Source organism: Gluconacetobacter entanii (genome assembly GCF_013155425.1).
Taxonomy (GTDB): Bacteria; Pseudomonadota; Alphaproteobacteria; order Acetobacterales; family Acetobacteraceae; genus Novacetimonas; species Novacetimonas entanii.
This window is the reverse complement of sequence record NZ_JABJWD010000003.1, coordinates 1-57,671: the sequence shown is the minus strand read 5'-3', so window position 1 is coordinate 57,671 and position 57,671 is coordinate 1. Positions and strand designations below refer to the sequence as shown.

Genomic DNA, 57,671 nt, shown 5'->3' with positions numbered 1-57,671 from the left:
CTGGACAGGGCCGGGTGGCCATCCTTACGCGCCTGCGCCATCTGTTCCGCCAGCAGGTCGGCGGCGCGGCGGTCGGCATTGTTGTGCATGATGGCCTGGACCACGCGCCGCAGGTTTTCAATCAGCACAATGCGCAGCGTAATGGGAACGGCCCATAATTCGCCGATCGTCAGCGCCTCCACCTCCTGATAGGCGAGGAGATAGCCACGCAGGACATCAGGCTGCAGGTTGCTGTCGGTATGGGCGACATAGGCCCACGCCACGGCGAAGATCCGTGGCAGTCCCGCAAATGGCCCGTTGGCAAGCTTGGGCAGGCGCGCATAATATCCCGGCGGCAGGTCCAGCGTGATTTCACGGATCTGCATGTCCACCAGGGCATAATTGTCCGCCAGCCATTGTGCCGCGGGGGTCAGTTGCTGTTCCTGCGTGATGGCCTTTGCGATCCGGCGCTCCGCATCGCGCAGGAAGGCGCTGTTGCGGGCAAGGCGATGTGACAGGGGTTGCAGGCCCCATCGATGCGTGCGCCGCGACAGGGGGACGACAGACTGCGCCCTGGCCAGGCTCCGCGCATGTTCCTCCAGCCGTTCGGCGCCAAAAATCTCGCTTCGGACCGGAAAGGAGTCCGCCTCCCACGCCTGCGATGGATCATGGCGGGAGATGCGTCGCAGGAAACCTGACCATACGGACGCCGCCGCAGGGGAGGGAGCCGACGTCGATGCCGGATGCGCGTCCATGGCCTGCCCCACTCTGAAAGGGATGGAATCGAAAAACCCTTTTATGGTCAGTCTATTTCCTGAAAAGAATTTTCCTTGGCGCTGGCCTGCCTTGCCCGGATATCTTCTGCAGGAGCACGGAGTCCTCCGCGGACAGCGCAGGGTTCAGGGGCGGTGGTGCCGGCCTGCGCGCCCTCTGTGGATTTTTTGCAGGCGGTTCAGGCGTTTTCGAAGATCCCATGGCTGGCCTCCCGTGGGCAGGGGATGTGTCAACGATGCAGGTCATGTGTTCGCATAATTGCCGGACATGGCATGATCGTTTGGAATGCGGGCAGACAACGCGCCATATCGCCGTCTGTTGCATGGGCATCTTTTCGCACACGGCCTGTCCCATGCGGATCCCATGTGGACAGGGCAGTTTCATGCATGGGTCCACGACACAAAAAACGCCGCCTTTTGAAAAAGGCGGCGTCCGGAAGCCTCCGTTCCCCTTGATGCGATCCCCGCCCATGACAGTTCCCGCCGCAGGGGACAGGCATTCACGCTGCCTGCACAGGCGGGGCAAGCCGGCCCGGATTGGCCCGCCAGTCGCGCAGGGCTTCCTCGCAATAGGGAAGGACCTCGAACACGGCCATCGCGGTCAGTGCGCCTGCGGCATATGGCAGGCCAAGCGGGTCACGTTTCAGGCGCGGCGGCACGGGCCGCATGACCCTGCGCCCCAGCAGCGCCTGCAACTGCGGCCAGTGCAGCACGGAAATCATCGCCACCGCCAGCAGCGGAATCATCTCCAGAAAGCTGTGCACATGCTGTTCGACAGGCTGCACCTCACGTCGTGTCACGGCATAACTGACGTCCCACATCGCGGTTGCTTCGTGCACGAAGAAGGAGGCGATCATCAGCGACAGCACCGGCACGTCAATTTCCATGAACAGTCCCGCCAGCACCGGGACCGCAGCCTCCCCAAGCATCAGCAGGTGAAGTCCCGTCTCCTTCAGGCCGGTCGTATGTTCGATGTCCGTCCGGCGATGGCACCACCAGTCCGTAAGTCCGGATACCAGCCATAACGGGATGACGAAATACTGCAGCACCTTGCGCACGACACGGCGCGTCTCATCCGTTTCGGGGGGCGTTTCCTCCGCCACGGACTGACTGGCCGTGGCCGCCTCCGTGCCGTCGGGTGGCGCCCGGCGCCCGCGCCACCATGCCACGACACCCGCGCCAAGCGTAACGCCCGCCGCCGCCAGCATGCCAAGTGCGTAATATCCGAGGAATGTGCGATTGTCCTTCATGCGACACGCCCCTGCTGCACAGAAGCAGGGGCAGAGGCATACAGCGCCACGATGGCGGGACAGAAAACCTTGAGATCACCCGGATTGCGTGACGTGACCAGCATGCCATCGGTGACGACAGGGCGATCCACCCAGTGCCCGCCCGCATTCGTCAGGTCCGCGCGCAGGGACGGCCAGGAGGTCAGGGTATGGCCACTTACGCCCTGCGCATCAATCAGGGTCCATGGCCCATGGCAGATGGCGGCGATCGGCTTTCCGGCCTGCACGAATTCCCCCACGAACCGCACGGCCTCGCGATCCATGCGCAGGTGGTCGGGACTGGTGGTGCCACCGGGCAGGAGCAGTCCGTCGAATTCCGCGGCATGCGCGGCGCTGACCTGCATATCGACGTGATAGCGGTTGGTGGGATGGACATCGGCTTCCATCGCCTGGATTTCCCCACGCACCGGGGAGACGAGGATCGTCCGTGCGCCCGCCTGGCGCAGGGCCGCGGCAGGATCGGTCAGTTCGACTTCCTCCACCCCGTCGGTCGCAAGGATCGCAATCGTCCGTCCGGCAAGGCTGCCGCCATTGCGCCGCATGGCCTGGTCGGGGGCAGGGGAGGGCACCTGTTCGGAATGGGCCTGCGAAGGAACATTTCGGGTTATCATGGTCGTTCTCCGTCTGCGATGAGCAGGGGATGCCGACAGGAATCTGGCCTGATGGACCGGCACCCTGTCAGGGGTCAACGGCCCCCGGCGGGTCAGGTTCCAAAATCATGTTGCCGCAAAGCCCGTTTGACGAAATCGAGGAAGAAGCGCATGCGCGGCGGCAGGTGCGTGCGCGAGGGATAGACCGCGCACAGCACGACATCCTCCCACGCATAGGCACTGAGACATTCGATCAGTCGCCCACATTTCAGGTCATCGGCGATATCCCACAGCACCTTCAGCGCAATGCCCTGTCCGTTGACGGCCCAGTCATGGACAACCTCGCTGCTTGACGCCGCAAGATGCGGGGTGACGTGGATTTCCTTGCGCGTCTTGCCGTCGTAATACGCCCATTCATTGAAGATGCGCTGCCGGCGCAGCAGGCAGATGCAGTCATGACGGAGGAGGTCGTGCGGCGTGGCGGGAAGGCCCTTGCGCGCGGAATAGGACGGCGCGGCGCAGACCACGCGGCGACTGCTGATCAATGTGGTGGTCATGACGCCCTGGTCGGGGGGCATGCCCGCGCGTATCGCGATGTCCAGTCCGTCGTCAATCACGTCAAGCCCCGCATCCGACAGCGTCAGGTGCACGGTGACATCAGGATATTTTTCCACGAACGCCGCCACGATACCCGCCAGCATCTTGCGCCCGAGTTCGGAGGGGACCCCGACCCGCAGCAGGCCGTGGGGAATCCCGGCCTTTGCCGTGACCTCGGCCTCGGCCTCCTCGATCTCATGCATGATGCGCGTGGCGCGTTCATGCAGCCTCTGCCCCTCCGCCGTCAGGGCGAAGTGACGCGAGGTGCGCGTGACAAGGCGGGTGCCAAGACGCGCCTCGAACCCGCTCAGCCTGCGGCTCATCGCGGCGGGGGACATGCCCATGACACGCGCACAGCCGGCGATGCTGCCTGCGGCGGCCAGGATGCAGAAGAATCTGAGGTCGCTGATTTCGTCGGGCACGCGCCCTCCATGATTGCGTGTGGCGTACGGTTGCCGTGCATGCACGTGCTCTACACGGGATTGTGCAGATGGGTATTGTGCGCACTGTTTCCCCTGATCGCAACATCGAGTTCCCATGCCTGCTTCCGCGCAACCGTCTCCCGTTCCACCTCGCAAGATTGGCCTGAATGGACGTGACCTTCTGGAATGTCCTGTCCTGAACAAGGATAATGCCTTCGATGCGCGGGAACGAGACCTGTTCGGGCTGCATGGCTTGCTGCCACATCATGTTGCGACACTGGAACAGCAGATCGCCCGCGCCACGCGGCGTCTGGCGGCCCTGCCGGACAATTTTTCGCGCCATGTTGCGCTGCGTGAAATCCAGGACCGCAACGAAACCCTTTTCCATGCCATCGTTGCGCAGTCGCTCGATGAGTACCTGCCCATCATCTATACCCCGTGCATCGGCCGGGCATGCCAGCAGTTCAGCCAGATATGGACCCGCCCGCGCGGACTGTTCCTGAGTTACGAAGACCGGGGACGGATTGCGGAAATCCTGTCCGACGCACGCTGGGATGATGTGCGCGTCATCGTGGCCAGCGACGGTGGCAGCATCCTGGGAATTGGCGATCAGGGTGCGAACGGGATGGGCATCCCGATTGGCAAGCTTGCGCTCTATACCGCCTGTGGGGGGCTGGACCCGGCCTGCGCGCTTCCGGTCCTGCTTGATGTCGGCACGGATAACGAAGCGCTGCTCCGTGACCCGGATTACATCGGGTGGCGCCATCGCCGCGTGCGCGGGGCGGAATATGATGCGTTCATCGCGGAATTCGTCACGGCGGTGGAGGCGCGCTGGCCGCGGATCGCCCTGCATTGGGAAGATCTGGCGGGGGAGGACGCGCTGCGTATCCTCGACCTCTATCGCGGGCGGATGTGCACCTATAACGACGATATCCAGGGAACGGCCGGGGTGACGGCGGGCGCACTGCTCGCCGCGATCCGGGCGGGGGCCGCGCCACTTGCGCAGCAGCGGATCGTCATCTTCGGTGCTGGCGGCGCGGGTTGCGGCATCGCCGACCTCCTGTCACGCATGATGGTGGCCGAAGGCATGGACATGCAGGAGGCGCGCAGCCGGTTTTTCATGATCGACGTGGGGGGACTGGTCCGCCATGGCATGGCCGGGATCACGCAGGGGCAGGAACCCTTTGCCCAGCCACACGACATCGCCGCGACATGGACCGTGCGTGACCCCGCGCATGTTTCACTGTCCGAGGTGATGGCACATGTCCAGCCAACGATGCTGATCGGCACATCGGGGCAGGGAGGGGCCTTCACCCGTGAAATCATCGCCCCCATGGCACAGCGGCCGCAGCGGCCCGTGATTTTTGCCCTGTCGAACCCGACCGCCAATATCGAAGCCACACCTGCGGACCTGCTGGAATGGACCGATGGCCGCGCCATCATCGGCACGGGCGGTCCGTTTGCGCCGGTGGTTTTTGATGGGCGCAAACGTCCTGTGGACCAGATCAACAATTCCTATGTTTTCCCCGGTGTGGGGCTTGCCGTGGTGGCGGGCGGCATCACCCGCATGACCGATGGCATGTTCCTTGCCGCGGCACGGGCGCTGGCGGAACTGTCGCCGGCGGCAGCAGCGCGGGACGTGGCATCCGCCGCGCTGCTGCCACCGGTCTCCGACCTGCCCCGGGCCGCGATTGCCGTGGCCCGTGCCGTCATCCGGCAGGGACAGGCGGAAGGTGTTGCCCCCCCGGCCACGCCGGAGGCGATCGAGGATGCGCTGGAACAGGCGATATGGACCGCACGCTATCGCCCCTATGCAAAGGCGGGCAACTGAAGGCGGCCAGCCTGACATGGCGGTATTGTGCCGTCGGTGCGTATAGCTGCTGATGCCATTTCCGAATTCTGTAACTGCGGTCCTGCCGGGCATTGCGTGGCGGAAATGCCGCGACATGCTGCGCTGGCTGTACTGCCCATCGTCGCAGGCCGTCGGTTTTGCCGCGCGCAATACGCTTGCATCGCTGATTGCGCTGGCTGCTGCGCTGTGGATGGAACTCGACAGTCCCCAGTGGGCGGTCGCCACCGTATGGTCCGTGGCACAGGTGCGTCGCGGCGAAAGCATGTCGAAGGCACGGTGGCGGATTGTCGGCACCATGGTCGGGGCGATTGCCGCCGTGGCGTTCATCGCCGCCTTCCCGCAGCAGGCATGGCTGTTCTTCCCGGCCGTTGCGGCCTGGATCGGGCTGTGCAGTTTCCTTGCGACATTCAGCGTGAACTTCCGGTCCTATGCCTTTGTGCTGGCCGGGTATACCTGCTCCATCATCGCCGTGGCCGCCGCGTCACAGCCGGACAACGTGTTCTTCATTGCGGTATCGCGGGCGACCTACATCGTGCTGGGCGTGGTGTGCGAAGCCGCCATGGCGTTGCTGTTCGCGCACAACCTGGCGTCGCGCGCACGGGCCACGATGCTGACCCGTGTCGAGGACGTCCTGCACCGCCTTGCCTCCCTTCTGCGTGAAATCGTCCTGCATGACCGCGACACACTGGCGCATGCGGGCGAGTTTTCGAACATGATGGTGTCCGTCCATCACGGCATCGAATTCCCGGCCATCGAAATGGGGCGACATTCGCATGCGGGCGACCATGCGCGTGCGGTGTTCGCCAATATCTCGATCATGGTCACGCGACTGGTGGGGCTGTCGGGCAGTACGGAGCGCGCGGAACTGAGCCGGGACCCGCTGCTCCTTGAAACGCGGGGCAGGCTGCTGCAACTGTGCGACCGACTGGTTTCGTGCCGCCTTCAGCGCGACATGCTGGAAACCCTGCATGGGCATGTGACGCACCTGCGCGCGGTGTTTCAGGACCGTGCCCGGCATGAAACGGACGAGACACGGCGGATCACGCATGGCGTGCTGGATGCCGCGATGACGGATCTTGCAACGGCAATCGGGCACTGCCAGGCCATTTTCACGCCACCGCCACATGACCGTTTCCGCTTTCGCCTGCCCGGACATCGCGACCTGCGGCTTGCTTTCCATAACGGCTTGCGCGGGGCCATCGCCATCCTGGGGGCTGGCCTGATCTACGAAGTGACGGCATGGCCGGGGGGAATGGGGTTCATTGCGATCACGACGCTGGTCTGCGGGCTGTTCGCCACCCGTGAAAACCCGGTTGTCGGAACCGTGCGGTTCCTGTCGGGCGCGGTGTGGTCCGCCGTTGCCGCAGGATGCCTCGACCTGTGGATCGTGCCTTACCTCAGTGATTATGAGGAACTTGCCTTTGTCCTTGGCATCTTCCTGTTCGTGGGCGGCCTGGCCAAATACAATCCCGGCACGGCGGGTGCGGCAGCGGCCTATGGATTGCTGATGCCAAACCTGCTGATGCCCGGAAACCAGTTGCGCGTTGACGAAGTTACCTTTCTGAACACGGCCCTGCATACCGTCCTTGCCGTCGGGTTGAGCGTGCTGGTGTTCCGTCTGGTGCTTCCCTTTGACGCCCGCGACGAACGCATGCGTTACGGGGCCCATATCCGCACCGAACTGCGCGGATTGTGCATCGTGCCCCTGCCGCCATCTCCCCAATGGTGGATCGGGAGCAGTGTGGACCGGATCGGACGTCTGGTGCGGCATGCGGCACAGGCAGGCGATCGCACTGCAACGGGGGATATCCGCCAGACATTGCTGCTGTCTGCGGTCGGGCTCAATATCCTGCTGCTGCGGCAACTGAAACGCCAGCAACGTCACGAGGCGTCGCGGACCCTGAGCCAGTTGATGCGGGCGCTGGCGCGATATCGACCGGTCAGTCGGCGGGGGATCGCGCTGGTTTCCGTGACGCGGCGGCGGGTGCTGCTCATGCTGCGGCAGGAACCGGAGAATATGTGGCTGCTACGTATCCTTGGCTGCCTTGACGGCATTGGCCGCACGGCGGCCACCTGCCTGGCGCAGAGCAGTGCTGTCCGGAAATGATGGGAAGTGCCCTGCAGGCTGCCGCCGGGAACTCTAGACATTTACCGCGCGTTAGCACGTCCTTTGCCATCAGTAATGACCGCGAAGGAGCATCGTCCCATAACAGGAATTACAAATATATCTTCCAATATGGGGCGTGTATGGGCAACAGGATGTAAAAATACCGATGAAATGTGCCCGTAACCGGATATTTTCTGTGCAGATATTCCATGCACGTCCAAATGGAAACCGGGCTTCTGGTCTTTTGCGATAAAATCGCGCCAAGGACATGAAGCATGTTTCATTTGCATATCTGATATATAAATATATAATAACGTCCGTGAAAATCAAAAACAAGAGAACGGCATGGATCAACTTCTTCATCTTTGTGCGGACGTCTTCCTGTTCGTTTTTATTCCTTCCGTCTTATGGCGCCTGTCGCGCAGAACCATACCGATTGTCGTCATTCCCATCTTGCTGGGAATCGCCATTGCGGTCACGAAATATCCCGTGGAGGCATGGGGCATTCCCTCCCAATATGGGGAGGATATTGGCTGGCTTGCCGTTCTGGTTCTGGCCTTTACCGCCGGACTGGACATGTGGCAGTTCTCTGACGGATCAGACCCGAACCAGAATTTTACGGGACCTTCCATGGGACGCCTGCTCGGCAGCGCACTGGTCGCATTGGGCGTGCCGTTCTGTATCGGATCCGCGCTGATCTATTTCTATTTCCTGCCGCTTCATGGCTGGGAAACCCCGCATGGCAGCCCGGTTATCGGGGCAATGTCCATCGGACTCTGCCTCGCCGTCAGTGCATTGCCGGTGCTGATCGGGGTGGTGCGGGAACTCACCCCCGCCGAACGTCCGATGGGGCAACTGGCGCTGCGACTGGCTGTTGTTGACGATGCCGCATTATGGATCGGGCTGGCCTGCCTGGAATTTGCCGCCGAAGGGCCTGCCGCATTCCATGGGTGGCACATCACGCAGTTCGTCGCCGTTGCCCTGCTGGGTGCGCTGGCCCTGCTCAGCAGCGCCGCCGCATACCGCATGCCGCATCCCCCGATGTGGGTCATATGGATGGCCGTTCCCCTGTGGCTTGCAGGGGGGGCGTGGGCAAGCATGCAGATCGGCCTGCATGAACTGATCGGGGCCTATTTCGCAGGGGCTGTGATGCCGCCGAAATGGGTGCGCCGCCTGCCGGTGGAACAGGTGGGAACATTCGCCCTGATCTGGCTTGCACCGCTGTTCTTCGGCCATAGCGGGATGCACATCAACGGGGAGGCGCTGACCTGGCCGTCGGTTATCGCATCGTTCCTGCTGGTGGTCATTTCCATCACGACCAAGATGGGAGCCGTCGTCCTTTATCCGCCATCCCCCGACATGTCACGCCGCCAGGCGCTGGGAATGGGGACATTGCTGCAGTGCAAGGGGCTGATGGAAATCGTCGCCGCCACAATCCTGCACAGCAAGGGAATGATCTCCGAATTCGCCTATGCGTCGCTGATGGTCCTTGCGGTCACGTCCACGACGCTGACGGGGCCGATGTTCCGGCTGGTGACGAAACGGAAGCCGGCGGCATAGGCACCTGTCCCCAGGCAGACCTGGCAAGGAGGTCTGCGCGCACCAGCACCCCTGCCGCCGCAGCCACGGCAGGGAAAGGCTTGCCAGACCGTTGCGCGATATCGAGCAGTGAATGATCGCCATCCGCAAGATTGAGGACCCATAACAGCGTCATCTGGTCAAAGGCGGAATGTGGGTCCTTTTCATCGCCGCCGCCAATGGTCTTGTAAAGTCCCCGGCGGCCCAGTTGCGGCTCTCCATAGGGGCAGAGGCTGCGGGGATGGAAATCCTGCTCCATCATCGTGACAAGGTCCATGATGAAGCCAAATGACGCATACAGTCCCGCAGGCGTGACGAAATCCAGATTGTCGGCGGAGGTATGATACTGCGCAAACTGCCCGTTGGGAGAACGCATCAGGCAACCGACAGGCAGGTTGAACCCCGGTGAGCAATATTGCCGCTCATCATACCCGTAAGGTTCGAACGGCACGACTTTCCCACCCCAGCGTGTCTGCACAAGGTATTCGGCATAGCGGTCTATCGCCGCATTTCCCCGGCGGGACTGCTTGTAAGTCGGCAGTCCGTCATCGCCAAGGCAACTCATGACCAGGCCATGGCGGATATGGCGTATCCTGTCACGGTTCCGCGCCAGCCATGTGATTGAGCCAATGGTGCCGGGGATAAAGACAAAACGATAGGACAGGCGACGATCCGGCCTTTTCTGCAGGGTCCGGATCACCTCGATCGCAATTGCGATCGAGGACGCATTGTCATTGGCCAGCGCGGGATGGCAGCAGTGAATGGAAAACAGGACTTCGCCCGCCTCATTTCCTGATTCCATGGTCGCCGGGACCAGAACTTCGCCATAACTCAGTCGGCCGGGCCCAAGTTCGGTCCTGATTTCCACATCATATTCATCATCCGTCAGTTGTGAATATTGATGGGCGGACAGGCAGAATCCCCAATCCTTCCTGTAATAGGAGGTTCGATACGGGATAAGGTCCGGCTGATCCGGAAGCCAGTGCAGGTGCTTTTCCAGTTCTCCGCGCGATACGCGGGCACGTATGGGAATACTGTATTGCACCAGATGGAGATTACACCGCGCCCAGTCAATCATTACCTCGCCCGTCGTGCGGCGGATCGTGGCACCATAGGCGTTCCATTCATCCGGCACGGTCCAGTCCAGAACCTCGGTGCCGGAATCCACATGGGAGATGGAGAAGCCTTCCGTCCTTTGCGAGATGTATTCAAGTGTCTGCCGTATCCCTTTTCCCGTTATGCTGCGGAAAATAGGGAATATATTCTTGACATGCTCATGAAGTATCTCAGGGCTTGTCATCATCTTGATGATATACCTTTCCCTGCGGAATATTGCATCAGTGAGGGGTAAAAGCCCCACTGACGGGACCGATCACTTTCCCGGGGCCCTGCATGACACCGGTTTTTCCTGTCACACCCCATGTATTGAATGGAAACTGCACCACATTATACGCGCTGTTGGACGAAATCCATGCGTCCGATGTCGGTTTTCCATTGTAACCATTAACCATCACGAATGATCCGGGCGTCATGAACAACTGGGCCGCCACCATATTGGGCAGGGCGCGCAATTCAATGATCGGCTGGTCAGACGGACCCGTTTCGATATGGCCATCGAATTGAACCAGAGCGGACAGGATCGCTGTCCTGTGGTTATAATCCCAATGCCCGCCCAGCCAGTCCATTTCAAACCCGCCTTCATCATCAATTCCCAACTGATTATTGAAGACGCCAACATCAACAAAAGTCATGCGTTCGCCCGCATCTTCCGCACCGCTTATGGTATAGATCCCAACCTTGTTGTTGAATATCTGTACGTGGGAAAGCCCGAAACCGTAGGAATGGTTACCAAAGGTGATACCGCGCCGGAAACCTGAAATCGACATGCTTTCCAACGTCATTGCCGCAGCAAGGACATTGTTGTGATGCGTACTGTTGAAGACGATACCATCCACGTTCCCATTTCCGTTCAGGCCTATCCCCTTTATGTAATGAACGAAGGTTGCATAATCAGGTGTCGTCTCGCTATCCGTACTGACCGTGATCGCGGCTTCTCCTGCCGGCAGCGCCGAGGCGTCGATGTATCCGTCCTGAAGCGTGACACGCAGGGGATTGATCATGATGCCATGGCTAAGATGCGCGGTACGGCCGCCAAGGTTCAGGATGCATGTCCCATGCCCGACATAGCAGGATTTCAATGCGGCCGGCAGGTCTCTGGAAATATCTGTTGCGGCAGGGGAGGCTGCCATACTTTCCGGAAGGGCGCACATTCCGGCCAGGAACAGCATCATGATATTTCCACGGACATACCGCATTCCAAAATCCTTTTTATATGTTCAGAATTCTTCTCTGGTTTTGCTCAGACTGAAAAAGGACACTTTCCCCAGCAGGCCGGCGGCCAACGTCCGGGAGCGACACCACAGGGCCTTGATGAGCGGGAGAAAGTAATCCCGGACCGGCAGCCGCCGCAGCCGTTTCCCAAAGGAACTGCCGGGAAGAAAAAACTTCTCGGGTCGCCCTTCATAGCGGATCGTGCTCAGGATATAGCGTTTCCGGTCGAGGACGGGATGGACGACTTCGTTTTCTTCCAGATTTTCCGTATCTTCTTCAAGATAGGCAGGTTCGTGACTGTACCGTCGCACATTCAGGTAATTTGACAGTTCAGTAACACGATGCCCCGCCAGTTTCGTTTCTATGGGAATGAAGGCTTCACAGTGGGGCCAGTTTTTCAGGGTTCCCGCCCTGAACTGCTCTGATAAGGCAAGCCTGCGCCTGTGCAGAAGACCTACGTTCCGTCGGGAAAAAATGCCTATCTGTAGAAATGTTTTGGTCAGGTCCATTTCTTTGTAAAGACCCATGCATGATTTATAGAAATGCCATTTATCAAACATGCCACCAGACGTCAGGCCGACCAGGTCACTTCCATCGCGGTGGATGTCGTTCATAAGCCGATCAAAATCAATATTTCCACGAACGTCATATTCAAACAGTATATAATAATCATATTGATCGTATTTATCGGCAAAAAAATACAACGCATAATCCACGTTATACCACATCGGATTTCCACCGACCCCGAATTCAAGACCCTGCCTGCGGAAATCCGACTCATGAAACGCAACGCAGGGCAGGTCTTCTGGAATATGACATTCCCCGGATGTATTATTCGCCACAATAAACAGGTCGCCATTTCCGATCATCGACCGGAGGCGTAAAAACTGGCGTTCAACAAAGCTGTCCCAGACATGGGTACGGAACAGGACAGCATATCGAGGTTCACGAACCACCGTCGGATTTCCTGATATGGTCTGGATATAGATCATCCCCAGACACGGTTAGAATATTTCGATATCGGGTATCGGGACCACAAACTGTCCCCCCCATTCACGAATGCGCGCCATGGTGCCGACAATCTCGTTTTTCAGGTTCCATGGCAGTATCAGCACAAAGTCCGGTTTCCTTTCGAAAATCGCTTCTGGAGAAAGGACCGGGATCCGGGTGCCAGGCAGCAGCATATTCTGCTTGTATGGGCTGGCATCAACCGTAAAGGGGATAAGTTCCGGGCCGACGCCGCAATAATTCAGGAGTGTATTCCCCTTGGCGGGCGCGCCATAACCTGCGACGACTTTTCCATTACGATGCGCGTCGATCAGGAACTGCAGAAGGTTGCATTTGATATTGACAACGGATCTGGAAAATTTCTCGTATGTCTCGAGGTTTTCAAGCCCGAAGTCACTTTCCTCCCGGCAGATGTCACCGACTGATGGACTTTCCTCCAATCCGTCATTTTCCTTGTGCGTGGCATAGACCCGCAACGATCCCCCATGTGTCGGAAGCTGCTCGACATCAAAGACGCGCAGCCCATGATCCGACAGGGCACGACGGATCACCAGGAGAGAAATATAGGAAAAATGTTCATGATAGATGGTATCGAACTGATATTCCTTTATCAGTCTCAGGAGATGGGGAAATTCGAATGTCACGACCCCTGCGGGTGCAAGAAGAATTTTAAATCCCTCGAGGAAATCGTGAAGATCGGGAACATGTGCAACAACATTATTGGCGACCATCAGGTCGGCTGCATATCCTTCCGCTTTCAGGCGTGTTGCCGTCTGCGCGCCGAAAAAGGCGATTTCCGTCGGGATTCCTTTGGCAATCGCAATTTCCGCAACATTCGCAGCAGGTTCGATCCCCAGGCTCCTGATCCCGGCCTCCTGCACATATTGCAGGAGATATCCATCATTACTTGCGACTTCCACGACAAGGGAATTGTCATTCAGCGCAAAACGTCCCACCTGCGTGGCGACATATTTCTTCGCATGCTGGAGCCAACTGGCGGAATAGGATGAAAAATATATGTAGTCCCCGAAAATGGACTGTGGAGACTCAAACTCCGACAATTGCACCAGGAAACATTTCTCACAGATGAATGCATGAAGTGGATAGAAGGCCTCCATCGCATTCTGCAGTTCCGGTTTGATAAATGAATTCGCCAGCGGGGAAAGCCCCAGGTCAACGACGCTCCGTCGAAGGGGCGTATTGCACAGGCGGCATGACCCCGTGGATGAATAGGGGATTGCCGAATGTACCTGCATGTGCGCATGCGGCGAAGGCTGTGTCAAACTTTCCATGGCGACGATCCATTTTACCAAAGTGAGGTTGCTGTTTTTCACCAGACCATGTCTTCACTGCCTTTGTAGTACGGCCATTGCAGATCCTTGGCGGAAATATGGGCAACCGGGCGAGGCCACGAAATTCCAAGGGCAGGATCATCAAACCGCAGGCCGGAGGCATGATCTTGTGCGTATATGTTTGACATCGCGTAAAACACCTCGACATCATCATTGAGCGTCATGAACCCGTGGGCACAACCGGGAGGAATGTAAATCATCTCGTTATCTGAACAGTTCAGGTAAAAATACTGATGTTTCAGATATGTTGGGGAATCTGGACGCAGGTCACAGATGACGTCATATATTTCCCCACGCAGGCAATGGACAAGCTTGGCTTCGGCATAAGGGGCGCGTTGGAAATGCAGTCCCCTCAATGTGCCTGCGTATGATGTGCGCGAAATACTTGCCTGCACGAAATCGCAGGATATTCCATTTTCCGCAAAACGGTCACGATCAAATATACGCCCGAATGAACCCCGTTCATCATGGTGACGGGGAAGGGTAATTGTCTGGGCACCGGATATTTCTGCCTGTCTGAACAGCATTGTGTCCGATCATACCTCCGGTATCAACCGGAGCATTGGACAACACTCCGGGATGCCTGCTTAAGCACGCTTCATGCCAAAGGTTTCCTGTCTGGAAAAATATTATTCATGAAACATCAGTCCGATGCCATTCATGCCGGTGCTTTACTCCGCGGAATCATCAACATGTTCGGTGGGACGGATGACAATATCCGTGACCTCCGCACGTCGCGGGACGGAAAGGCAGTCCATGATGAGGGTGGCTATATCTTCTGGCTGGAGCAATGCAATGTCTGCGCCGGGGCGTCCTTCGTGCCGCAGGACCTCGGATTGCATGGGGGTTGCCGTCCGCCCGGGATAGACATTCAGGATACGGATGCCGCTTCCCCGGGTCCGTTCCCTGAAATATGCAATTTCCTGCGTGAGTTCATGCTTGCTGGCTGCATAGGCATCCTGTGTGACACGGGCGCCCAGGGATGCTGTCGAATTGATGAATACAATCTGTCCCCGTGCCGTACGGAGCGCAGGTAACAGCAGTTCCGAAAGGTGAATCGGCGCATGAACATTGACGGCATGAAGCAATCTTCTGATATCCGGCGTGATATCGGCAAGTTTTCCGGCGTCAAACATGCCAGCGGAATGAATCAGGATATCAAGGGACCCGAGACTGTCCATAAAAGCCGGTAATGCTGTCGCCTGCGTAATATCCACTGGCCAGACAGTCGTGCGTTCCTCTCCCAACTGACACGCCAGGGCGGACAGGGGCGCACGCCGTCGCCCCGCCAGGATGACGTGATGACCCGCATTACACAGTGCAACGGCAATCGCGCGGCCAATGCCACTTCCTGCCCCGGTTACCAGTGCCGTTTTATGCCTGCGGGGCAGGGGAGGTGTGAACTTCACTTCCTGGACCACGATATATGCTTTCTCTTTACGGCATCATGACCGCGTGGGCGACTGCCTCCTGAAACGTATTCGAAATGACAGGGTTTCGTTAATCCTGCATGCATCATCCGGACTTCGTGAAATACATCCGGTATGAAAATTTCGCGGAATTATTTGAAATTTGTTTTCCGGCACATAAAACCCGACAGGAAAAACAACGTTCCTGATCGCAGAAAAGCAGGCAAAGAAAACCTGCGTACAAACCGTCGATCAGGCGGTGACGCAGCCAGCATGCGGGGCAACGGGGATATCACCAAACCGGACCCGTTCTCCTGCGCATGAAATATTTATGGTCATACGACTGATATAATGAAGTTTTTATTATTTCTTCACCCTCGAAATCCAAGAAGAAGAATATGCGCATACTCGTGGTCGGAAATATGGGCTATCTCGGCCCGGTCGTCGTGCGGCACCTGCGGAAGCGTTTTCCTGCGGCGATACTGGTGGGATATGACAACTGCCTGTTCGGGCAATGCCTGACCACTGCGGGGCCGTTACCTGAAATTGCGCTCGACGCGCAGTATTTCGGGGACGTACGTGATATTCCGCCCCATGTCGTAAACGGCGCCGATGCGATCGTTCATCTGGCCGCCATTTCAAACGATCCCATGGGATCGCGTTTTGAAGAGGTGACCGACCAGATCAACCGTGGTGGCAGCCTGCATCTGGCCCGGATGGCGGCCGATGCGGGCGTAAGGCATTTCGCATTTGCATCCAGTTGCAGCGTATATGGCGTCTCCGACGGCCTGCCGCGCAGGGAAAGCGATCCGGTCGAACCCCTGACCGCCTATGCAAGATCCAAAATCGATACCGAACGTGCCCTGATGCAGATGGACCTTGGGGAAATGACCGTCACGTGCCTGCGTTTCGCAACGGCATGCGGGTTTTCGGATCGCCTGCGGCTGGACCTTGTCATCAACGATTTTGTCGCAAGCGCCCTGACATGCGGGAAAATCACGGTGCTGAGCGATGGCACACCATGGCGGCCACTGATTCATGTCCGGGACATGGCGCGTGCCATCGAATGGGCAATCACCCGGGGGGGAGAACGCCGCCTGGTGGTCAATGCAGGCAGTGATACATGGAATTACACCGTACGCGACCTTGCCGAGGCGGTTGCCCAGCATCTTCCCGGCACCACGGTCAGCATCAATACGGACGCCCCGCCCGACCGTCGGTCCTACAGGGTCGATTTCTCGCTGTTCCGGACACTTGCGGCCGATTTCGTGCCCCGGGTCAGCCTGTCCGAAGCCATCGCCGAACTGATCGCCGGCCTGCGAGAGGTCGGGTTTTCGGATGCGGATTTTCGCAATTCTTCCCTGATACGCCTGCATGCGCTCAGGCACATGATTGACGCGGAGTATCTGGGGCAGGACCTGCGATGGGTCAGGAATTCCTGACCTTCTTCGTTCCCACAGAGCAGCAGGATAGAATTCATGACTCTTTTCCAACCGACATTCGCCACTTTCTGGGGAGGGGCCACAATTTCGGCATATGAATCCGCCTGTATCAATTCATATGTGGCACACGGGTACATCTTCATCGTCTATAGCTATGAAGCGATCGAAAACCTTCCGCCGGGTGTTATCAACGGTGATGCACGCGAAATTACCGACCCATCCAACATGGCGCGTTTCCTGATCAGGGGAAAACCGAACCTCAGCCATTTTTCGGATCTGTTCCGTTACGAACTTTCCCGCCGGACGGACCATATATGGGTTGATGCGGACATGCTGCTGCTGCGCCCGCTGGACCTGCCGCGATGGGATCTGCTGCTGGCCAGGGAAGATCCCGTTTCGGTCTGTGGCGCGATCATGCGACTGGAGCGCGACAATCCGAAACTCGACAGCCTGGTTCAGGAAACGCTGGCCATGCGGGACCGGGACCTGGTCTGGGGGGCAACCGGGCCACGCCTGCTGACGTCCCTGTTTGGCAAGCAGGTGGTCATACAGGATTCCTATGCACCGCAGTATTTTTTCCCGATCCACCTGCGCGAGGCATGGAAATTCCTCCTGCCGCAATATCGGCAGGAATGCGAACGGCTATGTGCCAATGCCTATACGCTGCATCTGTGGAATGACCAGATGGTACGTATCGGCATATGGAAGCGCTTTGCCCCGCCGCGCGGATCGTTCCTTACCGAATGTTTCGCCGCAACGGACGGATTGCGGTTCTTTGAGGATTACTACCCCCTGCAGGTCATGGAAAACATGGTCTCCAACTGGAGATTCCGCTGCGAGGGAGGGGAAATCGGCATGGGGCAGTGGCTGCGCCGCGCCCTGCCGAGTGTCGGGGTCACCATGCGTCGCAGACTGAACCTGCCGACATGAACCCGCCCGTCACGATGGATGCGCGACGTCACGTGGCATCCAGCCTTGTCCCAATCATGAATGGAGAGCAGTGGTCATGAAAGCCGTTATCCTGTCTGGTGGTTATGGAACACGCCTGATGGAGGAAACCGACAGCAGGCCCAAGCCGATGGTCGAGATCGGGGGACGACCGATCCTGTGGCACATCATGAAGATCTATTCCCACGGAGGGATCAATGATTTCGTGATCCCCCTTGGCTACAAGGCGGAGATGATCAAGCAGTATTTTGCCAATTACCATCTGCTGTCATCGGACATCACGGTAGACATGTGCAATGACAGCATCGTCACCCTGAAACGCAGCGCCGAACCATGGCGCGTGACACTGGTGGATACCGGGCTGGACACCATGACCGGCGGACGCCTGCGTCGCCTGCAGCCGTACCTGCAGGGTGAAGATTTCTGCATGACATATGGTGACGGGGTGGCGGAAATAGATGTCCGCACGACCATCGATTACCACCACAGCCACGGTCGCATCGCCACGGTCACGGCGGTCAAGCCCCCGGCACGTTTCGGGACGCTGGAAATCGTCAATGGGTGCGTGGATGCCTTCCGTGAAAAACCCGTTGAGCCGGGTTACGTCAATGGCGGGTTCTTCGTGCTGTCGCCCTCCGTCTTTGATTATCTGGAGGATGACGAAACCGTCTTCGAACGTGGGCCGCTGGAACGGCTGGCCAATGACGGGCAACTGATGGCCCTGAAACATGACGGGTTCTGGCATTCCATGGATACCCTGCGTGACAAGCGCCACCTTGAACATCTGTGGGAAACGCGCAATGCGCCATGGCGCATGTGGTAACGGTGCGGGCATCACGGCGGCAATGGGGTGGACACGGATGCCGCCCCACATGCTATGATACCGTCCTCCGCATGGAGAATGGCTAAGCATTCCTGTGAATGGCAGGGAACGGGTGTGAACAGGATCGGCGTAAGAAAGTGGCGATACGTGCTGGCCTGCCTGATGTTTCAGGTGGGGCTGCTGCTGTCTGCCCTGCCGGTACATGCTTTCCCCACACTGGATGCCGGTTCCGCTGCCGCGCCGCCTGCGGCCAGCCATGACATGATGCCGGGCATGGCGTCCATGGCCGGGATGACCTCCACAATGGAGGCGCATGGACACACCCGCCAGTGCCATCACCAGCAACCCTGCGACACGCACCAGAACTGCGCGCATGGCAGCGAAAGCTGCTGCCTGTCGGGTGCGGCCTGCATGACCGGCTGGGCCATGACGCCGGGGGCTTCATCACTGGCCCATGCGGGTTTCGTCACGATTGTATTCGGCAGTCGCTATACCATCGATGACGGTGGCGTGGCGTCCGCTCCGGCACTTCCACCGCCCAGAAAAACGGCCTGATCCTTTCCTGACCGTTTCGGGACCGGCTGCCCTGTGGGACGCCGTGCCTGTTCCTGCTTTCTGGCGGATATCCATCCATGACACCCTTATTCCCTGCGAAAGGCGGCGTGCTGACGCGTCGCCGTTTCGTAACCGGTGCTGGCACATGGGGCGCGCTGCTGACCGCGGCCAGCCGCAGCACCCGTGCGCAGTCGCCCCTGACGGGGCAGCCCGCAGCCACGCCTTCCACCCGCTTTGACCTCAGCATTGATCGCCTGCATGCCAACATCACCGGCCATCGCGTCCGCGCGGTGGGGGTGAACGGCGCCACCCCGGCCCCGATCCTGCGCTGGCGTCAGGGGGACACCGTTGAACTCAATGTCACGAACCACCTGCATGAGGACAGTTCCATCCACTGGCATGGCATCCGCCTGCCGGCCCCCATGGATGGCGTACCGGGACTGAGCTTTGCGGGCATCGCCCCGGGCCAGACTTTCACCTACCGCTTTCGCCTGCACCAGAGCGGCACCTACTGGTATCACAGCCATTCCGGCTTTCAGGAGCAGAAGGGGCTGTACGGGGCGATCATCATCGACCCGAAGCACGGGGAGCGCCACCATTGCGACCGGGAATATGTCATGCTCCTGTCCGACTGGACCGACGTGGATCCGGCGGACATTGTCTCCAACCTCAAATTCGACAGTGACTATTACAATTTCCGCCAGCGTACGGTGGGAACACTGTTCCATGACATGCGCCACCGGGGCGTGGCGGCAACGCTGCGGGACCGCCTGCAATGGGGGGCGATGAACATGGCCCCGACCGATATCCTCGACGTGTCGGGCATCATCTATACCTACCTGCTGAACGGGCAGTCGCCGCAGGCCAACTGGACGGGACTGTTCCAGCCGGGGGAGCGCATCAGGCTGCGTTTCATCAATGCCTCGTCCATGACGCTGTTCGATGTGCGCATCCCGGGACTGGAGATGACGGTCATACAGGCCGACGGCAACGAGGTGGAACCCGTAACGGTCGATGAATTCCGCATCGGCACGGCGGAAACCTATGACGTGCTAGTCACCCCCGGTAGCCCCGGTCCCTATACCGTTTTCGCACAGGCCGAGGACCGGACCGGATATGCCCGGGGCACGCTGGCGACGCAGGCTGGCATTTCAGGACCAGTTCCCCCCATGGACCCGCGCCCGCTGCGCACCATGACGGATATGGGGATGGGGCATATGGACATGCACACCCGGCCGTCATCCCACCATACGGACATGGAGGGGATGGAAGGGATGGAGGGAATGGACATGGCGCATATGGGGCATATGCACATGCCGCCCCCGCAGCAGCATGACATGCCCGCAGCCACCCCCCGCCTGCGTCCCGGGGTGGAAGTGCAGAGTGTCGCCATGATGCCCATCAACCGCCTGGCCGAAGCCGGGGACGGGCTGGACCATAATGGCCGCCGGGTCCTGACCTATGCCGACCTGCGCGCGACCATCGCGGGCGCTGATCCCCGGCCGCCCTCACGCGAGATCACGCTGCATCTGACGGGCAACATGGAACGCTTCATCTGGGGCTTTGATGGCAAGAAGTTCTCCGAAGCGGAACCGATCCGACTTGCCCTTGGCGAACGGGTCCGGTTCATCGTGACCAATGACACGATGATGGAACACCCCGTCCACCTGCACGGGTTCTGGAGTGAACTGGAAAACGGGCAGGGGGAGTACCGCCCCTACAAGCACACGATCATCGTCAAGCCCGGGGAGCGGCTGAGTTATCTCGTCACCGTGGATGAACCGGGGCTGTGGGCCTATCACTGCCATCTGCTCTATCACATGGAACTGGGCATGTTCCGTACGGTGGTGGTGTCATGAGGCACACGCTCATCATCGCCATGGCGCTGCTTGCCGTCCCTGTTTCTTCCGTTCATGCGCAGATGACCACCCCGATAACACGGGGCAGCACCATGCAGGCCAATGGGTCGGCGGCTACGCCGGTCACCTATGTCAACGGCATGCCCCCGGTGATGGACCACAATATCTATGCGCATGCCCTGCTGGATGAATTCGAGGCCCGTTACAATACGGATGGCGGTCAGTTCCGCTATGACGGGCAGGCGTGGGTCGGGACGGATTACAACAAGCTGTGGCTGAAATCCGAAGGTACGGTTGGCACGAATGGCAGGTTTGGCGATGGCGACCACGAAGTCCTGTATGACCGCGCAATCTCGCGTTACTTCGATGTGCAGACCGGCGTCCGCATGGATATCGACAATGGCCCGACCCGCGCGTGGGGGGCAGTGGGGATACAGGGGCTGGCGCTCTATTTCTTCGATGTGGAGGCAACGGCCTATTTCAGTGACCGGGGTGCCGCAGGCCGCCTGCAGGGATCGTATGACCTGCTGCTGACCAACCGCCTGATCCTCCAGCCCCAGGTCGAACTGAATTTCTATTCCCAGTCGGATCCGGCGCGGGCGAACGGGCGCGGCCTGTCGAACATCGATACGGGATTGCGGCTCCGTTACGAATGGCACCGCAAATTCGCCCCGTATATCGGCGTGACCTACAGCGGCACATTCGATCAGGCCACGACGCTGGCGCGGGCACGTGGCGAACACGACCTGCATGACCTCAACTTCACCTTCGGGGTGCGGACATGGTTCTGAATACCGACCGTCCCCATTCATAAAAATATTGTTATATCAATGGAGTAGAAAAGAAATGAATCGCACAGGATTATGGCTGTCCGCCATGCCCGCCCTGATGGCGGCCGTCCTCATGCCGGTAACGAATACGCAGGCGGCCCCCGCCCCGGCGATGCAGATGCACGACATGCAGGGGATGGAAAATATGGACGGCATGGAAAACATGCCGGGCATGACGCCCCATCGCGCCACGACGCCAGCACCCCATCATGACGCCACGGCCCCGGTGACAGGTCGGCATGGACACCCACGCACCACCAGAGGGGAGGCGGTCACACCTCCACCTTCCACCGGGCCACTGGGAATGCCGGAAGCCGTGCGTGAACGCTGACACCTGATGGTATGAAAGTTTCTGGTGAAGCTTTTTTCAAAAAGCTTCGAAAGACGCCACCCTTTTGAAAAAAGCATCCCCGGAAACTTTTATTATTTCCATCAATGGGTTATTTCAAAACTCTCCCTGTATCACCAATAGGGGCGACGTCATGCCCCGTCAGTGAAGAAATACATGCCGCGCTCCATATTGCTCAAAAACGCCCTGATGCTTGTCACGATGGACGCGCAGCGACGCGAGATCGCCGGGGGCTGGGTCCTGATACAGGGACGGCAGATCCAGCAGGTCGGCACGCCCCATGACCCGTTGCCCGCAGCGGACGACGTCATGGACATGTCGGGCCATCTGGTCATGCCGGGGCTGGTCAATACCCACCACCATATGTACCAGACCCTGACCCGTGTCGTGCCAGCAGCACAGGATGTCTCCCTGTTCGGGTGGCTGCGCACGCTCTATCCCATCTGGGCGCGCCTGACGCCGGACATGATCCGTGTTTCCACACGCACCGCCATGGCCGAACTGATGCTTTCGGGCTGCACCACCAGCAGCGACCATCTCTACCTGTTTCCCAACGGCAGTCGCCTTGATGACCAGATCGAGGCCGCCGCAACGATGGGCATGCGCTTTCACGCTGCACGCGGTGCAATGAGCGTTGGTGAAAGCGCGGGGGGACTGCCGCCCGACAGCCTCGTTGAGGATGAACCCTCCATCCTGCGTGACATGCAGCGCGTGGTGGAGGCATACCATGACCCGTCCCGCCTTGCGATGCAGCGCATCGTCCTTGCCCCGTGTTCGCCATTTTCCGTCAGCCGTAACCTGATGCGTGAAACCGCACATCTTGCACGCGCAACCGGCACAAGGCTTCACACCCACCTTGCGGAAAATGCGAGCGATATCGAATACAGCCGCGATGCCTTTGGCATGACGCCTGCGGAATATGCCGAGGATACTGGCTGGATGGGGCCGGATGTGTGGCATGCGCACTGTGTCCGGCTGGACCATGCCGGTATCGAACGCTTCGGACGGACCGGGACGGGCGTTGCCCATTGCCCCTGTTCCAACATGCGTCTGGGGTCCGGCATCGCCCCCGTCCGCCGCATGATGGCCCATGGTGTCAATGTCGGACTGGGGGTGGACGGCTCAGCCTCCAATGACAGCAGCCACATGCTGGCCGAAGCCCGCCAGGCGATGCTTGTCTCACGCCTTATGCACGATCAGGAGGATGGCGCGGCGATGATGGGCGCGCGCACCGCACTGGAACTGGCGACGCGGGGTGGGGCTGCCGTACTGGGACGCGATGATATCGGCCACCTGTCGGCAGGCATGGCGGCGGATGTCGTCGCCTTCGACCTGCGTGGCATCGACCATGCCGGGGCGCTGGTGGATCCCGTTGCGGCCCTTGTTTTCTGCACCCCGCGCACCGTGGCGCTGTCCCTCGTCAATGGGCAGGTCGTCGTACGTGACGGACACCTGCTGACCTGTGATACTCGCCAGCTTGCCGAACGGCATAACCATCTGGCGCGGGCGCTGCTGGATGGTGACGATCCGGTGTGATCCAGGTGCCTGGAAACAGGTCTGTTCATAAACGTTTCCGGGTGTCGCCTTTTTTCAAAAAGGTAACATTCTTGCGAAGCTTTTTGATGATCCGAAGGGCATTTCGTGGGCTGATTTTTTATCCATCACCGCAAATGGGAACCTGTCATGATGGATGGACATGTGACGGGCGGACGCCTATTGAGGCGCCATGTCTTCCATCGGATCCCCCCAGAGCGTGAGGCTCGGCATAGATTTCGGCACGACCAACACCGTTGTGGTCCTGCTGGATGAAAACGGGCAGCCCCATCCGGCGCGCTTTTCCTTTCCCCATCACGAAGCCACGGAAACCTGCCGTTCCCTGCTGTGCCTGTGGCACGAGGAAATGCGGGCAGGGCGCGCCAGTCTGCACGAAGCCATTGGCGCCGCGGCCATCGACGCCTATCTGGAGGATCCGGCGGAAAGCCGTCTGATCATGTCCATGAAATCCTATCTGGCGCAGGCCTCCTTCCGCCAGACGCGCCTGCTCGGCCGTATCATGACGCTGGAGATGCTGATCGCGCGTTTCCTCGCCTGCCTGATGCACACGATCGGGATCGATCCCGCCCATGTCACCGCCACGGTCGGCCGCCCCGTGCATTTCGCGGGGGAGGGGGTGGATGACGCCTTTGGCGAACAGCGCCTGCGCGACAGTTTCCGCGCGGCGGGGTTCCACCATGTCAATGTCGCCCTTGAACCCGAAGCCGCCGGATGGCGTTTCGCCCATCGCCTGGGCACGCCGGCCACCGTGCTGGTGGGGGATTTCGGCGGCGGCACCAGTGACTTTTCCATCCTGCGTTTCGACCCCGATGCCCCACAGCGGGCAACGCCACTGGGATATGCCGGCGTCGGCATCGCGGGCGACCAGTTCGATTACCGCATCATCGACAATGTCGTGGCCCCGGAACTTGGCCGGCATGCCACCTATCGCGTGATGGGGGGCGCACCACTGCCTGTCCCGGCGGAATGGTATGCAAGCCTCGGGCGCTGGCACCGACTGGCGCTGATGCGCACACCACAGACCCTGCGCGATATCGCGGACGTGGCCCGCACGGCGTCCGAACCCGAAAAGCTGCACGCCCTTAAAAACCTGATCGACGATCAGCAGGGACAGGCGCTCTATCGTGCCGTGGGCGCGGCAAAGCGGGACCTGTCACGAACCGACCGCACGGTTTTGCGGTATGATCACCGCGACCTGCATATCCACCGCGAAATCACGCGCGCCGATTTTGAAAGCTGGATCGCCCCGGACCTGCACCGCTTTGATGAAGCCGTGCAGGCTGCCCTTGATCGCGCCAACCTGCCCGCCACCGCGATCGACCGCGTCTTCCTGACGGGTGGGACCTCTTTCGTGCCTGCGGTACGTGACCTGTTCACCCGGCGATTTGGCGCGGAACGGGTCGATATGGGCGGGGAGTTCGTCTCCGTCGCGGAAGGGCTGGCGCTAATGAATGAACAGGCGGCCAGCCCCACGCGTCAGTGAGCCATGTTATTATGGCACCTTATCATATTCATGTGCCCACGATCGGGCTGATATTCCCGTAATCAGCCCGCGTGCCCGTCATAGGTCAGGCGATAGACCGCCCCGGCAAGGTCATCACTGATCAGCACGCTCCCATCAGGCAGGGGCTGGACATCGGCGGGGCGTCCCCATGGGGTCTGGTCATGCTGGAACCCGTCCACCAGCGTGGAAACCGGGTCGGCGCTGCCATCCGTGCCGACATGGACGGCCACCACCCTGTAGCCAGACAGGCGGGAGCGGTTCCATGACCCGTGTTCCGCAATCAGCAGGTCGCCACGATATGTCGCGGGGAACATCGTCCCCTCATAAAACCGCAGCCCAAGGGCCGCCACATGCGCGCCGAGTTTCACGACAGGCGGCGTAAATCCGCTGCACGGATGCCCCTTGCCATAGACGGGATCCGCGATGTCGCCCTGATGGCAGTAGGGATAGCCGAACGACTGCCCGACCCGATCGACACGGTTCAGTTCATCCGAAGGAATGTCGTCGCCCATCATGTCACGGCCGTTATCGGTGAACCACAACGTCCCCGTGCCGGGCTGCCATGTGAAGCCCACGGTGTTGCGGATGCCGTACGCCACGTCCTCGCGCCCCGTGCCGTCGGGATTCATGCGGATCAGTCGCCCGAACTCATGCCCGACATCACAGATGTTGCAGGGTGCGCCAATCGGGACATACAGCTTCCCGTCAGGTCCGAACGCAATGAATTTCCACGAATGATCCCCCGCGCGATAGGGCAGGTTGTCCGCAACCGTTTCCAGCGCGGGCGGATGGTCCAGCCGGTCCTCGATCCCCCGCAGGACGACAATCCGGCGTGTGTCGGAAATATACAGGTCTCCCTGGTGAAAGGCGACGCCAACAGGCAGGTTCAGCCCATGCGCCACCACATGCACCTGCGGCGCATGTCCATCCTGCCCGCCCGTCAGGGCATAGACCTTGCCCGCCCCCATGGACCCGAGGAAAACCGTCCCCCTGTCGCCAAGTGCGATTTCGCGCGCGCCGGGAACATGATCGGCATAGGTGGCGATATGGAACCCTTCGGGGACCTGCAGGGTGGCAGGCTGCGGCGCGGCCTGCGCGGCCATGGACCAGCAGGACGCCCCCATGAGCAGGGTGAGCGCTGCGCCAGTACGGGCCAGGATGCGAAATGACATGATCGGGTCCTTGCATGAGGGGATCGGGAGGGAGAAACAAATGTAGGGGCGTGGCCTTCTGCAAGGCACCCGGAAAATGCATACTCTGCCGCAGACATGAACACCATGGAGCAAACGTGACATCCCTGTTCGAGCCCCTGGCGCCCCGCCCGCTTGCCGAAGCCCTGCGTCCGGAACAGATCGAGGACGTCATCGGCCAGAAGCACCTGCTGGCCCCCGACCGGCCAATCGGGCGCATGGTGGCGTCGGGACGCCTGTCCTCCATGATCTTCTGGGGGCCGCCGGGGACCGGGAAAACCACGCTGGCGCGGATCCTCGCTGCAAGTTCGGGCATGGCGTTCGAGCAGATTTCCGCCGTCATGTCCGGCCTGCCCGAACTGAAGAAGGTACTCGCCAGGGCACAGGCGAACCGGCAGCAGGGACAGTCAAGGGGCATGGTCCTGTTCGTCGATGAAATCCATCGCTGGAACAGGGCACAGCAGGATGCGCTCCTGCCCTATGTGGAGGACGGGAGCGTCGTCCTGATCGGTGCGACCACCGAAAATCCTTCCTTTGAACTGAACCGTGCCCTTGCCAGCAGGGCGCAGGTCATGGTGCTGGAACGGCTGGATACGCACGACCTGTCGGTCCTGCTCGAACGTGCACAGGCGCATCTGGGCCGGGTGCTTCCACTCGATGCGCAGGCACGCACCGAACTGCTGAACATGGCGGATGGGGACGGGCGCTACCTGCTGGTGATGGTCGAGGCGCTGTCGGACCTTGGCACCGATACGCCCGTCACGCCGGCGCAACTCCATACCCTTGTCCAGCGCAAGGTGCATGCGGGGGACAAGGGATCGGACATCCATCACGCCCTGCTGTCCGCATTCCAGAAATCAATCCGCGGGTCGGATGTGCAGGCCGCGCTCTACTGGCTGGCGCGACTGCTCAAAAGCGGCGAGCCACCGCGCGCGATCCTGCGCCGCCTGATGGTCATGGCGACGGAGGAAGTCGGTCTTGCCGATCCACGCGCCATCGAACAGGCCGCCGCCTGTGCCGCAGTGTTTGAACGGGTCGGGGAGCCGGAAGGTCTGCCGGCACTGGCGCAGTGCGTGGGCTACCTCGCAACAGCGATCAAGTCGAACGCGATCTACAAGGCGTTCTATGCCGCCATGGACCTTGCGGAGACGCAGGGGTCGCTCATGCCGCCCAAGCACCTGATCAATGCGCCAACGGCGCTGATGAAGGCGCAGGGGTTCAAGGATGGATACCGCTACGACCATGATTTTCCGCATGCGTTCAGCGGCCAGCAGTTCTTCCCCGATGCGCTGAGCGGTCCAGACAGGCCGGAACTCTACCGCCCCAACGAAAGGGGATATGAACGCGACCTCCTCAAGCGTCTGGCATGGTGGGACCAGCGTCGGGAGACGTAGGGGCACAGGCTCCATTCATAAAAATCAAAAGTTTCTTGGGTGCCGCCTTTTTTTAAAGGCGGCGTTCTTCTGGTTTCCGTGCCATCCCGTCAGTCCGCATCCTGCGCAGGAAACCGTCCGGCAAACGCCACGTCGGCAAGGGGGCGACGCGATGAGGGGACGTTCCGCCCGCGCAATTTTTCAGGCAGGACGTCCGCATCGCCGGGCCGACCGATGATGATGGCGGCATCAAGGGCATAATCTTCGGGGAGTTCAAGCCCGGCGCGGGCAAGGTCGTGGTCAAAGCCACTGATGGGATGGGCCGCCCATCCCGCCCTGTTCAGTTGTAACTGCACCAGCACGGCCGCAGCACCGGTATCGAAGGCATGGGTGGGGGCAGGGACAGGCTCCGCCTGACCGATATCCATGACCGTATGGGAGGCGACATACACCACGGCAGAGGCATTTTGCGCCCATGAATGGTTGAACGGGATCAGCCATGACAGGAACCGTTCCCAGTCCGCCGTGTCGCGCCGGGCATAGATGAAACGCCATGGCTGCGAATTATAGGCCGAAGGCGCCCAGCGTCCGGCATCAAGGAAAGACAGGAGTTCCGCATCCCCGATCGGGGCGGGGGTAAAGGCGTAAGGCGACCAGCGATCAAGGATCAGGCGATCGACGGAAGTTTCGGAATGGCGCGCGGGGGCTTTGGTCATGGTGGGTTATACCTGCCGTCAGTTATCACAAAATAGGCCGAAAAGGACGCCACATCCCTGCAAAGGATGCCATATGCGCATGAATTGCGGATGTGGGGGAAGCAGTCCTGCATTCCCTGCCGGTCTTCAAATATGTCATGACAGGAACATGATTGCATAATGAAGCCGATTGAAAAATCCTTTTCAAATTACTAAAATTTTTCGCGATATATGACCTGCCCGAACTGGAACTTCCCCTGACATGAAACATGCCCCAGAAAAAATATGCCTCGCCGAACTGACGGCGGAGGAGGCACGTACCGCACTTGCGGCCAATCCGGTCATCATCCTGCCACTGGGCAGCCATGAGGATCAGGGCCCCCATTCCCCCATGGGCGACTATCTGTGCGCGGACGCGATTGCGCGCCGCGTGGCGCAGGCGGCGCGTGCGCGCGGGATCGGGACCTATGTCGCCCCGGTCCTGCCTTATGGCGGGGCGGATTATTTCGGCAGCGTGATCGGGGGTATCGCCCTGGAACAGGCGACATTGCGCGCGGTCCTGACGGACATGATGTCCTGCCTGCTGCGGCACGGACTGACCCGCATTATCGTCTTCAACGGGCATGGCGGCAATGCGCAGGCGGTCCATGACGTCACACTGTCCCTGCGGCACAGGCAGGGGGTGGTGATCCCGTGCGTCTATCTGTGGAGCATTGCCTCGGCCATGCTTGCTGACGTGATGGGGGATGCGGATGCGGCACAGCGGTCCGCCGGGCATGGTGGCAATCCGCTTTCCAGCGTCGCCATGGCCCTCTTTCCCGATCTGGTGCGCCCCGACCTGCGTCCCGCCCCCGCCAGCGCCCGTGAATTCATGGGCCTGCCGGTCAACGGGTTCGCCACGGCGCAGTTCGAGGGGGCCAGCATCAACTTTCCCCTCGAAATTGATGAAATCGCCACCAAAGGGGTTGCCCAGGCAGACCCGCGCCTGTGTTCGGCCACCACGGGACAGGCGCTTGTGGAGCGCCTGACCACCCTTGGCGCTGACCTTGTGGCGCATCTTGTAAAGGAAAACTGGTAGGTCCGGCCTGTTGTTCGTATTTTCCTGGGTACGAACGGAACGGTAAAAAAAGCTTCACCAAAAACTTCTTTTACGATTTTCGGCGCTATGTGCTGTCCGGATCGTCGAGCAGGTCAAGCATTTCCTCAGGGGGCGGTTCATGCATGATGAAGTCGAAACATGCATGCAGTTCACGCCGCACCCAGTGGAACAGGGACAGGTTTTCCGTCTGCACATAGAGGGAAAATTTCATGACATCCATTCTTCCCTCCCTCCCTTGATCCATCGCCCATACAGCGCATGGTCCGTCAAAAGGTTTCATGCAGGCGACACGCATGGCAGGGAAGCTATTTCTTCCTGCGTCGCTGCCCGCTGGCGTCGATCACGCCCCCCGCCAGCATGTGGGCGGTATGGACAAGGGCGAAATGGCTGAAGGCCTGGGGAAAATTCCCAAGCTGCCGCCGGGCGACCGGGTCATATTCCTCGGCAAACAGGCCAAGGTCGTTTCCATAGGACAGCAGTCGTTCAAACAGGACGCGGGCCTCCTCCACGCGATGCGACATGATATAGGCATCACACAGCCAGAAACTGCAGGCGAGGAATGCGCCTTCGCGCCCCTCCAGACCATCGGCGGCAACCCCTTCGGGCAGGTAGCGATAGACCACGTTGTCGTGCAGCAGTTCCTTTTCGATCCGTGCGATCGTGCCCTGCACGCGCGGGTCATCGGCAGGCAGGAACCCCAGCAGCGGAATCTGCAGGAGGGAGGCATCGACACGATCCGCGCCATAGTACTGCATGAAGCTGTTGCTGGCCGCATCGAAGCCTTTTTCACAGACTTCGGCATGGATTTCCTCACGCGCCGCCCGCCACGTCTCCACAGGGCCGTCCAGTCCGAAATCCACGGCGCTGGCAATCATCCGGTCGAACGCGAACCAGCACATCATCTTGGAATAGACGAAGTGCTGCTTGGGTCCTCGCACCTCCCACAGGCTGCAGTCGGGCTGCCGCCACAGGACCAGCAGGCGCTCGGCGATGGCACACTGAAGCGGCCATACCGCATCCATGTCCGCCAGTCCGTCGCGTCGTGCCGCATCGAACGCGCCAAGCAGGGAGCCATAGACATCAAGCTGCAACTGCTCATGTGCGGCATTGCCGATGCGCACCGGGCGGCTGTTTTCATATCCCGCCAGGTGGTCAAGCGTGGTTTCGGTCAACCGGCGCTCCCCATGCAGGCCATACATGACCTGCAACCCGTCCGGCGCGCCCGCCGTCGCGCGCATCAGCCACCACCGCCATGCGCTTGCTTCCTCCATATAACCCGAGACCGTCAGCGCATGCAGTGTCCACACCGCATCACGCAGCCAGCAGTAGCGATAATCCCAGTTGCGGCTTCCCCCCGGATCTTCGGGCAGGGAAGTCGTGGGGGCCGCGACGATTCCACCGGTCGGGTGGTAGGTCAGCGCCTTGAGCGTCATGAGCGAACGCCGCACCACGGCGGCATAGGGACCGTCATACGTGCACTGCGCCGCCCACAACCGTCCCTGTGCCTCCGTATGGCGCAGCAGGGCATAGGGATCGCGTGGCAGGGGCGGGATCTTGTGCGACGGGAACCATTCCAGCGTCGTTGCCACACTCTGCCCCGCGACGATGGTAAAATCCGAGGTGGTGGAAAAATTGGCGTTGCTGAGGTCCACGCTGCTGCTCAGGCGGATGGCGTCAGGACCGGCAAAGGCGAAGATCGCCCCTTCGCGCCGCTCCACCCACGGGATCCATTCACCATAATTGAAGCGCAGGCGCAGCTCGGCGGCAAAATCGACATGCCCCTCCACGCCGCGGATGATGCGGACGAGTTCATGCAGGTCCCCATCAACGGGTGTCGGCATGAAATCCAGCACGACGGCGCGGCCCGTGGGAGTGTCTATCGTGGTTTCCAGCACCATCGTATCGGGGACATAGCGACGCGCGATACGCGCCGCCGGATCGGTGGCGCGCACGGCCCATTCCCCGTTATCGGGCGTGCCGAGGAGGGAGGCGAAAATCGCCTCGGAATCAAACCGCGGCATGCACAGCCACTGGATCGTGCCATCGCGATGGATCAGCGCGGCACTGTGGGTAGAGCCGATCATGGCGTAATCTTCGATCCGATGCGCAACAGTGGAAGCAGGGGACATCAACGGGGCCTCATGTGCTCGAAGGGGCGACGCGGGCGCCGGATGCCGTCCCGTGGGTTGCATAATCGAGCATCGCACGCGCGATCTCGCGTTCCCCCATGATAACCAGGCTGGCACCATATTCGGAAAGATAGTCAGCCGCACTGTCGAAATGCGCACGCGCGATGATATCGAGTTCGGGGCTGAGACCGCGCGCCTGCTGTATGATCTCTCCCGCCTCGAACGCATCGGGGATGGCCACGATCAGGATACGCGCGCGATCCAGACCCAGTAGCTGCATCAGCCCGGGATCGGTCGCATTGCCCAGCATGACGTCCAGCCCGCGTTCACGCAGCGCGCGGACCTGCATGTCCGCTTCCTCCACCACCAGCAGCGGGATGTGATGCGCACGTAGCCCCTCGGCGACAAGGGAGCCGACCCGGCCGCACCCGATCAGGACGGCATGGCCCTGCAGCTTCGCGGTCGGGTCTTCCCGGGCCGTTCCTCCAGCGCGCAGGAGCGCACGGCGATCCAGCATGGCGTTCACCCGGTTGACCATCCCCACCATGACGGGATTGAGCAGTATGGACAGGATCGACGCCCCCAGCACAAGGTCACGCGCACGTTCCACCAGCAATCCCGACTGCACGCCCAGGGCGGCAAGGATGAAAGAAAATTCCCCGATCTGCGCCAGCCCCGCCCCGACCGACAGCGCCGTCTGCCATGGCTGGCGCAACAGGCGCAGGATCGCAACCGTAAGCACCGGCGTCGCCACCATGATGACCCCGAGCGTACCCACAAGGGGCAGGGGATGGTGCAGCAGGATCCCCGGATTGAACAGCATCCCCACCGAAATGAAGAACAGGACCGCAAAGGCGTCGCGCAACGGCAGCGTTTCCGCGCCGGCATGCTGCGACAGCGGCGATTCACTGAGCACCATGCCCGCCACGAACGCCCCGAGCGCAAAGGAAACCCCAAAGATTTCCGTCGCCGTCAGCGCCACCCCCAGCGCGATGGCCAGCACGCACAGGCGAAACAGTTCGCGTGAACCGGTATGGGCGACATAATGCAGCATCATCGGGATCAGGCGCCGCCCGACGATCATCATCAGGGCGATGAAGGCTGCGACCTTGCCAATGGTCAGGCCCACGGCCAGCACCAGTTGCCATGCGTCCGGTGCGGCGGCATGTGGATCATGCTTCAGCAATGGCGCCATGACCGGCAGGAGCACCAGGACCATCACCGTCAGCAGGTCCTGAATGACCAGCCAGCCAATGGCGATATGTCCGCGCTGCGTATCCATCAGGCGGTATTCCTGCAACGTCCGCAGCAGGACAACCGTGCTGGCGATGGCCAGGGTCATGCCAAAGACAACGCTACTTCCCCATGACCAGCCCAGCAGGTGGCCCAGCAGCATGCCGCATATCGTCGACAGGATGACCTGCACCACCGCGCCGGGAATGGCGATGGCCCGGACGGAGACAAGGTCATTGACGGAAAAATGCAGCCCCACGCCAAACATCAGCAGGATGACGCCAATTTCCGCCAGTTGGGGCACCAGTTCCTGGTCCGCCACGAAACCGGGCGTAAACGGGCCGATGATAATCCCCGCCAGCAGGTAGCCGACCAGCACGGAACACCCAAGCCTGCTGGCCACCGTCCCCAGTATGAAGGCAAGGCCGAGGCCAATGACCAGGATGGTGACAAGGGGACTTCCGTGCGGCATGGCCTGCTGATCCCGTAGAGGCGATTATGACATGATTACGCCGAGGAATTTCCCTCCGGATTTTCCCCTGCTTCAGGAAGTCCCATCCAGCCCGGATGACGCCGTTCGACCCATGCCAGAAGACGCGCCATGCCCCGACGCAGGAAGGAAATGTCCTCGGCCAGCAGCAGAAGCCCCAGCGGTGTCATCCACAGGCCGAATACTGGCAGGATGGCCAGAAAACCGGCCGGAACCAGCACGATGCCGACCGGCACCCTGATCCATCGCGCGGATGGGCGACGCAGTCTGCGCACAAGGGACTGGATGCGCGCAGGAAGCCTGCGGACAAGCAGTTCCATGCGACGTTCATAATCATGCGTGAAAGACCCGGCAGGATGTTCATCACCGGAGGCTGGCTGCGTCATATGCTGGCTTTTTTCATATATCCTGTTCCACCTTTGTTATTGCGGCAGTTTCCGCGCCATTTCCAGATGGGATTTCAGGGTGGGCAGGGTTTTCGCCGCCCATTCCTTCAGTTTCATGTTCTCCCCGTTATCGGCATAGCGCTGGAACAGGGAAATCGCGCTTTCATGTGCACTGATCTGCTGCGAGCGGTAGCGTGTCTCGAAACTGTTGCCGTGCAGTTTCCTCAACCGGTCGAGCATGTCCTGATGCGAACTGTCCAGGGTCGTGGGCAGTTCCACCTGCAGGTCACCACTTTGCACCATTTCCTTCAGTTGCCCGGAAGTGGTTTGATGATCGGCAATCATCCGGGATGAAAATTCCTGCAGGGAGGTGACATGTTCCTGCTGCGCCAGTTGGCTGGACTGGATTTCGAACTGGTCGCTGACAGCCACTTCCCTGACAAAGTCGGCAGTGGCCGGGGCCACGCCGAGCACGGAATTGATGCCTGTCTTCTCCGGCAGCGACTGCGCCAGTGCCGAAGATGAACAGAGCAGGGCGGCAAAAACGAAGCAGACTTTTTTCATGACACGACAACTCCTGTTGTGCATGTGAAAAGTCTTTTTCAGGATGAAAGTTTTTATATTTATTCGTGATTTGCAAATTTACCTGCGCTACTCCACCCGCTTCATCCAGCCAGTTCGGGCTTGAGGTACCGACGCCGTGTCAGCCAGTAACCGGCCCGCATGCAGGGGGATTCCACAAACCAGAAACAGACTGCCGCAACCATCACGCAGACCGGCAGGGAAAGCGCGCCCCACCTCCACAGCGACATGTGATCCAGCAGGGTGTAGGCCATGACAAGAAGGACGACCATGTGGCTGAGGTACAGGCTGTATGAAATATGCCCCAGGCCCTGCATATGTGACTTCTGTAGGAAGGATCTTATCTTTTCATTGTTGATCGCAATGCAGATCATGGAAACCGAACCGATAGTCGTGCAGACGATCCATATGAGATTTTTCATGATTCCAACTGCATTTTCCGGACCGATGGTCGGTGTCCCCAGCAGCAGGACCGCCAGTGGCATGATGACATTGCGGATCACGGGCCGGGTCGATCCATAAAACCCGCCTATCCGGTCCCTGAACTGGTAGAAAAGAATGCCCACGACAAAAAGCGGCAGGTATTCGAATGTAAAGATTACGCTGTGCATGAACGTGGTCGGCGGATTTTCGCCCAGCCTGTTGAGAAAAATGCTGGAGCAGAAATATGCGGCCGTCACACAGGCCAGTGTCTCGTTCCTGTATTTTTCCATAAGGATGAACAGGATCGGGAATATCAGTGACACCCTCATTTCAATGATAAGCGACCACATCGGGTTATCAAGGCTGATCAGCGGTATGGTCCCGATCATCAGGAGATGCCCGGCCACCACCTGTTCCGTCGGGTACACGGACCACGGTTCATTTGCAAACCAGTCGCTGACCCCATGTAGCGGCGCCGTTTTGACAAGGGGAAGGAGAGCGGCGCTGAACAGGACAACGATGGCAAAGGGCAAGTATATCCGAAATATCCGCCGCACGATGAAACGCCCATAAGACGTCATTCTCTGCCGCGCCACAGAAAGGGAAAGAACATATCCGCTGAGCACGAAAAACAGTCCCACCGCACCGGATCCCGAAACCAGAAGGCGTAGCGGGGTGAAATGGAACAGCATTTCAGGTGTAAGGGACACCCCCATCATATGTGTGACATATGCATGTGTTTTCCACCCATCCGGAACAATCAGCCAGAAATGAAAAAACATGACAATCAGCGCGGCAATGCCACGCACTGCATCAAGCTCTGTTTCGCGACGCATGACAGTCCCCATTCATATCGGGTTGAACAAAAAGTCCGCATATTATCAAGAGATATGACCGCAGGACTGTATGCCCGACCTTCTGGAACGGGTGTCCCGGGAATCATAACTGAAGATATTTTGTCCATGAATCTGACATGGCACGCCTGTATCCAGACGATCGCCATAAAAATAACATAATTTGAAAAATGTCGAGAATCCAGATTATTTTCAGACATAGAATGCAGTAAACCGAACACGTTTATTTTCAGGCCGAATCAAAGCCGGGTCCGGAACTTTTTCTTGACATTCATACTGTTTCGAAAACGCATCAACAACACACGCAAAAGTCCTGATTTTCCCTTTACATGACATTGCATGTACAAAATCAGGAAATTCCATTCTATATCTGGACCAGACAATCAACCGGGACACCACCTTGCAGGAAAGACAGCGCAAGGCGTGTCGCCGGCGCATGCATCCTGCCTTCGTGCACGATGCTGCGCCATGTCCCGTTTCCCGAAACCTTAAGTGACAGATAGGTCTGTTCCAGTAAGGACATGTCAAGACTCAGGTCATGGGGAGAAGGAACCAGTCCCCATGCATGACGCACCACCACGACAAGCAGCGCAATCCCGTCATATCGCCGCACGAAGGCGATGACATGCTTTTCAGCCGCACCCGACACTTCGACCGGTTCATAAGAGCCTTTGGAAAACACAAGGGGATATTGCGCCCGAAACGCCAGAACCTTCTGGAGGAGATACATCTTCACGCCACCTGTGCGCCATTGCGCGGCCTGCTGGTGCAGCGATGTATCCTGCTGGAGCATCGTCTGGCGCAACATGAAATCCACCGGCTGCCGGTTATCGGGATCGACCAGTGAAAAATCCCACAGTTCGGTCCCCTGATACAGGTCCGCAACCCCCGGCAGGGCAAGACGCAGCAAAAGCTGCGCCAGGGAATTCAGCGCGGCGGCAGGTGCGATGGTCGCCACGATCATGTCCATGTCCGCAATGAATGGGCCGGATGCCCGCGGATCCAGCAGGCGCCGCGTGAATTCGCGACAACCATCTTCATACTCCATATCCGGGTCGGTCCAACTGGTGTGACGCTTTGCCTCCCGCAATGCCTTGACCTGCCATGCCACGATCCGGTCATGGAATTCCTGCCGGGCGTCGGCATCCGGCCATGGCACCAGCGGCCATGCCCCCAGCATCGCCTGGTACAGGATCATTTCATCCGCGCGGTCCGGCGTCATGCGACGCCGGCGTAGGTGTGCATTGCGCACGATCCATCGGTTGACCAGATCATGCCATCGCGCCGCAACCTCGCTCAGCACCGCAAGGCGCATGCGCGCGTCTTCGCCACGTTTATGGTCATGCGTCGCGGTGGCCAGCAGCGTATCGGGATATGCCTTGTGACGATGCAGGTTGTCCTTGTGAAACCGTGCAACCGGCAGGGCCATCTTTCCCGGATCGGAACCGACCTCGTTACGCGACAGCAGGCGTCCGTATCGGTAAAAGGATGTGTCTTCGACCGCCTTGGCGGCCAGTGGGGCGGTCAGGTGCTCAAACCGCCGCTGTGCCTCGTGGATGGAGGCATCGCGCGTTCCCGTCCGGCCCAGTATGCCGACAACCCAGTCCATCATGTCATGGCATGATGGCAGCAGATGCGCCTTTGCCCCATGCGCCGCAGCCTTCAGCACGGCATGGTCGGCCTGATATCCGCCCTGCGCATCATCGGAAAAATATGTGCGGTAGAAATGAAATTCCATCAACAGGGCCGAAAGGACAGCCCCAATGCGCCCCACGCTGTAATCACATGTGTCGGCACTGCATTGCGCGATCGCGGCCAGCAGCGTCCGCAGGCCCGACAGTTCGGCCGGAAATACCTCATGGAGGACCAGTGCACGCGCATTGCGTTCCGTATCGGCGAAAGTCGGGTCCGCAATGGCATGGTCACGCCATAACCCGTCCAGCAGCGCAGTCCCGTCAGGGTCATGCAGCATGGCGGAAACCTGATCCATGAAATCATAACCGGTCGTTCCGTCCACCTGCCACGATGGGGGCAGGTGTTCGCGCTCATGCAGGATCTTTTCTACATGGATCGAAAGATGTTGCGGGGCCGTGGCCGGACGCAGGTGCTGCACGGCCATCAGGCGCTGGCGCAGGCGCAGGCAGTAGGCCGCAGGTTCGGTCAGGCCATCGACATGATCCACCCGCACCCCGTCAATCAGGCCATCGGCATACAGGTCAAGAATATGGCCATGCACGGCATCGAACACATCCTCATGTTCCACACACAACGCGGCAAGGCCGGTAATGTCGAAAAAACGCCGCCAGTTGATAAGGTCCGGTGTCGTGCGCCACCATGCCAGCCGGAAGGACTGCCGCCCCAGCAGTTCATGCAGGGCCGAACGCCCGCAGGCCGTGCGCGTATCATGCCGTTCCATAATGCGCGCGATCGCGGCCTGCCCGTCCGCTGTCGCCCCCCATGCCGCCAGTCGCGACAGGGCAGGGACGTCGCCCCGGCACCCGGCCCCCGCGGGTGTGAGTGCCCCAAGTTCCGCGCACAGATCGGCAGGCGCACCCACATCGGCCAGCAGGGCGGCATAATGACGGGGGCAGACAGGGAAGCGGTGTTCATGATGATGGACGAAGAACATGCCCGTCTGCGCCTCATGGGCGAGGCGCAGCATCCCGTCGCGCAGCGCCGCCCCATAGGACCGGTCCAGGAAAGGCACCAGAATCCGCCCATGCAGCCACGGGGCAAAGGCGTCCCAGTCAATGTCGAAATAATGCGCATGCACGCTGTCGCGGCCCCAGGCCAGCACATCCTCCCACCACCGGTTGCCCGCCCCGCCGACCGCCATGTGGTTGGGCACGATATCGGCAATCAGCCCCATTGCATGCGCACGCAGGCACGCAACAAGGCGGCACAGCGCATCGCGCCCGCCAAGTTCGGGATTGACCCGCCCGTAATCAAGGGTGTCATAGCCATGCATCGACCCCGGCCGTGCCGTCAGGATGGGAGAGGCATAGACATGGCTCAGCCCCAGCCGGGCAAAATAGGGAACCCGGGCAGCCGCATCGTCGAGCGTGAACCCCGCATGCAGTTGCAGCCTGATGGTTGCGCGCAATCCGTTCATGGTGCTTCACGTCCCCGGCGCAGCAGCGCCAGCCGATGCATTGCATCGGGGCATGACAGGAGGGGATGCCCACTGGCCGGGTAACGGCGTCGCCAGTTGGGATGGCCATCGACCGTGCCGGGCAGGTTTGGCTGCTCCACCAGGCCCAGCACATCCTCAAGCGGCAGGATCGCCAGTTCGGCGCAGGAGAGGCCGATAAACCGCGCGGCCGCGTCCACCACGCTTTGCGCGCCTTCGGGTGTCAGCGGCGGCAGGGGGGCATGTTCGCCCCCGCCCAAGGCATGCCACAGGGCCTTGCGGTCCGCCTGCCGCTGCGCGCGCATCGTGCGCTGGTGCTGGCGCGGGCCTGCCTGCCTGAGGCGTTCGCGCCAGTCGAGATCGCTTCCCAGCCACCATCCCGCCACGGTGGGCAGGTCATGGGTGGAGGTCATGGCGACCGAACCGGCCGCCCATTCCCGTGGCGCCATGAACGTGCCGTCCGCATGGCGCTGGAACCACAGGACACTCATCCCCATGATGGCGTGCCGACGCGCGTCGCGACGAAAGGAGGGGGCGACCGTCCCGAGGTCTTCCCCCACCACAACGGCATCATGCCGCACGGATTCCAGCGCGATCAGGCGCATCAGTTCCGTCCCCGGAAAGGCGAGGTAGGCCCCGTCCATGGGGCTGCCGCCTTCGGGTATGATCCACAGCCGCTGCAGCCCCATGACATGATCGATCCGCAGGCCCCCGCCATGGGCGAACCCCGCGCGCAGGGTCTGGATGAAGGCCGCATACCCATGACGGCGCAGGCCGATGGGCGAAAAACCGGTCAGGCCCCAGTTCTGGCCCATCGGGCTGAGCACATCGGGGGGAGCACCGACCGAAAGGCCTGTCAGGAACTGCTCATGCTGCGCCCAGCACTGGCTCCCGCCGGGATCAACGCCTACGGCAAGGTCCATGATCAGGCCGATCTTCATGCCGGCATTGCGCGCGCCCTCGCACGCACGGCGCAGGCTGGTGGCCGCCATCCATTGCATGAACCCGTGGAACTGCACCTCGGCGGCATGGGAACGCGCGAAATCACGCACCTCCTCGCTATCGGGACAGCGCAGGGAGGGCGGCCACATGCGCCAGTTCCCGCCCTGCGGCCCCTTGCGGATCTCCTGCGCATGCAATGCCTCGAAAATGGCATGCCGCCGCAGGGCCTCGCCCCCCATGGTGATGAACTCGGTCATGGCGGCAGGTGGGGCGGGCACGATGACATGCTCATACAGCCGACGCAGCAGGCGCATGCGCACCTGCGCCACCTGCGGCCAGTCGATCAGGTCCGCATCCTGCAGGCGTGACAGCAGATCCGGCGCCTCCTTTTGCGCATGCATCGCCATGGTGATGTCATGCGCGCTGAAGACGCAGTACGGATCGGCCAGCAGCACATTAAGGAACAGGCGGCTGGAGGGGGAATAGGGGCTGTACTGTCCCGGCGCCGCGGCGAACATCGCGTGGACCGGACTCAGCGCCAGCGCATCCGCCCCCTGCGCCGCCGCCTGCCGTGCAAGCGATTCCACGGCGCTGAAACTGCCGATGCCCCCGTCATGGGGCATCCGCAGGCCATAGATCTGCGCCGCCACCCCCCACAGGCGCGGATGACGCCGCCCCGCCCGCATCGCGACACTGCAGCAGCGCGCGGGGGCCATGGCCAGGGTCGTCATGCCATCATGCAGGTACAGCCGGTGATATCCGGGCACCGTCACGGCGGGCAGCATGCAGGTGTCCGCGTCATGGGGATGAAGGAATCCCTCCACACTGCCACCATCCTCCAGCTCCAGCCGGAAGGCGCCCGTCCCATGGAACACGCCCGCGGGAAGGGGCGTGGGACGGTCAACCTCGCTTACCAGCAGTGGCGGCAGGAGCGGGGCATCGTTCAGGGCGGCCTCCTCCTTGTGCAGCACACGCAGGAGGTGGCGCAGGCTGTCATTGCCAACATGGTGCATCCGCCCCGTGGCATCGCGCCAGCGACGGCTCAGCCCAAGGGCGCGGGCACGCGCGGAAAGGGTGCGCTCATCCACCATGACCTCCCTCCGTCATGAAGACCCTGATGCCATATCCCGGCAGCCCCACCGGCCCATCCCCCCCCACATCCGGGAAGGCATGGATCAGCCTGTCGGCGCAGGGAGGGACATCCGCCACGGCTTCGCCCCCCAGGTTGAGCATGATCGTCAGGATCGCACCGTCATTCATGCGCCAGCGTGCCAGAACCGCACGGTTGCCAATCGCATGGGCGTCGAGCGCATGCGCGCCCCGCAGGCGCGGGATGATCCATTTCGTCCGCAGCGCCAGCAGGTGTGTGGTCAGGTTGATCCGGTCCTGCGCCCGTGGCGTCTGGCGATCGGATTGCGGCAGGCGGCTGGCCTCGAACGTTGCGGGATCGTTGGGATCGGGAATGGTCTCGCGCACCGCCGGGTCGGAGAAATGTGAAAACGCCGCCAGTTCCCTGCGCCGCCCGTCACGCACCACATGGCCCAGTGCCGCGTGATGGCTGGTGAAAAACAGGAACGGGCGCGTGCTGCCCCATTCTTCCCCCATGAACAGCATCGGGATCTGCGGACACAGCAGCAGCAGCGCATAGGCCACGCGCAGGGCACGGGGGTTCGCCAGGACATCCAGACGCTCGCCAAAGGCACGATTGCCGATCTGGTCATGATTTTGCAGGAACAGGATGAAACTGGTGGCGGGCAGGTCGCCACCCGGACTACCGCGCGGATGGCCGGTGACGGGTTCAATTTGTCCCTGGAACAGGAACCCGTCACGCAGGACCGTGGCGAGTTCGCGGGTCGTGCCGGTTTCAAAATTGCCGTAATATCCCTCATGTTCGCCCGTCAGCAGGACATGCAGGACGTTGTGGCCGTCATCATTCCACTGCGCATCGAATCCGCGCCGCAGCAGGTCGGCATCGTTGTTGCGGTTTTCCAGCATCAGGTGCACCCGCCGTCCCGGTTCGACACATTCGCGCACGCGCACCAGCAGTTCCAGCAGCCAGTCGCGTTCCGTAATCGCATCCACCGCATCCAGCCGCAGCCCGTCGAAACGGAATTCCATCAGCCAGTACAACGCATTTTCAAGGAAGTATGTCCGTACCTGCGGCACGGCGAAATCAATGGCCGCTCCCCATGCCGTATGCGACCCGGCGCGAAACAGGGGTGCTGCGTATTCGGCCAGGTAATTCCCGTCCGGGCCGAAATGGTTATAGACGACATCAAGAAAAACCATCAGCCCGATACGATGCGCGGTATCGACCAGCATCTTCAGGTCATCCACCGTCCCGTAGGCGGACTCCGGGGCATAGGGCAGCACGCCGTCATAGCCCCAGTTGCGGCCGCCCGGAAATTCCGACAGGGGCATCAGTTCGATGGCCGTGACGCCAAGGGCGGCGATCCGTGGCAGGTCATCGCACAGGGCGCGAAACCCGCCGGCGATGCCGACATGCACCTCGTATATGACGGTCTGTTCCCAACTGCGCCCGGTCCATTGCGTGCTGCGCCATTCGAAAGCGCGCGGATCGACCACCATGCTTGGCCCATGCACGTCATCAGGCTGCGCGCGCGAGGCGGGATCCGGCACGACCAGGTCCGGACCGACGCGATAGCGGTATCGCGCCCCGGCCCCAACAGGTGCGATACATTCAAAATACCCATCCGCCGTCGCATGCATCACCCTGTCGGGATGCCCGTCAAGGAGAAGGGAGACGTACGTGCACGAAGGCGCCCACAGCCGGAACAGCGTGCGTGACGGGTCCAGCAGCGTGGCCCCCATCGTGGTGCGATAGGCATGGCGTGCGCTCATGACGGGATCTCTTTCGCTACACTGTACGGGGTAAAGGACATGAACTGCACCGAAGAGGCGGCAACCCGGAAGGTCCGCGAAACCTTCATCCCCGTCCGCGGCCCGAACGGGTCCGCACTGTCGAGCAGCAGCACCCAGTCCCCTTCGACGTCGGGCAGGGTGCAGGTGGCCTCCTGAAAGCCGGGGTTGAGCAGCAGGAACGTGACATCCGTCCCCCCACCGGGACAGCGGCAGGCACGGCACAGGCCAAGGACACGGTCGTTGGGGTCATTCCACCGTTCCGGCGTCATCGCCGTACCGTCTGCGGCATGCCACGAAATATCGGTGATGTCGGGCGAAGGGCAGTGCCGGGCATGCCAGAACGTATCCCCCCGCACGGAGGGATGCGCACGGCGCAGGGCGGTCAGCAGGGCGACGTAATCATGCATCCCGCGCCCCTGCGGATGGTCAAGCAGGGACCAGTCCAGCCAGCTTGTCGCATTATCCTGGCAATAGGCATTGTTGTTGCCCTGCTGCGTCTGCCCGAACTCGTCTCCCGCCAGAAGCATCGGCGTGCCCTGCGCCAGCAGCAGCGTCGCCAGCATGCCGCGACGGACAAGGGTGCGGACATGCGTGATGGCGGGATCGTGGGTCGGCCCCTCGATGCCCCAGTTGGCGCTCAGGTTATCGGAATGGCCGTCCTGCCCGTTTTCGCCGTTGGCCTCGTTATGGCGTTCGGCATAACTGACCTGGTCCATCAGCGTGAAGCCGTCATGCGCGGTGACGAAATTGATGGAGGCCGTCGGACGTCGCCCCCGGCGGTCGAACAGGTCGCCCGAACCCGACAGGCGCACGGCCATGTCCCCGCGCTGCAGCGCATCGCCACGCCAGAACCGGCGCGTCGTATCGCGGAAACGGTTGTTCCATTCCGAAAGGCCGGGCGGAAAATTGCCAAGCTGGTACCCACCCGGCCCCGGATCCCACGGTTCCATGATGAGCTTTAGCCGCGAGAGCACCGGATCCTGCCGCAGGGCGTCGAAAAAGCCGGAGCACGGGTCAAAGCCGTAGGATTCCCGCGCCAGCGTGGTACCAAGGTCAAAGCGGAACCCGTCAACATGGAACTCCGTCGCCCAGTAGCGCAGGGAGTCCATGACCATCTGCAGGACGCGCGGATGCGAAAGGTTCAACGTGTTCCCGCATCCGGTATCATTGATGAAATGCCGCTCATCCGACGGGACCAGCCGGTAATAGGTGGCATTGTCCAGCCCGCGCCACGACAGGGTGGGGCCGAGTTCGTTGCCTTCGCACGTATGGTTGTACACCACATCAAGGATGACCTCGATCCCCGCCGCGTGCAGGCGCCGGATGGCGACGCGTATCTCATGCAGTGACCCGTCGGACAGGTAGGCCGCATGCGGGGCGAAAAATCCCAGCGTGCTGTAGCCCCAGTAATTCGTCAGCCCCCGCTCCAGCAGGAAGCGGTCGCGCGCAAAGGCCTGCACCGGCATCAGCTCAAGAGAGGTCACGCCCAGCTTTGTCAGGTAGTCGAGGGTGCGCGGGTGCGACAGGGCGCGGAACGTGCCGCGTTCGGCCACGGGCATGTCTTCACGCAGGACGGACAGGCCGCGCACATGCGCCTCCATGATGACACTCTGCCCCCATGGCACGTCGGGTCGGCGGTCATTCCCCCATTCGCAGGTATCGCCGCCGCCCACGACGCATTTGGGCATCGCCTGCCCGCTGTCGCGCCGGTCAAAGGACAGGTCGCCGCGCTGTGCGCCGATCCGGTATCCAAACAGCGCATCCGACCAGACCAGTGCGCCATGCAGGCCCCGCGCATAGGGGTCGAGCAGCAGTTTGTGCGGGTTGAAGCGATGTCCCCGCAGCGGGTCATACGGACCAAAGGCGCGAAACCCGTACAGCAGGCCGGGACGCGCATCAGGCAGATAACCATGCCAGACTTCGTCTGTGTATTCCGGCAGGCACATCCGTGCCACTTCCCGACGTCCCGCCTTGTCGAATATGCACAGGTCGATCCGCTGCGCATGGGCGGAAAACACGGCAAAATTGACCCCCAGCCCATCCCATGTCGCCCCCAGCGGAAAGGGGCGGCCCGCATGCAGGGTGGTGGGCCACGATGTCGTCATGACCCCACCCGCGCCATGCTGAGATACAGGACGCCAAGCGGGGGCAGCGTCAGCACGCAGGCATGGCCGTGCCCATGTATCGCGTACGGCCTGCTCTGCACGCCACCGCCGTTGCCGACGCCGGATCCGCCATATGCGATGGCGTCGCTGTTGAAAATCTCGTGCCAGTACCCCTCATGGGGCACGCCGACATGGTAGTCGTGGCGCACTTCCGGCGTCATGTTGCACATGATCAGGACCGGCGCATTGTCCGGGTCATGGCGCATCCATGCAAAGACGCTGTTGGTCATGTCATCGGCGATGACCCATGCAAAACCGCCGGGAACACAGTCCCCGCGATGCAGCGCGGGACAGGCACGATAGAGACGGTTGAGGTCGCCTGCCATGCGCCGCGTCCCCGCAGCCAGGGAAAGGTCGGCCGTCTCCCACGGCAGTTGCCCATCCGGGTTCCACGCGATGTCCGGCGCGAATTCCTGTCCCATGAACGCAAGCTTCTTGCCCGGCCATGCCCACAGGAAGGACAGGTAGATACGCAAGGTTGCATGCCTGCGCCATGCATCCCCGGGGAAGCGTGAAAGCAGGGAAGGGGTCGCATGCGCCGTCTCCGCATGGGAATGGCACAGGATGTATTTTTCCGAAAATGCCTGTGCGGACTGCGCGATTATTTCACCATGATGCTGGCCGCGCCATTGGGGGTCATGTTCCAGATAGGTGCGCAGGCCGCATGGCGTGGCGCGGTTCCATTCAAAGGAAAAGCCGTATCCGCCCCGTTCGACCGGCATCGTGATGCCGGAACCGGGCAGGCCACCGGAGGCGATGACCAGTGCGTCGGGCACCCGCTGCGCAATGGCCATGTTGAGTTCGCGCATGAAAGCGGCGATTTCATCACGATGCTCGGCCGCGCACCCGCGCAGATCCACGCGCAGGCCATCGACATGGTAATGCTCCAGCCACATCAGGGCACTCGCGATCAGGAAACCGCGGACCTCCGGACGGCCAAGGTTGCACGACAGGGGCGTCCCTTCCGCCGCCGATCGGTCATGGGGACGCGGGTGCGGATGTTCGTACAGCGCCGTTCCGTCAAAACAGGCAATCCCATGCAGGTCCGGCGGCAGGCGGTCGGGGATCCAGTCCAGGATGACGCCAATCCCCACGCCATGACATGCATCGACCAGGCGACCGAACCCGTCCGGCGGCCCATGCCGGGCCGAGGGGCAGAACAGGCCCAGCGGCACCCCGCCCCATGACCATCCGGTCGGGTGTTCCATGACCGGCAGGAAACCGGCATGCGTGAACCCGGCCGCCTGGACATGGGGAACAAGTGCTGCCGCAAGTTCATCCCACGACATGGTCAGCGCCGGATCCCCCTTGGGCCGCCGCCATGACGGGGCGTGAAGCGCATATATCGTGATGGGGGCGTTATCGGCCTGCCGTCGGGCACGATCACGCATCCACACCTCATCCGTCCAGGGAAGGTCCCCCGACGTGCCGATGACAGAGGCCGTGGCGGGCGGTATTTCCGCCTGTCGTGCGAAAGGGTCGGACTTGTGCGGGACAATGCGTCCCTGCGCATCAAGGATTTCGTATTTGTAGCGTTCACCGGGGCCAAGGCCGGGAATGAAAATCTCCCATATCCCCACGTCCGGACGCAGGCGCATCGGGTGGCGCCGCCCGTCCCATATGTTGAAATCCCCGATGACCGACACACGCCGCGCATGCGGCGCCCAGACCGCAAAGCGCACGCCCGCCACCGCATCGACCTGCATGGGATGCGCGCCCATGATCCGGTCAAGCCCGGTGGCCCGGCCGCTGGAAAACAGTTCGAGTTCACGTTCGGAAAGCAGGGCAGGGAAGGCATACGGGTCTTCCGTCTCCTCCACCCCGTCCGCCCACGTGATCCGCAGGCGATAGGAAGCGCCGGCCGGGACATACCCGACATAAAGGCCGGTATCGTCAATCCGGCGCATGGCACGTTCGGCCCATCCCCCCTGCGTACGACGGATCACCAGCCGTACCCGCCGCGCATCGGGATAGAAGACGCGCACGATATCGACAGCCCCCGCATTATGACGGCCCAGGATGGAAAACGGTTCCCCACATGTGCCATCCAGCAGGGCCTCCGTGCCATCGGGCAGGACATAGAGCGTCTTGTCATCTGATCTGGGCATTGCTCAGCCGCCTTCCGCATGCCCGGACCTGCGGGCGACCAGCCTCATCCCTGATATCCCGGACGGGGCCGGGACGTACGCAGGCGTGGCTGGCGCGCAATCCTGCGCCGGGCAGCAGTAGCAGCCGTGCGATCCGCACGATGGAGGGAGACGACATTCCCGCCGGCATCTTCCCTTGATCGCGCGCGCGCAACCACCATGCGGAACAGGTCGGCATATTGCGCGGCCTTTCCGGACCATGACACATCATATGCCACCGCGTTGCGCTGCAGGATGGCCCATGCCTGCCGGTCGCGAAAGGTCGTGTGCGCCCGTCTGATCGCCGCAAGCAGCGTCGTTGCGTCCACGGGTGAAAACAGGAACCCCGTCGCGGAATTCCCCGCCATGGCCGCCGCGTTGGCATCAACGATGGTATCCGCCAGCCCGCCGACACGCGCGGCAATCGGCACGCCGCCATAATGGCACGCACTCATCTGCGTCAGGCCACACGGTTCGAACCGCGAAGGCATCAGCAGCGCATCCACCGAGGCAGGCATGCGATGGCCCAGCGCCTCGCTATAGCCGATATGGCAGGCGAACCGGCGCGGAAAGCGGCGCTGCAAGATGGACAGTTCGCGCTGGATCGACAGGCTGCCGCTGCCCACCACGACCAACTGGATATTGTCGCCAAAAAGGTCCGCCGCCACATCCGGCAACAGGTCGATGCCCTTTTGCATCGTCAGGCGGCTGACAATCCCCAGCAGGAACGCATCGGGGTCCTGCGGCAGGCCGAATTCCGCCTGCAACGCCCGCTTGTTGGCCGCCCGCCCCGCAATGTCGCGCAGGCGGTAGGGAAAATGCACGTCGGGATCATGTTCGGGATTCCAGATATCGACATCAATGCCGTTGAGTATTCCCGTAAGCATCCGCGCACGTGCCCGCAGCAGCCCATCCAGCCCCATCCCGCCTTCGGGCGTCTGGATTTCACGGGCATAGGTGGGGGAGACGGTCGTGATCCACGCGGCAAAATACAGCCCGGCCTTCAGGAACCCGACCTGCCCGTAATATTCCACCCCCTCCATGCACAGCGCATGCGCGGGCAGGCCCAGCCGGGGCAGGGAGGATGCGGGAAAGCATCCCTGGAACGACAGGTTATGGATCGTCTGCACGACGGGCGGGGCGGGACGCTGGTCATAATGCAGGTACGCCGCCGTCAGCCCCGCCTGCCAGTCATGGGCCTGCACCAGGTCGGGGCAATAACCTTCTATCGCACCGTGCGCGATATGTGCCGCCGCACGCGCCAGTACGGCAAAACGGATGTCATTGTCGGGCCAGTCATTGCCATCGGGGCCTACATACGGATCCCCGGCACGGTCATAGAGCGCGGGAACGTCGAGTATGAAAATATCGTTCCCATGCAAACGGTTTTCCCATATCGCCGCCTCGTGCCCCAGCAGGTCCGAAAACCGTGCAACGCACCGCCCTTCGTTCCGTGCCGCCTGCAGGGCCGGATATCCCGGCAGCAATGTGCGTGTCCTGATGCCATGGGCCAGCAGCGCACGCGGCAGGGTACCCACGATATCCCCAAGGCCGCCCGTCTTTACAAAAGGAAACATTTCCGATGCAACGGAAAGCAGTTCCACCGGGCGGACAGGATGCACGTTGACAAGACTCATCCGCTGGATGCCCCCATTCGAAAAAACCGTGGAATAATCTGTTTTTGTGCAACGCAGCCTGAGCGCGACAGTGCGGCGGTCACGGTTAAGTGATGTGTCTGGGGCGGCAGAAGGGACAGGAGACGATATTACAATCCATTTCAGGTCTGGAATTGCATGATTAATAATACGTAAATCAAATATTTGCGGAATATCAGAAAGTATTGTGGATCCTGCCCGTTCCCCCGCCCGATGCCGCAACCCTCCATGCGGGTATGCCGTATATATCGAAGGGTAATGCCGCATGATCTGCGTCAATTACTGCCCCGCATGGACGACGTATGGAAAAGATGCCTGAAGACTTTGTGGAAATGTGGATCTGAGCATGCATATTTAATCTGGACTGCCCGCCTGCCGTTCGTTGCAAAACAGACACAGCGTTGTATTTCGACATCGCTTTTTTACGTAATGATTCCAGTGCCCGGAGAGCCTGCCGCAATCGTGGCAAAAAACGAGATTTTCGCCATTTCCCGTCTCGACGGGGGGACATTTCATCCTCTAGAGATTAGTGCCGAGGCCAAGAGATGTTCCCGTGATCGTCCAAGCGGGTACCCCTGATATCCCCACACATCCTTTCACGGAGACAGTCATGTCCAATCAGATCAGTCCCCTGGCGGGCAAGCCGGCCCCGGATTCCATTCTGGTCAACATTCCCCGCCTGATGACCGCCTATTTCACGGGCAAGCCGGACCCGAAAATTCCGGCACAGCGCGTATCCTTCGGCACGTCGGGCCATCGTGGCTCCTCGCTGAGCAACAGTTTCAATGAACATCACATCCTGGCCATCAGCCAGGCGATCTGCCTGTACCGTGCAAAGGCCGGGATTACCGGCCCGCTGTTCATCGGCATCGACACGCATGCCCTGTCCGAAGCAGCACTCGCCAGCGCACTGGAGGTCTTCGCCGCCAACAAGGTGGAGGTGATGATCGACCAGGACGGTGGCTATACGCCCACGCCCGTGATCTCCCATGCCATCCTGACCTACAACCATGGCCGCACGACGGACCTGGCGGATGGTGTTGTCATCACGCCGTCGCACAATCCACCCGAAGACGGGGGATTCAAGTACAACCCCCCCAATGGCGGCCCCGCCGATACCGACGTCACGACATGGATCCAGAACAGGGCCAACGACTTCCTTGAGGCAAGGATGGAAGGCGTGCACCGGATCGCGTACGAACAGGCGCTGAAATCCCCGCACATCCATAAATACGACTACATCACGCCCTATGTTGCGGACCTTGAGAACGTCGTTGACATGGCGGCGATCCGTGAGGCGGGCGTGAAGATCGGCATCGACCCCCTGGGCGGGGCGGCCGTGCATTACTGGAAGCCGATCATCGAACGCTATGGCATCAATGCCACGGTCGTCAGCGAGGAGGTCGATCCCACCTTCCGCTTCATGACGGCCGACTGGGATGGCAAGATCCGCATGGACTGCTCCTCCCCTTACGCGATGGCGCGCCTGATTGACATGCGTGACAAATTCGACGTCGCCTTTGCCAATGATACCGACGCAGACCGCCACGGGATTGTCACCCGCACGGCCGGGCTGATGAATCCGAACCACTACCTCTCCGCTGCGATCGCCTATCTGTTCGAACACCGCGCGGGGTGGAGCAAGGATGCAGGCGTTGGCATCACCCTGGTCAGCAGCGCGATGATCGAACGCGTCGCCGGTATGCTCGGGCGCAAATTCGTCGAAATGCCGGTTGGCTTCAAATGGTTCGTCGAAGGGCTGAGCAATGGCTCGCTGGGCTTCTGCGGGGAGGAAAGCGCAGGCGCGTCATTCCTGCGCAAGGATGCCGGTGCATGGTCCACGGACAAGGACGGGATCATCCTGGGGCTGCTGGCGGCGGAAATCACCGCAAAGACCAGGCTGAACCCCAGTCAGATCTATGCACAGTTGACCGAGAAGCTGGGCACGCCCTTCTATGCCCGCATTGACGTGGCGGCCAACCCGGAACAGAAGGCGCTGCTCAAGAAGGTCACCGCGGAACAACTGGACTACCTGAAGGAACTTGGCGGGCAGCCGGTGCGTGCGAAGCTGACGAAGGCGCCGGGCAATGATGTCGCCTTTGGCGGGATCAAGATCACCGCGCAGGACGGATGGTTCGCGGTGCGTCCGTCCGGCACGGAAAATGTCTACAAGATCTATGCCGAGAGCTTCATCAGCGCCGATCATCTCAAGCAGATCCAGCTTGAGGCGCAGCAGGTCGTCTCGACCCTGTTTGAAAAGGCCAAGGCCTGACCTGCCTGCCGGGCCGCCAGATCTGGTGGCCCGGCATATATTCCACCCACCAGACGCAGACGCGGCATGTTTTCAGTCGCCCAGAGGCAGGCTGCGCAATCCTGCCAGGAATATCCGCACCGCCACATCGGTCTGGTAGTGGATTGCCTCACATGTCGGTGCTTCCGTCGCGCAGCCAAGCGTCTGGAGCACGAAATCCCCCACCGTCATCCCGAACAGCATCTTGCCCAGGAACCGGACATTGGTGACGGGATATCCCTGCTGCCTGCAATAGGCCTGCAGCCATGCTTCGAGTGCGTTGTCCTCGCCCCCGGTTTCCAGCGCGGCGATGATTTCACGTACATTTTCGGATTCCGAAGTCTCGGCAATGATCGCCCGGATCAGCGAAATGCGATCAGGCCGCAGGATCGTACGCGCCAGATCGACCAGAAGGCTGGAAAGTTCCTCCTCCGGCGTGCGGGCGTCCGACGCGACCTGCGGCTTCACATCGAACAGCCGTTCGCGGATCAGGATCTGAAACAGTTCCAGCTTTGACGGAAACATCTTGTACAGCGTCCGCTTGGACATGCCGGAACATTCGGCAACCTTGTCCATCGACGCGCCATGGTACCCGTGTTTCTGCAGGACCTTGCATGCGGCCTCCAGAATACGCTCGCGCCTTACGCATTCCTCCATTTCCGGAGGGCGCCCACAGCGCGGCCTGTCCTCCGTAGAGGGCTGAACCGCCTCATGCATTTTGTGGCTGTTGCTGTTTTTCATCACCTCGCCCAGTTACGTGCGCCACCTCGTCATGACGGCTTGACCGCCGTATGGAGACGATATAGTTTTCGTTTCTCGGAAAACCAAGTGGTTTCTTTATCCCATCTCAGTCGGGCACGTCATGCATGTTACGTCTTGAAACGGAATTTTCGGGATGCTGCGGGAGACAGACTGTAAAGGCAAGGTCAAGATTGTGAAAAGCCATTACTATTTTCAGGCCATCGCCCCGGTTGCTGTTCTTCTGGCGCTGGCGGGCTGCAATCGCAAGGCGGCGCCCCCGGCGATGCCGCCACAGCAGGTCAGTGTGGTGACACTCAGGGCGCAGCCCGTTGAAATCCACACCAGCCTGCCCGGCCGCACGGAAGCCTTTGAAATAGCACAGGTCCGCCCACAGGTCAGCGGCGTGATCGAACAGCGGCTGTTTACCGAAGGCACCGATGTCAAGGCGGGGCAGCAACTGTACCAGATTTATGCGGCCCCGTACCAGGCGGCCTATGATTCGGCAAAGGGCCAGCTTGTCCGCGCGCAGGCGGCCGAAATGACGGCCCGTGCGAAACTGACCCGCTATGGCCAGTTGGTGCGCGCCCATGCCGTCAGCCAGCAGGATTATGACGATGCCCTGGCTGCGGAGAAGGAAGCGCAGGGCGAAATCCTGACCGCGCAGGGACAGGTGGAACGTGCCGCCGTGGACCTTGGCTACACCAAGATGAACGCCCCCATCAGCGGGCGGATCGGGCGTTCGATCCTGACGGTCGGCGCGCTGGCGATCGCGAACCAGAGCAACAATGTCGCGATCGTCACGCGCCTTGACCCGATCTATGTTGACGTGAACCTGCCTGCCACCGAACTGCTGCGGTTCCGCCGTGAACTGGCGCAGGGCCGCCTGCAGCGCGAAGGGGACAATGCCGCAAGCATCTCCCTGCAACTGGAGGACGGCACGACATACGAACATGCCGGCCGCATGGAATTTTCCGAAGTCAACGTCGATGAAGCGACCGCCACCGTCGTGGTGCGCGCGATCATGCCCAACCCGGACAAGCTGCTGCTGCCGGGAATGTATGTGCATGCGCAACTGACCGAAGGGACGGACCCGCAGGCGCTGCTGGTGCCGCAGGAAGCCGTCAGCCGCAATTCCCATGGCGACCCGCAGGCCTGGGTCGTGGATCAGGATAACAAGGTGAACCTGCGCCAGATCCAGACCTCGCAGGCCATCGGCACCAACTGGCTGGTGACAGACGGCCTCAAGAGCGGGGAGCGGGTCGTGACCGTGGGCGTGCAGAAAATCCATCCGGGTGCGACCGTCACCCCCGTCGAGGCCCAGCCTGCGGGCAAGGCAGGGTAAGAACATGTCCCTTTCGCGTTTCTTCATCGATCGCCCGGTCTTCGCCTGGGTGATCGGCATCATCATCATGCTGGTGGGCGGGCTGTCGATCTTCTCCCTGCCGATCGCACAGTATCCCTCCATCGCGCCACCACAGATCGCCATCAGCGTGACCTATCCCGGCGCGTCCGCCGATACGGTCAACAACACGGTCGTGCGCCCCATCCTGCAGCAGATGTTCGGGCTGGACCATCTGGAATACATCTCCGCGCAGTCCTATGCGTCGGGGCAGATGGAAATCGACCTGACTTTCGCACAGGGGACGAACCCCGACATCGCGCAGGTGCAGGTGCAGAACAAGCTGCAGCTTGCGCAGCCACGGCTGCCGACCGAAGTCACCGCACAGGGGCTGAGCATCACCAAGGCCGTCAAGAACTTCATGATGGTGATCGCGTTCATCTCCACCGACAACAGCATGAGCGGCGCGGACATCGCCGATTATGTCGCATCGAACATTTCCGATCCCCTCAGCCGCGTGACCGGCGTGGGCGACCATACGCTGTTCGGCTCCGAATACGCGATGCGCATATGGCTCGACCCGTCCAAGCTGTACAAATACGCCCTGACGGTGGGCGACGTGCAGGCCGCGATCCAGTCGCAGAACATTCAGGTCTCCTCCGGTGAACTTGGCGGACTTCCGGCAAAGGCGGGGGCACGGCTGGATGCGACCATCATCGGTCCCACGCGCCTGACCTCGACCGAGGAATTCGAGAAGATCCTGCTCAAGGTCCAGCAGGACGGGTCACAGGTGCGCATCCGCGATGTCGCGCGTGTGGAACTGGGGCCGCAGACCTATAATACCAATTCCTTCTACAACAACATGCCCGCCTCGGGCATGGCGCTGAAACTCGCCCCCGGGGCCAACCAGCTCACGACCGAAACGGCGGTGCGTGCGCAGATTTCGGAACTGGAGAAGTTCTTTCCGCCCGGCCTGAAGACGGTCTATCCGCTCGATACGGAACCGTTCATCGTGCTGTCGATCAAGGAAGTCGTCATCACCCTGATGGAGGCGATCGCCCTTGTGTTCGTGGTGATGCTGATCTTCCTGCAGAATTTCCGCGCCACCCTGATCCCCACCATCGCGGTCCCGATCGTGCTTCTGGGGACGTTCGGCATCCTTGCGGCGCTGGGATTTTCGATCAACACGCTGACCATGCTGGCCATGGTGCTGGCGGTGGGCCTGCTGGTGGATGACGCGATCGTCGTGGTCGAGAATGTCGAACGCGTCATGACGGAAAAGAACCTCTCCCCGGTGGAGGCATCGCGCCAGTCGATGGACGAAATCTCCGGCGCGCTGGTGGGCATCGTGCTGGTGCTGACGGCGGTGTTCCTGCCGATGGCGGCCTTCAGCGGCTCGACCGGGGTGATCTACCGCCAGTTTTCCATCACCATCGTCGCGGCGATGTGGCTGTCGGTGCTGGTGGCCATGGTCATCACGCCGGCGCTGTGCGCAACGATGCTCAAGCCCGGCACGCATGAAAAGACCAAGGGGCTGGCAGGCTGGTTCAACCGCCATTTCACGCGCATGACCACTGGTTACATGAATGGCGTGACCCGCATCATCGGGCATGCCGGGGCCGGGATGCTGGCCTTTGCGGTGGTGACGGCGGGTGTTGCCTTCCTGTTCATGCGGCTTCCCGCGGGCTTCCTGCCGGACGAGGACCAGGGCCTGATCTTCGGCCAGATCACGATGCCCCCCGGCACGCCGATGGAACAGACCGCCATCGTCAACCGCAAGGTCGCGGACTATATCCTCAAGACCGAAGGGAAGAATGTCGAATCCGTCTATTCCATGAACGGCTTCAACTTCGCCGGGCAGGGACAGACGGCGGGTGCGTTTTTCATCCGCCTGAAGGACTGGGACGAACGTCCGGCGGCATCGCAGACTTCCGCCGCGATCGCGATGCGCATCATGATGCATTTCTGGACCGATCCGGTGGCGCAGATCTTCGCCATCAATCCGCCTGCGGTGCTGGAACTGGGCAACGCCAGCGGCTTCGACCTCGAACTGGAGGACAGGGGCCATCTTGGTCATGACAAGCTGCTGGCCGCGCGCAACATGGTGCTGGGACTGGCCAGCAAGGATCCCCGCCTTGTCGCGGTGCGTCCGAACGGGATGGAGGACGCCCCGCAGTACCATCTGGACATCGACCGTGAGAAGGCAAACGCGCTTGGCCTGACCATTGCCGATATCAACACCACGGTCGAAGGCGCGCTGGGTTCGATCTATGTCAACCAGTTCCTGCGCGATGACCGTGTGAAGCAGGTCTATATCCAGGGCGAACCCGACGCCCGCATGATCCCCGATGACCTGAACAAATGGTATATCCGCAATATCACCGGCTCCCTCGTGCCGTTCAATTCCTTTGTGTCCGGCACATGGATCATGGGGCCGCAGAAGGTGGAGGATTATAACGGCCTCAACTCCTTTGAAATCCTGGGACAGCCTGCGGCCGGCTATAGCTCGGGCGATTCAATCGCGGCCATGAAGGACATCCTGGCCAAGCTGCCATCAGGTATCGGATATGAATGGACCGGCCTGTCCTTTGAACAGATGGCATCGGGTTCGTCCACCGGGCCGCTTTACGCACTGGCCGTTATCGTCATCCTGCTGTGCCTTGCCGCGCTTTATGAAAGCTGGGCCATCCCGTTCGCCGTGCTGCTGGTGATTCCGCTTGGCGTGCTGGGCGCGATTGCCGCGACCCTGTCGCGCGGGCTTGCCAACGATGTGTATTTCCAGGTGGGGCTGCTGACCACCGTGGGGCTGGCGGTCAAGAACGCCATCCTGATCGTGGAATTCGCCAAGGCCTTCTTCGAACAGGGCAGGTCACTCGAAGAGTCGGTGATGGAGGCGGGACGCGAACGCCTGCGTCCCATCCTGATGACCTCGATCGCCTTCGTGGTCGGCGTCTTCCCGCTGGCGATTGCGACCGGCGCGGGGTCGGCCGCACGCGTGGCCATCGGCACCGCCGTTGTCGGCGGCATGCTGACGGCGACATTGCTGGCAGTCTATTTCGTGCCGCTGTTCTTTGTCGTGGTCCTGCGCCTGTTCAAGGTGCGCCGCATGAGCGAACGCGCGCAACCCACCACACCAGCCCCTGAAATCCCGGGGGGAGACCACTGATGAAACGCTCTTCCCTCCATGGTCTGGCCCTCGGCACCGCGGCAGCGCTGCTGGCGGGCTGCACCATGATCCCACATTACAAGCGCCCGGCCGCCCCGGTGTCCCAGAACTGGCCGACCTATGGCGGGGACAGCCAGGCGGTGGGGGAGAACACGCTGGCAGCCAACCTTGGCTGGTCGGAGTTCTTTACGGATGCACGGCTGAAGGCACTGATCGCCATTGCCATCCGTGACAACCGCGACCTGCGTGAAGCCGCCGCCAATATCCGCCGCGCGCAGGGACAGTTCGACATCCAGCATGCCGGCCTGTTCCCGCAGATCGGCGGCAATGGCGGGGCCATGTTCCAGGGTCCGTCCAGCGCCGCTGGCCTGAGCTTTGCTCCGGGTCTCGATGCGCAGGCCAATCCGCCCCTGTTCAAATACTTCAATATGGGCATTGGCTTTTCGTCGTACGAAATCGACCTGTTCGGACGCATCCGCAGCCTGTCGCGTGAAGCCGCGGAACATGCGCTGATGCAGCGCGAAAATGCCCGCGCCATGCTGATCAGCGTGATTTCGCAGGTTGCCAACGCCTATATCTCATGGCTCGGGGATGAACAGGCGCTGCACCTGTCCGAGGCGACACAGGCATCGCAGCAGGCGACGCTCGACATGACCCGCGCCAAGTTCGAACATGGCGAGGCGGATCAGCTTACCCTGCGGCAGGCTGAAACACAGGTGGAACAGAGTGCTGCGTTCGCCGCGGACTCCCGGCGTCATGTGGAGCAGGACAAAAACCTCATCACGCTGCTGATCGGTGCGCCGATCCCCGACAACCTGCCGCCTGCAAGCCCCTTCGGGCAGCAGACCGTCCTGCGTGACCTGCCGCCCGGCCTGCCGTCCGATGTGCTGGAACACCGCCCGGACATCATTTCGGCGGAACATGACCTGAAGGCTGCAAATGCCGATATCGGTGCGGCCAAGGCAGCGTTCTATCCCCGCATCACCCTGACCGCATCCGACGGGATCAGCAGCCTGCAGCCGCATCGACTGTTCACGTCGGCTGCAACCACATGGGGCGTTTCCCCACAGTTGCAGGTGCCACTGCTGAGCTGGGGGCAGAACAGCGGTAACCTGAAGGCGTCGCGCGCCATGCGTAACGTCAAGGTCGCGGCCTATGAAAAAACGGTTCAGACCGCTTTCCGCGAAGTCGCCGACGCCCTGGCGGCGCGCGCGGCGTACCATGATGAAGGCGAACAGGTGGACAAGCTGGTCACATCCTCGGCCGATGCCTATCGCCTGGCCAAAATGCGGTATGAGGCCGGAACGGATTCCTACCTGACCTCCCTGGAATCCCAGCGCTCACTCTATCAGGCGCAACAGTGGCAGATCTTCGTGCTGGTCTCGAAATACCAGAACCTTGTCACGCTTTATCGCGCGCTTGGTGGCGGATGGACCGAAAAAACGGTCCAGAACACGGCCCCTGCCACCAAGAATCCGGGCAAGCAAGGATAAACCGTGCCAGAAGGGCCGGTAACATTTAAAAGTTTTTGGTGAAGCTTTTTTCAGGGTCTGTTGGGAATTAACGCGAATTGATGATTGCGGCGGTGAGATAAATCATCGCTGCGAATGATCTGTCGGTCTTGTCGCT

General features: G+C 61.0%; 43 protein-coding genes (1 of these 43 running past the window's edge). 18 read left to right on the top strand and 25 right to left on the bottom strand.

Translation table 11 applies throughout. From position 1 onward, the window contains the following. From HNH97_RS00355 to HNH97_RS00340, 4 genes are all read right to left on the bottom strand, one after another. Positions 1–734: the beginning of a GH36-type glycosyl hydrolase domain-containing protein gene (locus HNH97_RS00355; RefSeq protein WP_171789437.1), read on the bottom strand. The gene continues 7,861 nt to the left of window position 1, outside the view; only the first 734 of its 8,595 coding nucleotides appear in the window; it begins with the start codon at positions 732–734; its stop codon lies beyond the left edge, outside the window. A 518-nt stretch (positions 735–1,252) separates the two neighbouring features. Then, a complete protein-coding gene (locus tag HNH97_RS00350) occupies positions 1,253–2,002 on the bottom strand; it encodes a hypothetical protein (RefSeq protein WP_171789436.1) in 750 nt (249 codons plus the stop codon). Further along, positions 1,999–2,583: a type 1 glutamine amidotransferase domain-containing protein gene (locus tag HNH97_RS00345; RefSeq protein WP_171789613.1), complete on the bottom strand. Its 585-nt coding sequence runs from the start codon at positions 2,581–2,583 to the stop codon at positions 1,999–2,001. Before HNH97_RS00345 ends, HNH97_RS00350 begins: the two co-directional genes overlap by 4 nt. A 161-nt stretch (positions 2,584–2,744) precedes the next feature. Further along, a complete protein-coding gene (locus tag HNH97_RS00340; RefSeq protein ID WP_171789435.1) occupies positions 2,745–3,650 on the bottom strand; it encodes a LysR family transcriptional regulator in 906 nt (301 codons plus the stop codon). Positions 3,651–3,765: 115 nt separating this feature from the next. Between HNH97_RS00340 and HNH97_RS00335 the strand changes: the two genes are divergently transcribed. The 3 genes from HNH97_RS00335 to HNH97_RS00325 all read left to right on the top strand — a co-directional run bounded on the left by HNH97_RS00335 (position 3,766) and on the right by HNH97_RS00325 (position 9,169). After that, positions 3,766–5,481, top strand: coding sequence for an NAD-dependent malic enzyme (locus HNH97_RS00335; RefSeq protein ID WP_171789434.1), 1,716 nt, complete (start codon positions 3,766–3,768; stop codon positions 5,479–5,481). Between the two features lie 115 nt (positions 5,482–5,596). Then, positions 5,597–7,609, top strand: a complete 2,013-nt coding sequence (locus HNH97_RS00330) for an FUSC family protein (protein WP_244949154.1) — start codon at positions 5,597–5,599, stop codon at positions 7,607–7,609. A 345-nt stretch (positions 7,610–7,954) separates the two neighbouring features. Then, positions 7,955–9,169: a cation:proton antiporter gene (locus tag HNH97_RS00325; protein ID WP_171789432.1), complete on the top strand. Its 1,215-nt coding sequence runs from the start codon at positions 7,955–7,957 to the stop codon at positions 9,167–9,169. On the opposite strand, the gene HNH97_RS00320 is transcribed toward HNH97_RS00325, so the two are convergent. The 6 genes from HNH97_RS00320 to HNH97_RS00295 all read right to left on the bottom strand — a co-directional run bounded on the left by HNH97_RS00320 (position 9,105) and on the right by HNH97_RS00295 (position 15,287). Then, positions 9,105–10,487 carry a DUF4910 domain-containing protein gene (locus HNH97_RS00320; RefSeq protein ID WP_171789612.1) on the bottom strand — a complete coding sequence of 461 codons (1,383 nt, stop codon included), beginning with the start codon at positions 10,485–10,487 and terminating at the stop codon, positions 9,105–9,107. The two genes, HNH97_RS00325 and HNH97_RS00320, sit on opposite strands and share 65 nt — an antisense overlap. Before the next feature lie 37 nt (positions 10,488–10,524). Continuing rightward, positions 10,525–11,478, bottom strand: a complete 954-nt coding sequence (locus tag HNH97_RS00315; protein WP_171789431.1) for a hypothetical protein — start codon at positions 11,476–11,478, stop codon at positions 10,525–10,527. 45 nt (positions 11,479–11,523) lie between these two features. Further along, complete coding sequence (locus HNH97_RS00310) at positions 11,524–12,510, bottom strand: hypothetical protein (RefSeq protein WP_171789430.1); 987 nt, start codon at positions 12,508–12,510, stop codon at positions 11,524–11,526. Positions 12,511–12,522: 12 nt separating this feature from the next. After that, on the bottom strand, positions 12,523–13,860 hold the full coding sequence (locus HNH97_RS00305) for a class I SAM-dependent methyltransferase (protein WP_265176136.1): 1,338 nt from the start codon (positions 13,858–13,860) through the stop codon (positions 12,523–12,525). Continuing rightward, positions 13,857–14,405: a dTDP-4-dehydrorhamnose 3,5-epimerase family protein gene (locus tag HNH97_RS00300; RefSeq protein WP_171789429.1), complete on the bottom strand. Its 549-nt coding sequence runs from the start codon at positions 14,403–14,405 to the stop codon at positions 13,857–13,859. Before HNH97_RS00300 ends, HNH97_RS00305 begins: the two co-directional genes overlap by 4 nt. 144 nt (positions 14,406–14,549) lie before the next feature. Further along, entirely contained in the window at positions 14,550–15,287 is a 738-nt protein-coding gene (locus HNH97_RS00295) for an SDR family NAD(P)-dependent oxidoreductase (protein WP_171789428.1), read from the bottom strand. 398 nt (positions 15,288–15,685) lie between these two features. On the opposite strand from HNH97_RS00295, the gene HNH97_RS00290 reads away from it, so the two are divergent. From HNH97_RS00290 to HNH97_RS00250, 9 genes are all read left to right on the top strand, one after another. Continuing rightward, the gene (locus HNH97_RS00290; protein ID WP_171789427.1) at positions 15,686–16,729 is read left to right on the top strand and encodes an NAD-dependent epimerase/dehydratase family protein; all 1,044 of its coding nucleotides are present in this window, start codon (positions 15,686–15,688) and stop codon (positions 16,727–16,729) included. Positions 16,730–16,849: 120 nt separating this feature from the next. Then, positions 16,850–17,659, top strand: a complete 810-nt coding sequence (locus HNH97_RS00285; protein WP_171789426.1) for a hypothetical protein — start codon at positions 16,850–16,852, stop codon at positions 17,657–17,659. A gap of 76 nt (positions 17,660–17,735) precedes the next feature. Further along, entirely contained in the window at positions 17,736–18,500 is a 765-nt protein-coding gene (gene rfbF, locus HNH97_RS00280; RefSeq protein ID WP_110913676.1) for a glucose-1-phosphate cytidylyltransferase, read from the top strand. A 78-nt stretch (positions 18,501–18,578) separates the two neighbouring features. After that, positions 18,579–19,055 (top strand): hypothetical protein, encoded by a 477-nt coding sequence (locus HNH97_RS00275; protein ID WP_216657464.1) that lies wholly within the window; start codon positions 18,579–18,581, stop codon positions 19,053–19,055. 77 nt (positions 19,056–19,132) lie between these two features. Further along, the gene (locus HNH97_RS00270; protein ID WP_171789424.1) at positions 19,133–20,914 is read left to right on the top strand and encodes a copper resistance system multicopper oxidase; all 1,782 of its coding nucleotides are present in this window, start codon (positions 19,133–19,135) and stop codon (positions 20,912–20,914) included. Positions 20,915–20,976: 62 nt separating this feature from the next. After that, positions 20,977–21,705 (top strand): copper resistance protein B, encoded by a 729-nt coding sequence (locus HNH97_RS00265; RefSeq protein ID WP_244949200.1) that lies wholly within the window; start codon positions 20,977–20,979, stop codon positions 21,703–21,705. A 55-nt stretch (positions 21,706–21,760) separates the two neighbouring features. Next, complete coding sequence (locus HNH97_RS00260; protein WP_171789422.1) at positions 21,761–22,075, top strand: hypothetical protein; 315 nt, start codon at positions 21,761–21,763, stop codon at positions 22,073–22,075. Positions 22,076–22,249: 174 nt separating this feature from the next. Then, entirely contained in the window at positions 22,250–23,629 is a 1,380-nt protein-coding gene (locus HNH97_RS00255) for an 8-oxoguanine deaminase (RefSeq protein WP_171789421.1), read from the top strand. Positions 23,630–23,819: 190 nt separating this feature from the next. Then, entirely contained in the window at positions 23,820–25,130 is a 1,311-nt protein-coding gene (locus HNH97_RS00250; protein WP_171789420.1) for an Hsp70 family protein, read from the top strand. A gap of 62 nt (positions 25,131–25,192) precedes the next feature. On the opposite strand, the gene HNH97_RS00245 is transcribed toward HNH97_RS00250, so the two are convergent. Further along, positions 25,193–26,275, bottom strand: a complete 1,083-nt coding sequence (locus HNH97_RS00245; protein ID WP_407716851.1) for a PQQ-dependent sugar dehydrogenase — start codon at positions 26,273–26,275, stop codon at positions 25,193–25,195. A gap of 164 nt (positions 26,276–26,439) precedes the next feature. On the opposite strand from HNH97_RS00245, the gene HNH97_RS00240 reads away from it, so the two are divergent. Further along, the gene (locus tag HNH97_RS00240) at positions 26,440–27,735 is read left to right on the top strand and encodes a replication-associated recombination protein A (RefSeq protein ID WP_171789418.1); all 1,296 of its coding nucleotides are present in this window, start codon (positions 26,440–26,442) and stop codon (positions 27,733–27,735) included. A gap of 89 nt (positions 27,736–27,824) precedes the next feature. Here the strand turns inward: HNH97_RS00240 and HNH97_RS00235 are convergent, their stop codons facing one another. Beyond that, entirely contained in the window at positions 27,825–28,430 is a 606-nt protein-coding gene (locus HNH97_RS00235; protein ID WP_171789417.1) for a nitroreductase family protein, read from the bottom strand. 241 nt (positions 28,431–28,671) lie between these two features. Between HNH97_RS00235 and HNH97_RS00230 the strand changes: the two genes are divergently transcribed. Then, positions 28,672–29,487 carry a creatininase family protein gene (locus tag HNH97_RS00230; RefSeq protein ID WP_171789416.1) on the top strand — a complete coding sequence of 272 codons (816 nt, stop codon included), beginning with the start codon at positions 28,672–28,674 and terminating at the stop codon, positions 29,485–29,487. Positions 29,488–29,572: 85 nt separating this feature from the next. On the opposite strand, the gene HNH97_RS00225 is transcribed toward HNH97_RS00230, so the two are convergent. The 12 genes from HNH97_RS00225 to glgA form a co-directional block, all read right to left on the bottom strand. Then, on the bottom strand, positions 29,573–29,719 hold the full coding sequence (locus tag HNH97_RS00225) for a hypothetical protein (RefSeq protein WP_167400343.1): 147 nt from the start codon (positions 29,717–29,719) through the stop codon (positions 29,573–29,575). Positions 29,720–29,813: 94 nt separating this feature from the next. After that, positions 29,814–31,637, bottom strand: coding sequence for a glycoside hydrolase family 15 protein (locus HNH97_RS00220; protein WP_171789415.1), 1,824 nt, complete (start codon positions 31,635–31,637; stop codon positions 29,814–29,816). A gap of 10 nt (positions 31,638–31,647) precedes the next feature. Beyond that, the gene (ybaL, locus tag HNH97_RS00215) at positions 31,648–33,342 is read right to left on the bottom strand and encodes a YbaL family putative K(+) efflux transporter (RefSeq protein WP_171789414.1); all 1,695 of its coding nucleotides are present in this window, start codon (positions 33,340–33,342) and stop codon (positions 31,648–31,650) included. A gap of 35 nt (positions 33,343–33,377) precedes the next feature. After that, positions 33,378–33,746, bottom strand: coding sequence for a hypothetical protein (locus HNH97_RS00210; protein WP_110914548.1), 369 nt, complete (start codon positions 33,744–33,746; stop codon positions 33,378–33,380). Positions 33,747–33,782: 36 nt separating this feature from the next. Continuing rightward, complete coding sequence (locus tag HNH97_RS00205) at positions 33,783–34,310, bottom strand: DUF4142 domain-containing protein (RefSeq protein ID WP_110914547.1); 528 nt, start codon at positions 34,308–34,310, stop codon at positions 33,783–33,785. 101 nt (positions 34,311–34,411) lie between these two features. Beyond that, a complete protein-coding gene (locus HNH97_RS00200; protein WP_171789413.1) occupies positions 34,412–35,587 on the bottom strand; it encodes an acyltransferase family protein in 1,176 nt (391 codons plus the stop codon). Between the two features lie 382 nt (positions 35,588–35,969). Beyond that, positions 35,970–38,717, bottom strand: coding sequence for a malto-oligosyltrehalose synthase (treY, locus tag HNH97_RS00195; RefSeq protein WP_171789412.1), 2,748 nt, complete (start codon positions 38,715–38,717; stop codon positions 35,970–35,972). Further along, a complete protein-coding gene (malQ, locus tag HNH97_RS00190) occupies positions 38,714–40,768 on the bottom strand; it encodes a 4-alpha-glucanotransferase (RefSeq protein WP_216657463.1) in 2,055 nt (684 codons plus the stop codon). The genes treY and malQ overlap by 4 nt, the downstream gene beginning before the upstream one ends. Continuing rightward, a complete protein-coding gene (gene treZ / locus HNH97_RS00185) occupies positions 40,758–42,539 on the bottom strand; it encodes a malto-oligosyltrehalose trehalohydrolase (protein WP_171789411.1) in 1,782 nt (593 codons plus the stop codon). Before treZ ends, malQ begins: the two co-directional genes overlap by 11 nt. Further along, positions 42,536–44,665: a glycogen debranching protein GlgX gene (glgX, locus tag HNH97_RS00180; RefSeq protein WP_171789410.1), complete on the bottom strand. Its 2,130-nt coding sequence runs from the start codon at positions 44,663–44,665 to the stop codon at positions 42,536–42,538. Before glgX ends, treZ begins: the two co-directional genes overlap by 4 nt. Continuing rightward, positions 44,662–46,833, bottom strand: a complete 2,172-nt coding sequence (glgB, locus tag HNH97_RS00175; protein WP_171789409.1) for a 1,4-alpha-glucan branching enzyme — start codon at positions 46,831–46,833, stop codon at positions 44,662–44,664. Before glgB ends, glgX begins: the two co-directional genes overlap by 4 nt. Positions 46,834–46,877: 44 nt before the next feature. Then, on the bottom strand, positions 46,878–48,488 hold the full coding sequence (gene glgA / locus HNH97_RS00170; protein WP_171789408.1) for a glycogen synthase GlgA: 1,611 nt from the start codon (positions 48,486–48,488) through the stop codon (positions 46,878–46,880). Positions 48,489–49,116: 628 nt separating this feature from the next. Here glgA and pgm point away from each other — a divergent pair. Continuing rightward, positions 49,117–50,778 (top strand): phosphoglucomutase (alpha-D-glucose-1,6-bisphosphate-dependent), encoded by a 1,662-nt coding sequence (gene pgm, locus HNH97_RS00165; protein WP_171789407.1) that lies wholly within the window; start codon positions 49,117–49,119, stop codon positions 50,776–50,778. Between the two features lie 72 nt (positions 50,779–50,850). Here pgm and HNH97_RS00160 read toward each other — a convergent pair whose 3' ends face one another. Beyond that, complete coding sequence (locus HNH97_RS00160; RefSeq protein ID WP_171789406.1) at positions 50,851–51,453, bottom strand: TetR/AcrR family transcriptional regulator; 603 nt, start codon at positions 51,451–51,453, stop codon at positions 50,851–50,853. A gap of 238 nt (positions 51,454–51,691) precedes the next feature. Here HNH97_RS00160 and HNH97_RS00155 point away from each other — a divergent pair, with 238 nt between their 5' ends. The 3 genes from HNH97_RS00155 to HNH97_RS00145 are packed head-to-tail and all read left to right on the top strand — an operon-like array spanning position 51,692 to position 57,535. Further along, on the top strand, positions 51,692–52,879 hold the full coding sequence (locus HNH97_RS00155; RefSeq protein WP_171789405.1) for an efflux RND transporter periplasmic adaptor subunit: 1,188 nt from the start codon (positions 51,692–51,694) through the stop codon (positions 52,877–52,879). Positions 52,880–52,883: 4 nt separating this feature from the next. Then, positions 52,884–56,042: an efflux RND transporter permease subunit gene (locus tag HNH97_RS00150; protein WP_171789404.1), complete on the top strand. Its 3,159-nt coding sequence runs from the start codon at positions 52,884–52,886 to the stop codon at positions 56,040–56,042. Beyond that, the gene (locus tag HNH97_RS00145) at positions 56,042–57,535 is read left to right on the top strand and encodes an efflux transporter outer membrane subunit (protein WP_110912668.1); all 1,494 of its coding nucleotides are present in this window, start codon (positions 56,042–56,044) and stop codon (positions 57,533–57,535) included. Before HNH97_RS00150 ends, HNH97_RS00145 begins: the two co-directional genes overlap by 1 nt. Positions 57,536–57,671: the final 136 nt, after the last annotated feature.

Bases quoted from the DNA above. Each gene is read 5' to 3' on its own strand.
- rfbF (WP_110913676.1), top strand. From the start codon at position 17,736: ATGAAAGCCGTTATCCTGTCTGGTGGTTATGGAACACGCCTGATGGAG.
- HNH97_RS00155 (WP_171789405.1), top strand. From the start codon at position 51,692: ATGCTGCGGGAGACAGACTGTAAAGGCAAGGTCAAGATTGTGAAAAGC.
- HNH97_RS00315 (WP_171789431.1), bottom strand. From the start codon at position 11,478: ATGATGCTGTTCCTGGCCGGAATGTGCGCCCTTCCGGAAAGTATGGCA.
- HNH97_RS00335 (WP_171789434.1), top strand. From the start codon at position 3,766: ATGCCTGCTTCCGCGCAACCGTCTCCCGTTCCACCTCGCAAGATTGGC.
- HNH97_RS00160 (WP_171789406.1), bottom strand. From the start codon at position 51,453: ATGGAGGAATGCGTAAGGCGCGAGCGTATTCTGGAGGCCGCATGCAAG.
- HNH97_RS00310 (WP_171789430.1), bottom strand. From the start codon at position 12,510: ATGATCTATATCCAGACCATATCAGGAAATCCGACGGTGGTTCGTGAA.
- glgB (WP_171789409.1), bottom strand. From the start codon at position 46,833: ATGCCCAGATCAGATGACAAGACGCTCTATGTCCTGCCCGATGGCACG.
- HNH97_RS00320 (WP_171789612.1), bottom strand. From the start codon at position 10,487: ATGACAAGCCCTGAGATACTTCATGAGCATGTCAAGAATATATTCCCT.
- HNH97_RS00350 (WP_171789436.1), bottom strand. From the start codon at position 2,002: ATGAAGGACAATCGCACATTCCTCGGATATTACGCACTTGGCATGCTG.
- HNH97_RS00275 (WP_216657464.1), top strand. From the start codon at position 18,579: ATGGCTAAGCATTCCTGTGAATGGCAGGGAACGGGTGTGAACAGGATC.
- HNH97_RS00230 (WP_171789416.1), top strand. From the start codon at position 28,672: ATGAAACATGCCCCAGAAAAAATATGCCTCGCCGAACTGACGGCGGAG.
- HNH97_RS00245 (WP_407716851.1), bottom strand. From the start codon at position 26,275: ATGGGGGCGTCCTGCTGGTCCATGGCCGCGCAGGCCGCGCCGCAGCCT.
- malQ (WP_216657463.1), bottom strand. From the start codon at position 40,768: ATGGTGGATGAGCGCACCCTTTCCGCGCGTGCCCGCGCCCTTGGGCTG.
- HNH97_RS00225 (WP_167400343.1), bottom strand. From the start codon at position 29,719: ATGAAATTTTCCCTCTATGTGCAGACGGAAAACCTGTCCCTGTTCCAC.
- HNH97_RS00205 (WP_110914547.1), bottom strand. From the start codon at position 34,310: ATGAAAAAAGTCTGCTTCGTTTTTGCCGCCCTGCTCTGTTCATCTTCG.
- HNH97_RS00260 (WP_171789422.1), top strand. From the start codon at position 21,761: ATGAATCGCACAGGATTATGGCTGTCCGCCATGCCCGCCCTGATGGCG.
- HNH97_RS00265 (WP_244949200.1), top strand. From the start codon at position 20,977: ATGACCACCCCGATAACACGGGGCAGCACCATGCAGGCCAATGGGTCG.
- ybaL (WP_171789414.1), bottom strand. From the start codon at position 33,342: ATGCCGCACGGAAGTCCCCTTGTCACCATCCTGGTCATTGGCCTCGGC.
- glgX (WP_171789410.1), bottom strand. From the start codon at position 44,665: ATGACGACATCGTGGCCCACCACCCTGCATGCGGGCCGCCCCTTTCCG.
- HNH97_RS00250 (WP_171789420.1), top strand. From the start codon at position 23,820: ATGTCTTCCATCGGATCCCCCCAGAGCGTGAGGCTCGGCATAGATTTC.
- HNH97_RS00270 (WP_171789424.1), top strand. From the start codon at position 19,133: ATGACACCCTTATTCCCTGCGAAAGGCGGCGTGCTGACGCGTCGCCGT.
- HNH97_RS00220 (WP_171789415.1), bottom strand. From the start codon at position 31,637: ATGTCCCCTGCTTCCACTGTTGCGCATCGGATCGAAGATTACGCCATG.
- pgm (WP_171789407.1), top strand. From the start codon at position 49,117: ATGTCCAATCAGATCAGTCCCCTGGCGGGCAAGCCGGCCCCGGATTCC.
- treZ (WP_171789411.1), bottom strand. From the start codon at position 42,539: ATGAGCGCACGCCATGCCTATCGCACCACGATGGGGGCCACGCTGCTG.
- treY (WP_171789412.1), bottom strand. From the start codon at position 38,717: ATGAACGGATTGCGCGCAACCATCAGGCTGCAACTGCATGCGGGGTTC.
- HNH97_RS00325 (WP_171789432.1), top strand. From the start codon at position 7,955: ATGGATCAACTTCTTCATCTTTGTGCGGACGTCTTCCTGTTCGTTTTT.
- HNH97_RS00200 (WP_171789413.1), bottom strand. From the start codon at position 35,587: ATGCGTCGCGAAACAGAGCTTGATGCAGTGCGTGGCATTGCCGCGCTG.
- HNH97_RS00235 (WP_171789417.1), bottom strand. From the start codon at position 28,430: ATGACCAAAGCCCCCGCGCGCCATTCCGAAACTTCCGTCGATCGCCTG.
- HNH97_RS00300 (WP_171789429.1), bottom strand. From the start codon at position 14,405: ATGCTGTTCAGACAGGCAGAAATATCCGGTGCCCAGACAATTACCCTT.
- glgA (WP_171789408.1), bottom strand. From the start codon at position 48,488: ATGAGTCTTGTCAACGTGCATCCTGTCCGCCCGGTGGAACTGCTTTCC.
- HNH97_RS00150 (WP_171789404.1), top strand. From the start codon at position 52,884: ATGTCCCTTTCGCGTTTCTTCATCGATCGCCCGGTCTTCGCCTGGGTG.
- HNH97_RS00290 (WP_171789427.1), top strand. From the start codon at position 15,686: ATGCGCATACTCGTGGTCGGAAATATGGGCTATCTCGGCCCGGTCGTC.
- HNH97_RS00255 (WP_171789421.1), top strand. From the start codon at position 22,250: ATGCCGCGCTCCATATTGCTCAAAAACGCCCTGATGCTTGTCACGATG.
- HNH97_RS00345 (WP_171789613.1), bottom strand. From the start codon at position 2,583: ATGCGGCGCAATGGCGGCAGCCTTGCCGGACGGACGATTGCGATCCTT.
- HNH97_RS00330 (WP_244949154.1), top strand. From the start codon at position 5,597: ATGCTGCGCTGGCTGTACTGCCCATCGTCGCAGGCCGTCGGTTTTGCC.
- HNH97_RS00210 (WP_110914548.1), bottom strand. From the start codon at position 33,746: ATGACGCAGCCAGCCTCCGGTGATGAACATCCTGCCGGGTCTTTCACG.
- HNH97_RS00145 (WP_110912668.1), top strand. From the start codon at position 56,042: ATGAAACGCTCTTCCCTCCATGGTCTGGCCCTCGGCACCGCGGCAGCG.